We start from the raw sequence: 56,300 nt of genomic DNA on the forward strand, positions 1-56,300 counted from the left end.
ATATAACATCTCCATCAACCTCGACGATGAAATTTCCACCATCACCTATAACCTTTTCGACTCTTGCATCACTAAAGTTCGCTTTTATTTCATCTTCTACACGAGAAGCTACCGGACGATAGTTTCAAGAGTTGCAGTAAATAATTTTTACTTGCATGCTCTGTCCTTTCTTGTGAAATAAGCCAACATTATATAAAATTTTATTTAACAAATAAAACACATTATTGTAAAGGATAAATTTATGAAAAAAGTTGCTGTGATTTTAGCTGATGGATTTGAGGAGATAGAAGCACTAACTTCTGTTGATGTTTTACGTAGAGCTGGAGCGATAGCTTCTATTGTTGGGCTAAATGACGTAAATATCAAAGGATGTCACAATATATGCGTAAAAGCTGATGTGACACTTCGCGAGATGAAGGAGCTAGACTATGATGCGATCGTCCTTCCTGGCGGACTTCCAGGAGCTAGCAATCTAGCAAACGATACAAGGCTCAAAGCAATTTTGCAAAATTTTGATAAAAGCAATAAGCTTATTTGTGCCATTTGTGCTGCTCCTATGGTGCTTGAGAGTGCTGGTGTGCTAAAAGATCATTTTGTTTGTTATCCAGGATTTGAAGAAAATGTAAGAAGTGATAAAAGGGGCTATGATAACGGCAAGAGTGTATTGAGGGATCAAAATATTATTACAGCAAAAGGTCCTGCTTTTTCAATGGAATTTGCACTTTTTATAGTTAAAAATTTACTTGGCGATGAAGCGTATCTTAAAGCAAAGAATGATTTACTTTATAAATAGCTTATAAAGATAAAATAATTTTTTATTTAATTATTCTTTTTAAACTTAAGATTAAATTTTGTTTAGTGATAGTTATGAAAGTTCTATATATACGAGTTTGTAGTTTTTAAGAATATTTTTCAAAAAAATATAATAAATTTTTGATTTTTTACATCTTTTTGACGAAAATTAGCTATTATCACACTAACCGAATAAATCGGTAATTTTTTTAAGGAATACTCCTGTGAATATTTATGTAGGAAATTTGTCGTATAGAACGACAGAGGCAGAATTAAAGGAAGCCTTTGCACAATTTGGTGAAGTAAGGCGAGCAAAAATAGTAAAAGATAGAGAAACTGATCGCTCAAAAGGCTTTGGCTTTGTTGAAATGGACGATGCAAATGAGGGACAAAGGGCTATAGACGCGCTAAATGAAAAAGAACTAGGCGGACGTACTTTAAGGGTAAATGAGGCTAGACCAAGAGATTAATGACTATTTGCCACCAAATGGTGGCATAGCATCCCGCATAGCTCCTACGCCTAGTGGGTTTTTGCATGCTGGCAATGCTTATAACTTCATCCTAACTTATCTTTTGACACGTTCGGTAAGTGGCGTTTTGCACTTACGTATCGATGATTATGATCTTAGTAGATACCGGCAAGAATTTGTTCAAAATATCTTTGATGTTTTAAAATTTTTGGAGCTTGAATACGATAAAGGTCCAATTAGTGTAAGTGACTTTGAGTGTAATTTTAGCTTTAAAACGAGATCGCAAAGATATGAAAATGTGCTAAAAAAGCTTAATGAAATTTATATCTGCGAATGTTCAAGGACTACAAAAAATGCCTACATAAACGGCATTTACACTAAAATTTGTAAAAATAAAAATCTAGAATTTATAAAAGACAAGACCACTATTAGACTAAGCGTGGATGAGGGTGATCCTCTTGGTAAGCTTGTGGCAGAGCAAATGGGTGATTTTGTGATTTATAAAAAAGATTTTACTCCGGCTTACAACTTTGCAAGCGTGATAGATGACGAGGATATGGGCGTAAATTTGGTTATTAGAGGGGAAGACCTGCTACCTTGCACGCTAGCTCAAAGATACCTTGCAAAAAGGCTAAATTTTAACTTTTATAATGCTAATTTTATTCATCATAAGCTACTTTTAAAAGATGGCAAAAAGCTCTCAAAAAGCTCAAAATCACCACCAATTAATCTAAAAGATAGCCCGCAAATTTATTACAAAATATTAGCAAATGATCTTGGGCTGGACATCAAATCAACAGATAAAATTTCAAATCTACTTTACGAGTTTAAGCTAAAAAATATAGCCAAAAAATTTTTGCAAAGCATGAGCTAAATTTATACTATATATGCAGTTTATCGCCGCCCTGATCTTTTGCTTTGGTTATTTGAGCTTTGTCTCAAAAAATGCACTAAGAAGCGAGTTTATGCCTTGCTTTGTAAATTTCTCCATTATCTTTTCGATCTGCGGTTTTTCTTGCCAAACTGGCTCATCTACGAGGCTCATTTTAGCTAGCTCGTTTTGAGCGTCTATGTAGCTGCCAAGGCTATCAATTAGCCCCATTTTTAGGGCATTATGAGCTAAAAAGACCCTTGCGTTTGCCCACTCGTCTTTTTTCTTGATGTCTAAATTTCTAGCCTCTGCCACGTTGCTCACAAAGAGCATATAAGCGTCATTTACGAGCCCTTGCAAGCTCTCACGCTCTTGCTTGCTCCAGCTCCTCATAAAGGTGCCAGCCTCTTTAAACTCGCCAGCCTTCACCACCTGCTCGCTCACGCCTAAATTTTTGGCTAAATTTTCGATGTTTGCCCCTTGCATGATGACACCAATGGAGCCTATGAAAGCGCCTGGGTTTGCAATGATAGTACCAGCATTTACGCCAGCGTAGTAGCTGCCACTTGCCATGTTGCCAGCTGCGTATGCGAGCACTTTTTTGCTCTCTTTTAGCCGCTTGACCGCCATGGCTAGCTCCACGCTAGGACTTAGCGCGCCGCCTGGGCTGTCGATGTAGAGTAGCACACCTTTGATGTTGCTATCAAGTCTTGCTTTTTCTAGCGCTTCTAAAATTTCGCTTGTATCCATTATCGTGCCGATGATGTCTATGCGGGCTAAATTTGGCTCTTTTATCTTGCCATCTGGCGCGAAAATAAAAAATAAGATGAGTAAAAATATGAGCGCCTTAAAGTAGTTATTGATAAATTTAAAAATTCCCAAAATCCCTCTAAAAATAAACCTTAAAATTTGCAAATTTTGCCTCCGATATATAGTTTTTTAGCTTCGTTTGTATGAAGTATGAGCTGAAGTATTAGCTCGCTATCATCGCACTCTAGGTCGTTATATACGGCAAGATCAGCCGCGCGTCCAGCCCTTATCTCGCCGTTATTTGTCCTAAGTGCCTTTGCGCCCCCATGCGTTGCAGCGACAAAAAGCTTGGTGGCAAGCTCGTTTAGATCAAGGCTAGCGTGGGTAAATAGGGCGGCTCGTAGCTCATGCCAGAAATTTAGGCTGATATTTGAGCTAAGGCCGTCTGTGCCGATGTTTAGACTGACGTTATTTTTGAAAATTTCTTTTAAATTTAGCGTCTTTTTACCAAGTAGTCTGTTTGAAACGGCGCAGTGCGTCACGCTGTGGTGAGGCTTAAATTTAGCAAAATCACTCACATAAACGCAGTGCGTAAATAGAGTATTTATCTCACGAAACATCGCAAAGTAGCCCTGCGCGTCATACATCGGCTTTGGGTCTTGACTAAATCTTAAAAGATGCTTTTTAAAGCCACCACTGCCGTCCTCTAGCCACTGCTTTTCAGCCTTGCTCTCTAAAAAGTGCGTGCTTACAAGAAGACCATCCTTTTTAGCTATCTCAAGGGCGGCTTTGGCTAGCTTTGGATGCACAGAGTAGGGCGAGTGCAGCGAGATAGCTGGAGTGAAATTTTGGCTTTTGTAGTCCTTTGTTTTTTCAAATTTAGCTAAGAAATTTTGCAAATTTTGCTGAGCCATCTGCTCATTTGAGCCTAAAATTTCACTAAAAAGCACGACTTTTAGCGGACTAGCGGCTAAAATTTCAAGCTCCGAGCCAAAGCTAGATATCTCGCCAATGGCGCAAACTCCGCTTTTTAGCAGCGAATTTATAGCTTCATTCATTGCTTTTTTAGCGTCCATTTTAGCTAGCTCGCCGCCTTTATCGACGATAGAGCCAAGCCATTTTATAAAGTCACCATATCTTAGCGTGCTAACGTTTGAGCTAAACTCCAAATGAACGTGTGAGTTTATAAAAGCTGGGGCGATCACGCTCTCACCAAAGTCGCAAATTTTCGCCTCTTTAAATTTTTTTTGCGCCTCTTTTTCGCTTGTAATTTCTAAAATTTTATCACCCTCGATGACAACACAAGAATTTCTTAAAATTTTTGGATTTTCTCCGCCAGTGATGATCTTTTTTGCTTTTAAAATTTCCATTTCTAGCCTTAAATTTTTGTTATTGTAGCGAAAATTTAGGAACGAAAATGTATAATTTGGGCTATTTAATCAAAAAGGAGTGACATGGATAAGAAGCTAAAAATAATGGTTATCCAAGGCCCAAATATCAACATGCTTGGCGCTAGAGAGCCAGGAATTTACGGCGTTATGAAGATGGAGGATATCCACTCTCAAATGAAGATCGTTGCCGATCAAAATGACGTTGAGATCGAGTTTTTTCAAAGCAACCTTGAGGGCGAGCTAGTCGATAAGATCCAAGAGTGCTTGGGCGATGCTGACGGCATCATCATAAACCCAGCTGCCTACACTCACACTTCTATTGCTATCCGTGACGCGCTAAGTGCGGTTGCGCTGCCAGTTATCGAGGTGCATATCAGCAACGTTTATAGAAGAGAAGAGTTCCGCCACAAAAGCCTCATCGCACCAGTTGCAGCAGGCCAGATCGTGGGCTTTGGACCAGTTGGCTATCATTTAGCGATGATAGGCATGCTTCAAATTTTTGAGCAAATCAAAGCAGTAAGAGCAAATCAAAACGCACAATGAATTTCATCTTAAAGGACGAAAACGCCGTATTTTACGAGTGCGGCTACAGCTGTGACAATGAGTTTTTGCTATGCCTTGACGGCGTGAAATACTTTTTTACGGATGCGAGGTATTATTTCGAGGCAAAAAGCTGCGTAAATGCAGGCGTGGTCGTTCTTTTGGCACAGAGAAATTTAATAAACGAGGTTAGGGCATTTTTAAGAAAGATGAAGCCAAGTAGCCTCGTTTTTAACCCTGATGAGCTAAGCTTAAGCGAGTTTAACGCGCTTAGTAAGGGTTTTAAGATAAATTTCAAACCAAAGGCAAATTTCTCTAGGATAAAGAGAATTTGCAAAAGCGAAGATGAGATAAAAATTTTAAAAAAGGCTAGCGAATTTGGAGCAAAATGCTTTGACGAATTTGCTAAATTTGTGCGTGAAAATGGCGAAGGGATGAGCGAAAAAGAGCTTCATTTCAACGCCTCGCTCATCTTTAGGCAAAAAAATGAGCTAGGTCTTAGCTTTGATCCTATCGTGGCGATAAACGAAAATGCCGCAAAGGCGCATGCGCTGCCTGGGGATAAAATTTTAAAAAATGGCGATTTGCTGCTACTTGATGCTGGGGTTAAATTTAAACGCTACTGCTCTGATCGCACTAGAACTGCTTGCTTTGATGAAAATTTTAACTTCTCAAAGGAGCAAAAATTTAAAAACGCCAAGATGCAAGAAATTTACGAGATCGTAAAAGAGGCTCAGGCTGCTGCGATAAAGGTTGCTAGAGCTGGCGTTAGGGCGTGTGAGATAGACCTTGCAGCAAGAAGCGTGATAGCAAAGGCTGGATATGAAAAGGTCTTTTTTCACTCGACAGGACATGGCGTGGGTGTCGATATACATGAGCTTCCAGTCATCTCAGCAAGGAGCGAAATGCTCATAAAAGAGGGCATGGTCTTTAGTGTGGAGCCTGGAATTTATCTAGAAAATGAATTTGGCGTGCGTATCGAAGACGTAGTGGTCGCAAGAGAAGGTGGGTGCGAAATTTTATGAGGCTAGCTGGAGCAAGAAAGATCGTAAAAAGCCGTTTTTGCCCTAGTTTTTTTCAAAAAAGAGATGAGTTTAAGTATGAGGCGCTAGTTGGCATGGGTGGCAACATCGGTGATAGCGCAAAGAGGTTTGATAAATTTATAAGAGCAGTTAGTGAAGATAGGCGTTTTCACGTAGTTGAAGTCTCGCCGATCCTTATAAATGCTGCGTTTGGCTATGAAGCGCAGGATGACTTTAGTAACGCTGTTATAAATTTACAAACATCTATGAGCCCTCGGGATTTGCTAAAAATTTTGAGGCACTATGAGAGTAAATTTAAGCGCGTGAGGACGTTTAAAAATGCGCCACGTACGCTTGATCTAGATATTTTGTATTTTAGTAAAAAAGTCTATAAGACGCCGCGCCTTATCGTCCCGCACCCAGGAGCTGATAAGAGGCTTAGCGTGATCGTGCCACTAGGGCTTATGAGAGGTTAAAAGGATATAAATGGCTACAAAATTTCATACTTTTACAGGCGAGAGCACCATTGAGGCTTTGAAAAAGGCTCAAGAAACGTGCGGCGAAAAGGCCATATTAGTTACTACAAAACAAATTCAAGCCAAAACGATAAATAAAAAACCGCTTTATGAAATTTTAGTAAGCGTCGAAGAGGACGACGTGAAGCAGCCTCTAAAACCAAATACAAAAGCCATAAATTACGAAAATGCCTATTCTAAATTTAATAAAAACTATGAACCTGCTAAGCCAAAATTTGAGATAAAAGAAGAACCGGCTAAATTTGAAGCAAAGACGGCATCGCCAGAGCCTTACGATCCAAACGAGAGCGTGCTTTTAAATATCTCAGCTGCTGCAAAAGAGATAAGCACGATCGCAAATGTAAATATCGATGACGTCAAAGATAAAGAGTCAAGCATACCAAGCGGCATGAATAAAAAAATAGACGATGTGGCAAAGCAAGTAAGCGTGCTAAGCGAGAAAATAGGGCTCATAACTGACATGATCTGGGACGAGAAAGCCCCAAATCGCAATAATCTTTTGATCCCACCTGAGTTTGCTAGCATCTATAAACTCGCAAAACAAAGCGGTATGAAAGATGAGCATTTAGAGGCTATCATGCAAACGACGCTTGAAAATTTGCCAGTTTCGATGAAGAGCAATCCAACCGCAGTAAAAAGATATTTCTACTCGCTTTTGCGAAATATGCTACCTTGTAGAAAAGAGCCGAGCGATAAAAAACAGCGTATTATGATGCTAGTTGGCCCAACTGGAGTTGGTAAGACTACGACTCTTGCAAAGCTAGCTGCTCGTTTTGCTTACGGCAATGAAAAACGCTATAAAACAGGTATCATCACGCTTGATACATATCGTATTGGAGCGGTTGAGCAGTTATTTCAATACGCTAAAATGATGAAGCTACCTATTCTAGATGTTATCGAGATAGATGACTTTCAAAATGCTATAAAGCAGCTTAATTATTGTGATGTGATACTTATTGATACGACTGGAAATTCTCAGTATGATAAAGAAAAGCTTGAAAGGCTTGATAAATTTTTAAAGCATAGCGGTGCAAAGATAGATGTAAATTTAGTCCTATCAGCTGGCTCAAAGGTTGAAGATCTAATAGAAATTTATAATGGGTTTTCATTTTTGGATATTGACACGCTGATAATCACCAAATTTGATGAGACAAAAATTTTTGGTAACGTCTTTTCGCTGATATATGAGACAAACACGCCGGTTAGCTACTTTAGCGTGGGCCAAGAGGTGCCTGATGATCTTGTGGAGGCAAAGAGCGAATTTTTAGTAGAGTGCGTGTTTGACGGCTTTACAAAGCAAAAGGCTAGCGATGAATAATCAAGCGCAAAAATTACAAAATTTAGTCCAGTCTCAAAGCAAGAGCAAAAATACGCATTTTATTGCGATAACTAGCGGCAAAGGCGGTGTTGGTAAGAGTACGATAAGTGCAAATTTAGCAAATGTTTTATCAAAAAATGGCTACAAAGTAGGACTATTTGACGCTGATATCGGCCTTGCAAACCTTGATGTCATCCTAAATGTAAAAATGGGTAAAAATTTACTTCACGTGCTAAAAGGCGAGTGCAGCCTAAAAGACATCTTGATACCTATAAATAAAAATTTGATCCTCATTCCTGGTGAAAGCGGTGATGAAATTTTAAAATTTAACAATCAATTTTTATTTGAGAGGTTTTTAGACGAGGCGAGCGAGCTTGATGAGCTTGATTTTTTGATCATCGATACTGGAGCTGGCATAGGCGGTAGCACGCAGCTATTTTTAGAGGCAGCTGATGAGGTCGTGGTGGTGACTGTGCCTGATCCTGCAGCGATAACCGATGCATACGCTGTCATAAAGATCGTTTCAAGGTTTAAAAATAGTGAGCTTTTGCTTTTAAATATGGTAAAAAATGAGGCAGAAGCGACTAGAATTTATGAAAATATCAAACGCGTTGCTAATGCAAATATCGGGCCTAGCTTAAATTTAGAGCTTATAGGATTTGTGGCTTCTGATAAGAATGTTTCAAGAAGTATAAAACAACGAACGCTTTTTACAGACGACGCTGCTTATTCTGAGCCTAGCGCTCAGATAAAACAGATAGCTTCGAATTTACTTTATAGGTTGGAACGAAAAGTGCTTAACGATGAGCAAAGTAGGAGCTTTGGGGGCTTCTTTAAGCGTTTGATAGAACAATTTTGATGGAGATTGAGCTTTGCGTGCAGAAAATTTTATAGCATTTTTTACGGTTTGTGGTTTTTTTGTAGGTATAGTTTTTACCTTGCTAAAGGTGAGTGAGCCTATCGAAATGCTTGTTTATACACTAGTTATTACTTTATTTTTTTATCTTATAATTCATATTGTTATCATGAACTACATCGATGTGAAAAGGGCTTTAACTAAAATTTTTGACAAACAAAAACACGAAGAGATCGCAGACTATCTCATCTCTGAGCTAAATACTAGAGAAAAGCGTATGGAAAATATTATGGTAAAAATGACTGCTGAAAATTTTGATTCTGGTAAACGAAATGCACGAGTTAAAGCAAAAGCAGCTTAACGCTTATAAAAACACGATAAAAAAAGAACAAGACGAGATTGTCTTAAAATACATGCCAGCACTGCGTGCAATGGCGTTTAGACTTAAAGAGAGGTTGCCATCAAGTATAGATACAAATGACCTAATAAGCATTGGTGTTGAAGAGATGATAAAACTTAGTAGGAAGTATGACAAGGAGCAAAATGACTCTTTTTGGGGTTATGGCAAAAAGAGAATTTATGGCTCTATGCTTGATTATCTAAGGACGCTTGATGTTGTTAGCAGAAGCGATAGAAAGCTGGTAAAGAGCATAAATAGCGAGATAGATAACTACTTTAATGAATTTGAAGAAGAGCCAAGCGATGAGTATTTGGCCGAAAAGCTTAATGAAGATATTGAGAAGATAAGAGAGGCAAGAGGCGTTAGCGGTATTATCACTATTTTGCCAATAGATGAGCAAATGGAGCTAATTGGTCAAAATGATGTCGAGAAAAGCATTGAGAGAGAGGATCTTATTTTAAAAATAGAAGAAGCTTTAAAAGATTTTGACGAAAGAGATCAGATGTTGGTTCAGCTTTATTATTATGAAGAGCTAAATTTAAAAGAGATAAGCCAGATCATGAATATCAGCGAGAGTAGAATTTCACAAATTCATAAACGTTTGCTTGATCGTATCAGGCGTAGCTTGGGGGTTTAATGGCTGATATTTTAAGTCAAGAAGAGATAGACGCGCTACTTGAAGTTGTTGATGAAGACGGCGATACGAGTAATATCGAGGTCGAAGAGAGATCGCAAGGCGAACAAAAACAGATTATTATTTATGATTTTAAGCGTCCAAACCGCGTTAGTAAAGAGCAACTCCGTGCGATAAAAGGCATTCATGATAAGCTTGCTAGAAATTTGGCTAGTCAAATTTCTAGTGTTATGAGAAGTATTGTCGAGATCAGACTTCACAGTGTTGATCAAATGACTTATGGCGAATTTTTGATGAGTTTGCCAAGTCCAACTAGTTTCAACGTCTTTTCTATAAAGCCGCTTGATGGAAACTGTGTTTTGGAGATAAATCCAAGTATTGCTTTTCCAATGATAGATCGTTTGCTTGGCGGAACTGGTGAAAATTTTGAGGCAAATAGAGAGCTAACCGACATTGAAGTAAATTTGCTTGATGCGGTGCTTAGAATGATCATGCAGCGTCTAAAAGAGAGCTGGTCGATGATAACTGATATGTATCCAAATGTGGAAGCCAAAGAGAGTAGCCCAAATGTCGTACAGATCGTCTCTCAAAATGAGATCGTCATCATGGTCGTTATGGAAATCATAGTTGGTGGCTCAAGCGGTATGATAAATTTATGCTATCCAGTCATCTATCTTGAACCGATACTCTCACGCCTTGCAAACAGGGACATTATGCTTGGTGAAACGAGTGCAAAAAAAAGTAGAAACAAAGAGCTAAAAACACTTATCGGACGAGCAGAAATTTTATATGAAGCCATACTTGGCAAATCGATCATCAGCGTAAATGAGTTTTTAAATTTAAAAGAAGGCGATATTTTAAGGCTTGATAGAGGAGCTGATGATAAGGCGATCGTTTGTATCGATAAAAAAGAAGTTTTCTTAGCTGAAGTTGGGCTTCATAGATTTAGAAAATCTATAAGGATTGAGCAGTTAATACGCTCTGATAAAGATGAAATCAAAAATATCTTAGAAAAATACGAAGAAGAGCGAAAAGCAAAGCTAATGGCGTATGAAGCTAATGAGCGCAAAATGGAAGAAGAAGAGGACGACGAAGATGATGAATGATTTTTTTAATATATTTTCTAACGAATTAAAAGCTACTATCGAAGGACTTACGGGCAGAGCTCCAGAGGTTGGTGAAAGAAATGAGTTTGACGCGCCAACGCAAAATGGCATAAAGCCTCCAGTAGTGATGGCCAATATCTCTTTAAGCGGCGACATCAATGCTAAAACAGAGATAGTATGCACTCCGGTTTTAATAAGTGCCATTAGCGAATGGATGATGGGCGAAGAGGAAATTTCAAAGAATGAAAATTTAGGCAGTGATGAGCTTGACGCCGCAAAAGAGATATTTTCAAACCTTTTTAGTGCTTTTAGTACATCCTTGGGCGCTCAAAAGGGCATGCCAAAGATAAATTTTGAAGTAATAAATGTAAATTTTTTAGATGAAAATTCTTCGCTTGATTTTAGTGTTTATGAAAAGCTATTTTTATTTAATGTCAAAATCGAAGATCTAAGTGAGCATATCGGTTTTGCTTGCGATCATTCGCTGATGAAATTTTTTGAGCCAACAAAGACCGAAGCACCAGCTGCACCAGCGAGCACTCCTCATGCAGCTAAGGGCGATTTTAGCGCTGAAGAGATGAGAAATATCGGACTTATAATGGATGTTAGGCTCCCTATTCGTGTTCGTATTGGATCAAAAAGAATGCTTTTAAAAGATGTGCTTACCATGGATATTGGCTCAGTTATCGAGCTAAATCAATTAGCAAACGATCCGCTTGAAATTTTGATCGGCGATAAGGTAATAGCTCTTGGCGAAGTTGTCATAATCGATGGAAACTTTGGCATCCAGATCACTCAGATAGGCTCAAAACGCGAGAGGCTCCAACAGTTAAAATAATGAATAATGAATTAGTTAGCGATCTTTTAAATTTTCCAAATGTCTTAAAATATAAAAATAAAAATGTTACCTTCTTTGGCTCGGCTAGATTTGATGAAGAAAATTTCTACTGCAAAAAGGCTTATGAACTAGCTTACAAACTAAACGAGCTAGGGTATGCCATCTTAACTGGTGGCGGAGACGGCATAATGAGAGCCGCAAACAAGGGCGCGTTTGATAGTGCAAAATCGCCAAGCATAGCCCTAAATGTGAGGCTTCCGTTTGAACAAAATACAAACCCTTACGTTACGGCAAAATACCTCTTTTCAAATTTAAGCCCAAGAAAATTTGCACTTACCGATCGTTCAGTCGCATTTGTCGTCTTTCCGGGTGGCTTTGGCACTCTTGATGAACTTTTTGAAATTTTAGTACTTGCTCAAGTTGGTAGTAAAAAAGTAAAAATTTTTCTTTTTGGGAGCGAGTTTTGGCAAGGGCTTGATGAATTTATAAAAAATACGCTAGTTAGCCAAAAAACAATAAAAAAAGAAGATATAAATTTATACAAAATCACCGATGATTTAGAGCTTATCGCAAACGAAATTTTGACTATTTAAAAATAAGATATAAAATATCCGCTTTTAAATTTCAAAGAGGTAAAAAATATGAAAATAATGGTCGCAATGAGCGGTGGTGTAGATAGCACTATGACGGCTAAATTTCTGCAAGAAGCTGGTCATGAAGTGCAAGGCTGCTATATGATGCTACATCAGAAGCCAGGATATCACGAAGAAAATATCAGAAAAGTAAAAAAAGTAGGCGAGTATCTTGGCATAAAGGTGCATATTTTGGATCTGCAGGATAAATTTAACGAGTTTGTCTATGATCCTTTTGTGAAGCTCTATAAAGAGGGCAAGACGCCAAATCCTTGTGCTTTGTGCAATAAATTTATAAAACTTGGTGCGCTGCTTGATTTTGCAAAGGCAAATGGCTGTGAGAAGCTTGCTACTGGGCATTATGTGCAAGTTATTGATGGATTTATCACATGTGCAAAAGATCCTAGCAAGGATCAAAGCTACTTTTTAGCTCAAGTGCCAAAAGAGATATTAAAAGATGTTATTTTCCCGCTTGGGGATAAATTTAAAAAAGATATAAAAGAGCTTGCAAGAAGTGTAAAAGTGCTTGAAGAATTTGCTACGCAGGCAGAAAGTAGTGAAATTTGCTTTGTGGAAGATACTTATATCGAGGTTTTAAATAAGCATTACAATACAAATTTACCAGGAAACGTAGTTGATAAAGATGGCAAAATAATCGGCCGCCACCAAGGCTATATGCACTATACTATCGGTAAGCGCCGCGGTTTTGAGGTTTTTGGCGCCCATGAGCCACACTTTGTTATAAAGATAAATGCCGATAAAAACGAGATCGTTGTAGGAACAAAAGATGACTTGGCTCAAAAGGTAGTCGAGCTTGAAAACGTAAATTTATTTATAGATAAAGATAAATTTGAGTGCGAAACCAAGATAAGATATAGAAGCCCTAAACTTGATGCTTTTGTTGAGGTTGATAAAGAGAATAAAACGGCAAAATTAACGCTAAATCAAAATGCACTTGGTGTGGCGCAAGGCCAGCTTTGTGTTATGTATGATGGCGATAAGGTTATTGCAAGTGGATTTATAAAAGGCTAGTTTTAGCCTTTTATAAAAATTTATTGGGCTCTGTACAATTTTTTATAAATTAAGCTAAAATTTATTGACAAAACATATCTTTTCGTCTATAATACGAGCTCTTTTCAAGTGTTCCGGATTAGCTCAGCGGTAGAGTAGGTGACTGTTAATCACTTGGTCGCTGGTTCGAACCCAGCATCCGGAGCCATTTATCTTCAAAAATCATTTTAAAATCCCGATTTTAACGATGTTTTAAGAACTTTAAGTTTTCTTAGTTTTATAAAATTTGTTCCCTATTTGTTCCCGAAATTTTTTAATATTCCAATTTCTCGCCATGTTTTCTAAGTCAATCTAAGATGCTTTATTTTTGTTTTTAAAAACAAGAAAACATTTTTTATCCTAAATTACTCTAAAATACCCTAAGGAATCATAGGGTATTAAAAATTTTTCAAAAACTATCCAAAAACTACTCAAAATAGCAAGAGTAAATGAAAAGTACATATAATTAGTTATATAAGAATAAGCATAAGTAGAAAATGGGATGCTTAACGAACTATATAACGATGTAGAGTACAAAACGCTTCTTGAGCGCATATCTAGCCAATATAAAGGAAAGGTAGTTCTAGACAGAAAGCAAACCGCAGGGGTTCTTGGCATCGGCGTATCTACTCTTGATCTTCGTATATCGCAGGGCAGAGATATTCCGCGTTATATAAAGATGGGAGATGCAAAGAATTCTCGCATAGCGTTTGCGATAACGGACATTGCGACTTATATTTTTCAAAAAAGGGTTAAAACATGCTCTTAATTTCTATAGTAGATAATAAAGAAAAGGACTAAAAATGAGTGATGCTCTTCAAATAGGCGGACACAGCCTAGTTCTTTGTGTAAGAAGCGAATTCTTGACGCTCAAAAAGGCTATTATAAGGTATGAGCACAATGTTAGAGAGGTTAAGCACGCCTCTAAGATCGGATATCTTAGAGGCAACAGCCGTAATAATAGATACATAGTGCTTAGCGAATATAACGATAACGGCAATATGCGAGAGATGCCTAATAGCGATAGGGAATTTAGCGATAGAAAGTATATAAAAGCACTCTTGAAAAAATACCACTAAAAAATGAAGGCCGACTACGAAGCCCAAACTAAAATCTATAAAAACGGCAAGGTGGTAAAGAATCGTTGGCGAGAAAATATGGTCGGGTTTTCCGAAATAGTCATAAGTTTCGGCACCGATCGGAATAAAGAATCCAAAGAAGAGCTAAATAAAACCGAAGTAAATTTTATCAACGCTCAGGTCTCGCTCGACAGAGTTAGAAGATTTGCAAACGATTATTGCGCTAAATACGGCGTTAAATGCCTGCTAATCGCTGAGCACAACGATGAGAAAACTAAGCATTATCAGCTTATTTTTACGAATTACCAATTTGAAAACCATAAAAATCTTAGGTTTAACGGCAAGGGCGAAACGCTAAAATTCGGCAGAAGTATGCAAGAAATGGGAGGGGCGGCGTTTAAGGGCATAGCATTGCGCGGCAAGCTAGGCTCTAAGATGAGGCATAAAAATATAAAACAAATGCACAAAACCGAAAAAGAGTATAGTAATGAGCAAAAGTTTAAAAATAAAATTAGACAATCCATAGTCGATGAAGCAAGAAAGTATATAAAAAAGAAAGAGTCTATGTTCGGCAAAGACTATTTGAGATTGGAAATCGAGGACGATAAGACTTTTATAACGAGTCTTACGAATTTAGTATTAGATCAAATGCAAAATAATATAAGTATAGTTACCGACGTAGAACTAAAACAAAGGGTTTACGAGCTAACGAATCAACTAATAAACAAGGGTGAGATAATTGCAAAAAATAACGAGCTGGATCAATCCAATGAAAATCTAATCCAAGAAAATAAAAATCTAAAAGAGATTAACGCGAACCTAAACAATCAAGACAATATTATAAAAGATAGGAATTTGCAAATAAGCAACCTCTCGGCCGAGCTAATCCAAAAAGAAGATGAAAACAATAAATTAAAAAGCCGATTAGAAAATATTGAAGCTGATATAGCGCAAATAGATAAACTAAAACAAAAAGCCGACCAAAGCGATGCCCTACAAAGCAAGCTCGAAGAAGCTAATACAGATCTAGAAAGCAAAGAAAAAACAAATCAGTCTTTGAAACAAAGAAACGAAGAGCTGGAGGCGTCGTTAAGTAACGAGAATGCCTTAAAGGAAGACAATGAAAGCAAGCTACTACAAATCGTTAAACTACAAACTTCTATAAATGGCAAAGTTCAAAGAATATCTGAGCTAGAAGAAGAAGTAAAAGTTAAAGACGAAATAGAAAGCTTTAAAACGAAGGTTATTAATTTTATCTCAAAAATAAGCAATTTAATACCGAATTTTAGTAAGCTACTGGATGATGAGCCTACAGAGATAAAAAATGAGATAAAAGGCAAAGCATACAGTAGGGATGGGATGGAGATATAAGCAAGTTATCGGCAGCAAGAAATCTTTAATAGATTATTATAGAGTAGTACCGGTAGGACAAATTTTATCAAAATGACTAATATGTGATTTTTGCTTTCAAAATACGATTTTAAAGGCAAATTTAGCCAAAAAAGGAATATTCTAAATTTACATATTACTTAAATAATTCTTAAAAAAATATACTAATTTTAAAACTAAATTTATATTTGCAGTTGTATAATAATCTCATAATTTTTAGTAATACCAGAAAGGAGCAAAAATGGAAGAGATCGTAAAGACCACCTGTCCATATTGCGGTACGGGCTGCGGCATCGATCTTATCGTGCGAAACGGTAGAATCATAGATGCCAAACCTAGCAAAGACCACCACGTAAACGATGGCGAGCTTTGCTTAAAAGGAATGTTCGGATGGGAGTTCGTAAACTCTCCTAAACGCTTAAGCCGACCGATGATTAGAAAGCTAAACGGCGTCTACGACAAGCACGGCGAGCTTGAAGAAGTGAGTTTTGAGGAGGTTTATGATTTCCTCGCGGATAAATTTAAATCCACCGTCGAAAAATACGGCCCAAGCTCGATCATGGGCTTTAGCTCCGCGCGCTCAAATAACGAAGACAACTACGTTTTCCAGAAATTTTTCCGCGCCCAGGGCAGTAACAACGTCGATCACTGCGCCCGTCTTTGACACGCTCCTACAGTGGCAGGTCTTGCCAGCACGCTAGGAAACGGAACGATGACGAACGATTTAGTTGAATTTGCGACCGATACGGACGTATTTTTACTCATCGGTACCAACACGAGCGAGTGTCACCCGATCATCGCTATGCAGATGCAGCGCGGCCTTCAGCGAGGTGCCAAGATGATCGTCGTAGATCCAAAGCGCACCGATATGGCCAAAAAAGCCGATATTTTCTTGCAAATCCCGATCGGAGCGAATATCAAAACGCTAAATACAATGATGCATGTCATAATCGCCGAAAATTTGCAAGATAGCGAATTTATCGAGAAATACTCCGAGGGATTTGAATATCTAAAAGAAGCGGTTAAGGACTTTACGCCTGAGCGTTTCGAGCGCGAAACCGGCATAAAAAAAGAGCTCATCATAGAGGCAGCTAGAATGTATGCTAAAGCAGGCGCGGCGGCGATTTGCTACACGATGGGTATCACGCAGTTTAGCGACGGCACGTCAAACGTATTTTCGCTATCAAATTTAGCCGTTTTAACCGGAAATTTAGGCAAAAAGGGTGCCGGCGTAAATCCTCTGCGCGGTCAAAACAACGTCCAAGGCGCATGCGACATGGGCGCGCTGCCTAACGTCATCCCGGCCGGCGCGGTAAATAGCCCTTATGCACAGGAGCAAGCGCGCAAAGTATGGCACTTTGAGCTAAATCCGGTTCCGGGCTTTAAGCTAACGCAAGCGCCGGATAAAATGGATAGCGGCGAGCTAAAAGTCCTCTACGTCTACGGCGAAAACCCCGTAATGAGCGACCCTTGGACCGAGCACTTCGCCCACGCCGTGCATCATCTAGACTGCTTTATAGTGCAGGATTTGTTTTTCACAGAAAGCGCGCACAAGGCCGACGTCGTATTACCTGCCGCTGGCTGGGGCGAAAAGGACGGAACGTTTATCAACACCTCTCGCCGCGTCCAACGCACGCGAAAGGCTAGCGAGCCTGTTAGCGGCGTGGAGCCTGACTGGAAAGTCGTTTGCAACATCGCAAACCGCATGGGACTAGAGGGATTTGACTTTGCGAGCCCTGAGCAAATTTGGAACGAGCTAAGGGAGCTCATGCCTAAATTTTTCGGCGGCATAAGCTATTATAGACTAGGCAAACTAGGCGGTATCAGCTGGCCGTGCCCAGACGAGGAACACCCTGGCACGCCGGTGCTTTACGCAGATCACAAGTCCATGCTGCCGGGCGGCAAATTCCGCTTCGCGCCGGTGCTTTACGTAGACGATAAAGAGGAGCGCGCAAAGGCTGAGGCCGAATTTAGAGCCAAGATGAATATCCCGGACGGCTATCCTGTCGGTAGCGGCGCGCTTAGCGAAGTGCCGGACGAGGTATATCCGTGCCTATTTACGACCGGACGCAAGGTCTATCATTACCACACCGGCACGATGACTAGAGAGTGTCCGGCTCTTGAATACGGCGCGGGCATCGAGGGCGCGCTCATAGAGGTGAGTCCCGATATCGCTCGCGAGAGGGAGCTAGAGGAGGGCTGCTACGCGCTCGTACAAAACAAACGCGGCCAGATCGCGGCAAAACTTCGCATAAATCCGGATCTAAAAGAAGGCACGATATTTACGACCTTCCACTACAGCGAGGCCGACGGTAACGAGCTAGCCAACGCGGGCGATCCCGATCCGCTCTCGGGCATCACGCCGCTAAAGATGACGATAGCAAACATCAGGCGTCTAAGCGAAGAGGAATTTATCAAATTTAGAGAGCAAAACGAGATGTCGATGCACTCGGCAAATCCGTATTTGTCGCCTGTTAGAGCGTAAATTTAGGGCGGGAGACCGCCCTTTTTTCTGCTAAAATTTATCCATTTTTATTTTAAATTTGCCTGCATTCAAATTTGACGAACTACCGCGTAAAATTTAATAAAGCTAAAGAAGTGTGAGTCAAATTTAACGAACTACCCATGTAAAATTTAATGAAATCAAAGAAGTGTGAGTCAAATTTGACGCAGCCAAACCGTGTCAAATTTGATGAGATTACTCGCCCCCGCAATCTCGGCAAGAGCGAGCTAAATTTTAAGATTTTATTTTAAGCCTATCGCCAGCATAGTAGGCGAGCTTCCAGGTCAGAGTTTGTTTTAGGTCTTTAAAGCCGTAGCCGCGAGCCTTGACTCTATCGCCGTAGATTTTTTCTATCATTGCCGATTCTCCTACTAGCAGCGCCTTTGTCGAGCACATCGCCGCACAAACCGGCACTTTGCCTTCGGAAATTCTATCCTGGCCGTACTCTTCGCGCTCGGCTTCGCTATTCGTCGGTAGCGGACCGCCTGCGCACATCGTGCACTTATCCATCGAACCTTTGGCGCCAAAAACTCCCTCGCGCGGGAACTGAGGCGCACCGAACGGACACGCGTATAGACAGTATCCGCAGCCGATGCAGATATCTTTGTCGTGTAGTACGATACCATCGCTCCTGATATAAAAGCAATCAACCGGGCAAACCAGCGAGCACGGCGCGTCCTCGCAGTGCATGCAGGCTATCGAGGTTGAAATTTCCTTACCTGGTACGCCTTCGTTTAGCGTGATGACGCGGCGGCGGCGGATGCCAAGAGGCAGCTCGTGAGCCTCGTCGCAAGCTACCGCACAGCCGTTACAGTCGATACATCTATCGTCGTCGCAGTAAAATTTAAGTCTATTGTTATCGTTAAATTCGCTCATTTTACGCCTTTTCTATGCGGCATAGACCGCTTTTGGTTTCGGGGATTTGAGTGACTATATCGTAGCCGTAGTTAGCGACGGTATTTGCGCTCTCGCCTACCGCATAAGGCTTGGTGTCTTCTGGGAAATTACCAGTCATATCGATGCCTTGCATGTATCCAGCCCAGTGAAACGGCAAGAATATAGTATCTAGTTTGACCGACGGTACGACTCTAGCTCGTACCTTGATTTTCGTGCCTTCAGGCGAATGAATCCATACGAAATCCCAGTTTTTAATGCCGTGTTTAGCCGCAAGCTCAGGATGGATATCCGCAAACATCTCAGGCGTGATACGCGATAGATACATACTAGCGCGCGTTTCCATGCCAGCACCGCTAAAGTTTACAAGGCGTCCCGTAGTCAAATTTATCGGGAATTCTTTCGAGAAGTCCTTACTTAGCTGCAAGCTCTTGTATTTCGTAAATACGCGGTAGTGATTCGGCTTATCCTCAAAGCTCGGATACTTCTGCGCAAGGTCTTGGCGAGGCGTATGTAGCGGCTCTCTGTGCTGCGGTATCTGATCGACGAAGGTCCAAACTACCGCTCTAGCTCTTGCGTTGCCGTACGGTGCAATACCCTTTTCCATACATTTTTCTGCGATTATACCGCTACCGTCCGTGGCCCAAGTAGCGCCCATTTTTTCGCGCTCTTCATCCGTTAGCTTGATGCCTAGTATCTTTTCTATGTTATCTTTTTTGATCTCCGGATATCCGCCGCTTTGCGCTCCGCCTACAGGCGCGCTACCGTCGCCAGCTAGCTGATTTACGCCGTTATGCTCTAGGCCGAAGCGGTTTCTAAAGCCCATACCGCCTTGCATTACCGGTCTACTTATATCGTATAAATTTGGACTGCCAGGGTGTTTTTCCGTCCAGCAAGGCCACGGCAAGCCGTAGTATTCGCCCGCTACCTCGGTGCCCTCTTTGCCCATTAGCGTTTTTTCGTCAAATTTATCCCAGTTAGCCTGATGGCGTTTTAGACGCTCCGGAGTCCAGCCGGTTAGACCGATGCTTTTTACGATACTAGCGATCTCGCGAGTGGCTGCTTCAGGCCACTCGATCTTGCCCTCGGAGTCTCTGATCGTGCGAGTTAGCTCGTCATAGTAGCCTAGCCTTTTGGCAAGCTCAAATAAAATTTCGTGATCTGGCATACTCTCAAACAGAGGCTCTACAACCTGGCTTCTCCACTGACCGCTACGGTTTGTCGCTACGACCGTGCCGCTGGTTTCAAACTGCGTCGCTGCAGGCAGTAGATAGACGCCGTCTTTTTTGTCTGTTATAACGCCGGCGTCGTTTACAAAAGGATCAAGCAACACCAAAAGCTCAAGGCCGTCAAGGCCCTCTTGTACTTTTGCTTGTTGTGCGGTAGAGGTGATGCCGTTGCCTATGACGATTAGGGCTTTTAGGCTATCGCCTGCGTTTTCAACCGGGTCATTGCCGTTTTTGCCGTCAAGTACGCCTGCCCACCAGCGAGCTAGGGTAAATCCCGGCTTAAACATCCATTCAGGTTTTATAAAGTTACCTTGCAACCACTCGTAGTCTACTTTCCACATTTTAGCGAAGTATTTCCACGTGGCTTCGTTTTTAGCGTAGTATCCAGGCAGGCTATCTGGCGCGTTTGCCATATCGCTGGCGCCTTGGACGTTGTCGTGACCGCGCAGGATGTTGCAGCCGCCGCCTGATACGCCCATATTTCCCAGTACTAGTTGCAGGATCGGAGCGATACGAGTGTTTGAGCTGCCTATGGTGTGCTGAGTTAGACCCATCGCCCAAACGACCGATCCAGGGCGGTTTTTAGCGTAAACTTCCGTTATCTCTTTTAGCGTCGCAGCCGGTACTCCGGTTACGTCTTCGACCACTTCTGGCGTCCACTTTGCAGCCTCTTTGCGGATCTCGTCGATGCCGTACGTGCGGTCATCTATAAATTTCTTATCTTCCCAACCGTTTTCAAAGATGAGATTCATCATGCCATACATGAAAGGTATGTCCGTGCCCGGGCGAATTTGAGCAAAATAATCAGCCTTTGCAGCAGTTCTCGTGTATCTTGGATCGACAACGATCAGCTTTGCGCCGTTATTTTCCTTCGCTTTTAGAAAATGCCTAAATCCCACCGGGTGGTTTACAGCCGGATTTGCGCCGATTATAAAGATAGACTTCGCGTTTTGGATATCTCCAAGGTGATTAGTCATAGCTCCATAACCCCACGTATTCGCCACACCGGCGACTGTTGCGCTATGTCAAATTCTAGCTTGGTGATCTAGGTTGTTTGTCCCAAACATCGCGGAAAATTTGCTGATGTAGTAGCTTTGTTCGTTGCAATCTTTTGCAGAGCCTAGAAACATCACTTGTTCAGGGTTTTTCTCGCGATACGCTTTTAATTTGGCGCCGATCTCGTCAAGCGCGTCTTTGTAGCTGATGCGTTTCCATTTGCCGCCTACTTTTTTCATCGGGTATTTCACGCGGCAGTGAGAGCGCACCATATCGATGACGTCGCTGCCCTTACAGCAGTGGCCGCCCGCGCTTACCGGGTGATCTTGGGCTACTTCTTGGCGTACCCAAACGCCGTTTTCTACCTCGGCGCGCACTCCGCATCCAACGGAGCAAACCGTACAAACGGTTTTTACGATTTTAGAGTTTGGAAACGGATTTGCCATTTCTTCTTTTGTGGCGCTTCTAGTTACACCGCTAGCAGCCAGCCCGCTCATGCCGCCCGCTACGCCTGCTAGCGCGGCCATTTTTAAAAACGATCTTCGCCCGACTGCGTTTGAGTGGGGCATAAGACGTAAATTTGCCTCAGACATATTCATCCTTTCTTAAATTTTATTTATTTCGCTTGTTCGTAGTATAGATCCCAGTTTTTGCTTCTTTTATAAAGCACTTCGGTCTTTTTGCTTTTACCGTATTTTAGGTTTGACACCGCTGCCGTTGCTACTCCGGCCGTAGCCGCTGCCGCGCCGACTAGCCCCGCCTTTTTTAAAAATTCTCGCCTATTTTTTTGCATTTTCTTCCTCCATAGCTTTTATCTTTCTCACTCGGTTTTTTTGTCTTCTTATGGCCTCAGATCTTGAAACTCCGTCCAAAGTCTTTTTGTTTTTGCCTTGATTTATAGGACGCGGCGCGCTTAAAACTACGCGCTCAAACTCTATAAATCCTTGCAAAAGCACTGCGACGTCTTTATAAATTTCGCTGCTTTCGTGGTTAAAAAGATCATTTATAAACTCGTCGATGTTTGGGTTTATGATCTCTTTAAAAAGCTGCTCCTCAAGCTCGCCATATAGCTCCTGCTCGCTCTCTCGCGCGATAAATTCGCTCATCAGCGCAAACACGAAGCCCACGTTGTCTTCGTTTTCTTTAAATTTAGCCTCGTCGCGCCTAATGTCTGTGCGGGCTAAAATTTTACGCACTTTTGTGCAGGCGTGTCCGACTTCGTAGCCCTCGTCGTAGTAGGACAGCGAGTTTCTAAGCGGACTTGGCAGAGCGTGGAAAATTTCATCGAATTCATCCGCTAAATTTTGCGAATTTTTCTCGTCGAATTTTGCCTGTATGCGCATTATCGCGTCGGCCGATTCCTCGTTTAGAGCGTGCGCCGAGGCAAGGCCTAGCATCGCGTTTACGCCGCTAAATCTATCGGCTTCTTGGCTAAAAACGAAAAAACGCGAAAATAGCGAGTAGTAAAGCCCACGTCCCGCCGCAAATTCGCCCTTGCTAGTCATCGCCTTCCTTTATCATTTTTGTCTATTTTTTGAGATTTTTCTCGATTGTAAAACTATACTACTTTTTGGCTTATTTCTTATACTTAAAAAAAAATAAATTAAAAAAATTAATATACGCTTAAATGTGCCTTAATTGCATATTACTTGTAGCGAATTTTAAGGGATAAAAGAAATATGAAATTTACGCATATATCTTACATTTACGCTTCATTTTGATATTTACTTTTAACTCGGCTATTTTAACGGGCGTTAAACGAGTCTAAATTTAAAATTTGAAGCGAAATTTGCAAAATTTCAGGGCTCACTCAAGCCCCAAAAACGCTTCCTCGTCAAATTTAAAATAAATATTTTCGCCGACTCTAAAATTTTGCGAATTCGCCGCCAGCGTTTTAATCAAAAAGTCGCCGACTTTGATTTTCACCAAAAGCTCTTTGCCAAGATAGAGCGAAACCGAGTGCAAGATACCGCCCAAATACCCATCTATCGGCGTTTTGCTTAGCGTTATTTTGCTTGGATTTACGGCGATCTTTACGGCGTTACGTAAATTTTGCGGCAAATTTACGCTCGCATTTTCGTCAAATTTTAAAACCCCGCCCTGCGCGTCGAAAATATTTTTGTATTCGAATTCGCACACGCGCCCCTTGTGCAAAAAGACGTTTTCTTCGGCGACCGCGCTTAGCCATTTATCATCGTGGCTAGCGATCACAAAGCCGCAGCCGTATCTTTGCCGCATGTAAAGCACGGCCTTGCCAAAAAGCTTTGAAGTGCCCGCGTCCACGCTATTTGTCGGCTCGTCAAGCAGATAAAGCCGCGATCTAAGCGCCAAATTTAACGCAAAGCTAACGCGCTGCGTCTGTCCCGAGCTTAGCTCAAAGTGGCGCTTGTTTAAAAAGCTCTCGTTAAGCCCGACCAAATTTAACGTCTCGCTCGCTCGCTCGTCAAATTCTCCCAGTACTCCGCGGCTTTTTAAAACGGCTCTAAAATTTTCCCTCACGGAGCGTTTTAAAAGCGCGGGCTCTGGTAACAAAACGCTAACGTCGCGCAGTAAATTTAGACTCGGCGCGCTGCTCCCCCACAGCCGCACCTCGCCGCTAGTTGGCTTTTGTAAAAACGACATCACTCGCATTAGCGTGCTTTTGCCGCTGCCGTTGCTGCCAGTTAGCGCGGTGATTTTGCTAACGTCGATATCAAGGCGCGGGATGTTTAAAATCTCGCTCGCGCCGTAGTTTAGGCGTAAATTTCTAACGTTTATCACTTTGCGCCTTTCTCGTTAAATTTGCGCAAAGGCTCAAATTTGACGCGCCTAGCCCGCTTTTTGCGAGCGTAAATTTTCTAAATTTATAAAATTTCATTTATCCAGCCTTTTTAGCGCGTGTATCGTCAAATTTACGGCAAACGCGATAAAGATAAGCACCAAAGCCAGCGCTATACCCATCGCAAACTCGCCCTTATTCGTCTCCAGCGACACCGCAGTCGTGATCGTGCGGGTAAAATATTTGATATTTCCGCCGATCATCATCGCCACGCCGACCTCGGCCACGATACGCCCGTACGCCGTCGCTACGACCACCATCAGAGCATACCTCAGCTCGTACAGCACGCAGCCCACTAGCCGCGGCGCGCTCAGGCGTAAATTTAGGATGGTTAGATAGTGTTTTTTGTCCATATTTTCCACGACGCTAGCGCTTAGCGAGATGATGATAGGTAGTGCTAGCACAAACTGCCCCAGCATCACGGCCTTTAGCGTAAAAAGCAGCCCAAACTCGCCAAACGGGCCGTTTCGCGTGATAAATGCATACAAAATAAGTCCGATCGCAACGGTGGGCATCGCAAGCGCCGTATCGCTGAGCAGTCTCAAAATCCTGCGCCCTTTAAAATCGTAAAATCCCAGCGTAAAGCCTAGCGGAAAACCGACTAAAATCGTAAAAAATATCGAAACGCTCGAAGTGTAAAGCGTCGCCCTGATCGCCGAATACGTCTCCTCATCGCCGCTAAAAAGCAGCCTAAAGGCCTCCAAAAATCCGTTTAATAAAAAATCCAAATATTCTTTCTCCGCATATTTCTAAGGTTAATTTAATGTGCTATAATAGCATACTTTTAAAAAAGGAGAAAAATGAAAAAAGTAATATTAGGCTCGCTAATCGCGAGCGTTTTGGCGTTTGCGGGCGATAGCGAACTCATTATGGCTACCACCACCAGCACCGATAACACGGGGCTACTAGACGCGATCTACCCTGCGTATAAGGCAAAAACCGGCGTCGATATCAAATGGACGGCGGTAGGCACCGGAGCGGCCTTGAAACTCGGCGAAAACTGCGATGCGGACATACTTTTCGTGCATTCGCCAAAAGTCGAGAAAGAATTCGTAGAAAAGGGCTTTGGCGTCGAGAGAAAAGCCGTAATGTACAATGACTTCGTCGTTATCGCCGATAAATCGATCGCCGATAAATTTAAAGGCAAAGACATAAAAGAGAGCTTTGAGCTAATCAAAAAAGAGAATATCAAATTTTTCTCTCGCGGCGATAAATCAGGCACCGACAACAAAGAAAAAGGTATCTGGAAAAAAATCGTTGGCGAAGTACCTGAAAAAGACAGTTGGTACATGCAAACCGGCCAAGGCATGCTAGCTACTATCAACGCGGCAGCCGAGCAAAAGGGCGTGACGTTCACCGACCGCGGCACCTACATCAAGTACGAGGACACCAAAAAAGGCGCGCCTGAGATGGTCATCATCAACGAGGGCGACAACGACCTAAAGAACTTCTACTCGCTAATCGCGGTAAATCCGAAGCACTGCGCTAAGGCCGACATCGAAAACGCAAATAAATTTATAGAGTGGGCGACGAGCGAAGAGGGTCAGAAATTTATCGGCGACTTTAAGCTGCTAGATAAGCCGCTTTTCACGCCTGACGCGAATACCCGCAAGAACTAATTTTATTTACGCGCAAATTTGGGTTAAATTTAGAGCTTAAATTTGCGTGATTCGGGCGCGCTTTGCGCCCTTTTTTATAAATCAAAATCTATTTTACCTCTTATTCAAATTTAAACTCACCGACGTTATTTTTAAATATTTTAAAACACTTATTACTAACCACCTCGTCTTTAGTATATGCTTGATATAATTTTAGTAATTCTAAAGTCGTTATTATTAATATACCTTCACTTTTTGCATAACTTATTTGATTGGCATGTATCGGCTCTCTTTTGCTAGGATCTATGTCGCGTTGAGGATTAATTATCAGTAGGCCCTTTACGTTATTTGGAGACATAGTATCTTCAGCTATTAAAAAATCAGTTACATGTTTCTTGCATTGTGCTATATTGCTATTTTTAACGTTTGTGTTTATCCCTTTTATCTCTACTATAAAGTTAATATCTCTAAATTTGAATCTAAAATCTTCTTTTTTTACATCTATAAAATGGCTATCTGTTAGTTTAAAAATATCTACTAAAATTTCCTTCACTACACCAACCAGCTCATCTCCTGTTGAATATAGGATTGATTTAAATCTATTATTTTTAGATATTTCTTTTTCTAATACATCAAGTTGTTTTAATATTTCATCTTTTTCACTCAAATAACTTATATTACTAAAATGCTCTATATTGTTTATCCATTCCGGAGCTACAGACTTCTGATATTTAGACAATATAAAATAAAGAACCGCGCGAGCCGCATTATTGTCTTTTATGTCTAGTGTTGTTATATATACGCCATTAATCTCCAATATAACATTTTTTCCGCCGTTTGATTTTTTTAACGATCTGTGTATAGACTCATCAAAAACAAAATCAGATAAGAATGTGTAATCATCTATTTTAGTTACACTTCTTTCATATCTGATAGTTGGAAAATTACGTATCATTGGCGATAAAGAATCCGGAAAATATTGGATTATACTAGATATTTTTATATTGGAAATACTTATTGTCCAGCCATCGCCACCAATTTCTTCTGTCGTTATATTTTGTGGCATTATTATCAAAGTATTACTTTTTTTAGTTTCCTTAAGTATTTCTGATAATAAGCTAGCAAATCCTTTAATGTCCAAACATATACTTTTATTTTTATCAAATTTCCAGAGCTGACCATCGTTAAAATCTACTATATTATAATCAAATTCATCAAAACTTCTCGGCTCGCTTATTTTGCTTATACAAAAATTCTTATCTCTCAAAAAGCAAGTGCGTTGAGTTAGTACTTGAATATTCATTTTTTACTCCAGGTGGTTTATATTACTCGCATAAATCTAACTTTTACATAGTGAATTTTATTTTTTGCGCTTAGAAAATTTTCCCGCCGAACATCTCATACATCGCCTTTTCCTCGCCCCAAAGCTCGCGGTGTTTTTTGATGCAGGATTTTATCGCGTCCACGAGATAGAGCACGTCGCGCTCGGTGTGCGTGTAGTGCAGGCTCACGCGCACGAAGCCGGGCTTACTTTCTGGCATGCGCCCCTCCTTGATACCCAGCAGATCGTGAGCATACGGGCCCGCGCACATCACGCCCGCGCGCGTCTGGATACCGAAGTCGTTGCTAAGGCTCGCGGCGAAATCATACGCCGAGACGCCGCGCACGTTAAAGGAAATTATCGGCAGCCGCGGCGCGCCCTTTGGAGCGTAGTTTATGATCTCGTCAATGCCTGCTAGCTCGCTCTCAAAAAGCCGCGCTAGCTCGTCCTCGGCTCTTTTTATTTGTTCGAAGCCCACCTCGTTTCGCAGTGCGTAGGCCAAATTTGCGCGCATAAGCCCGATGATAGGCGGCGTACCGCCTTCTTCTAGTTGCTCGGGATTTTTCAAAAATACGTGTCCTTCGCGGCTAGCGTAAGCGACCGTCCCGCCCGCGGCAAACGTCGGCACGTCGCTACCGAGCAGCTCCTTTTTGATCGCCAAAAGCCCGCAGCTTGCAGGTCCGCCGAGTAACTTATGCGGCGAGAGGAAAATCGCGTCGAAGTAATCGCAATCTAAATTTGCGTGCGAGCTCAGCGCTGCGCAGTCAAAGGCGACGATGCCGCCTGCGGCTCTGATTAGCTCGCTGATCTTTTTGCAGTCGCTAACGACGCCCGTAACGTTTGAGGCGGCGCTAAACGAGCCGATGATGCGGCGTCCCGCATTAAGCTTTAGGATGCGCTCAAGTGCGAGCAGATCGATCTCGCCAGACTCGCTAAGCGGCACGCGCAGGTAGTCGCAAAGCCCCTCGCGAAAGCTAAGTTCGTTTGAGTGGTGTTCGTAGGGCGAAACGAGCACGAGCGGAAGCTGCGCGGCGCGTAAATTTGCCTCGCCGATCGCGCTTGCGGTCGCAGGCGGCAGGTAAATGCCTAGTAGCTCCTGAAATTTCTTGATCGCGGCCGTCGCGCCCTGCCCGCAAGCGATGAGATAAAACCGCTCGTCAAGCCCAAGTAGCTTTTTTAGGCTCTCGCGCGCGCCCTCGTAGCGCCGCTGCGTGATGATGGCGCTAGAGCTACTGTCGGAGTGGGTGTTGGCGTAGGTTTTGAGAGCGTCTGCTATCTCGCGCTCTACGGGCTCATAGGCAAGCCCCGAAGCGGTGTAGTCAAAATAATGCACGTCACGCTTTAAGATGATATTTTTTCGTATTTCGTCTAAATTTGCCATTTTTACTCTTTAAATTTGATGCGGTAATTATATTAAATTTTCGCAAATTTGGGGCTTTTGCGGTGGAAATGATTTAGTAAATTTGGAGATTAAATTTGAGCAAGCTAAATTTAACCGCAAAGCGGCAAATTTAACTTGATAGAGCACAGAAGCGCGAGCCACAGAGGCTCACGACCATTTTATTATTTGTTTATAAAATTTTTCTCTAGCCACTCGATAGCTTTTGCCTCAGTTTCGAAGCGTCCGCTTTTAGCGACTTGATTTTGCCCCTCGTAGAAGCGAATCCTGATACCGTCTTGGACGCTATCTACCTTTATTCTAGTGATCTTGTCTTTGTTTAGATAGACTCTATCGTTTAGTTTTACGTACATTTTTCTCCCTTAAATTTGATGTGGTTTTATTTCTTTTTATCTTTTGCGTCGTCTTTGGTCGAGTCCTTTTTCTCGCCGTCTTTTTTCAAAAATAGCTCCTTAAAGCGCTTATCCGCAAAGTCCTCGATATCGTTTTGTAGCTGCCTATAGGCGTTTATGAGCTCATGCGCGCGTTCGTTTAGCGTCGTGCCGGCATTTTCGCCGCCGCCTTGCTTGGTGGTGAAGAGCTCCTCTTTTAGATTTTTTTGCAAAATTTGCAGATGATTCCAGCATTTTTTATAGTTCATGCCTAGGATTTCGGCGGCCTTTGAGATCGAGCCGACCTCGGCGATGACGTCTAGGACTTCGGTTTTGCCCTTGCCGAATATCAGCTCGCCCTCGTCGTTTTCTATCCAAGTTTTGGTTTTTACTCTCATCTTTTTTCCTTTCTTCTCCTTAAAACACCCCAACTGGCAGTATTTTACGTCGATTTTATAGTCTTTTAGCGTCGAGCGGATCGTCTTTAGCCCCACGCCCGCAGCCGCGTCTCTAGCGTCTTTGCACAGTATCCTGCCCTTTTCGTCGGTCATCTGTTTTAGCTGCGTCATCACGGTGTATTTGCCGCGTCCGTTTTCCAGTCCGCCAAACTGCCCCAGCTCGCAGTTATCTATCTTTACACCCATTTTTTCGGCCTCGTCGCTAACCTCGCCGATCTCTACGCCTAGCTTTGAGGCGATCTTAAACGCCGCGCCGCAGTCTAGCCTGCCCTTTGGATTTAACAGTTTTGTTATCAGTTCGCGGATTTGCTCACTCATAGATTCTCTCTGCGCCGCTATACACGTTTATGTTTTCGCCGCGAGCAAAGCCGCACAGCGTTAGGTTAAATTTACGCGCTATCACGACGCCAAGACTAGTCGGAGCCGTACGCGAGACGAGCACTGGGATGCCGTGCATGACGGCTTTTGCGACCATTTCGGAGCTGAGCCTGCCGCTCACCATCAAAAACGAATTTTGCAGCTGCGCGCCGGCTAGTATAGCTTTGCCGACGGCTTTGTCTATGGTGTTATGCTGAGCGATATCCTCGCCGATGTAAAACTGCTCTCCGTTCACGAAAAGCTTAGCCGTATGCACGCAGCCCGTCATCTCGTAAAGCTCGCACTGCGTGTAAAACTGCCCCATCTGGCGCAAAATTTCGTCTTTGTTAAATTTGACGTCGGCCTTTATAGAGCGCGCCGCCATAGCCTCAGGGTCGATGTTTGCCGTCGAGCTGCGTCCGCAGCCGCTGATTATCACCTTTTCCTCATCAAACTGCTCGAGGCGTTTTTCGTTTATTTTAGCCTTTACCCGCACGCTTAAAGCATCCTTTGAAAGCTCGATACTCTCGATATCCTCAGGGCTTGCGATCAAATTTTCGCTGATGAGATAGCCTGCAGCTAGTGCCTCCTGATCGGTCGGAGTTGCCATCACCGCGCCGAAACGCTTGCCGTTTATGTAGACCTCAAGCTTGATCTCGCGCACCAAAATATCATCAACGACGCTTTTTTGCGCGCCTTTAAATTTGGTGATTTGGGTCGTAAAAATAGGTTGCATGATTTTCCTTAATTTTTGCGAAATGATAGCTTGAAAATCTAAATTTAAGATTTGATTGTAGTGAAATCTTGCTTAAATCAAGCAAAAACTTAAACGTATTTTAGCGCGTTTTTATCGGTATCTGATGATGATTTGTATATGCGAATTTAGCATATATCTTAAGATATTTTTGACCACGATTTTATCATTATCTATTATTTGCATAAGAAATGAAGGAATAATAAAAAATAGCATAAGGCTAGAACGAGATCGCACATAACTTGCCGCATATGTAGGTTAAATCTTGAAAAATCATAAATATAATTTGCGGCCTGACGTAAGACCGAGAAGGAAATTTATATTATAGAGTCGAGTCAAAAAACTAATTTTGTCAAGCCGTATTTTACTGTTATATAGCCCGTGCATGACTCAAACACGTGGATATAAATGAGCACATCAAAAAGACTTTGAAAAAAAGCGGCTTTAAGGCGATGCTGGCAACGCAAAGAAAATATGACGCCATAAAATATCATCAGATATTTGAAGAATTTGGAGAGATAAAAAGTGCTTATGTGATATCAAGCAACGAGCACGAGGAGCTTGAGGGCGGAAATAAAGAGTATATAGCAAAGGCGTGGCAAGAGACTATAAAGGGCTACGGCAGTGAGGAAGAGTATCTAAAGCATGTGAAGGATGAATTTGTTTATGGCGACGAGATAGACTTGCTCATCGTCGTTGATAAGCTTTTAACTGGCTTTGATGCGCCAAGAGCAAGCACACTTTATATAGATAAACAGCTAAAAGAGCATAATTTGCTTCAAGCAATAGCTAGAGTAAATAGGCTTTATGATGGAAAAGATTATGGCTACATCATAGATTATAGGGGGCTTCTTGGCGAGCTTGATGAGGCGCTTACTAGCTATGCTTCGCTAAGTGGCTTTGACCCAGAAGATATAACTGGAGCCGTGATAGATGTAAGAAGCGAGATAATAAAGGCTAAGACTTACTTTGCTCATCTGGACGATCTTTTTAGCAGTGTGAAATTTAAAGACGATCTAGAAAGCTACGTGGCGGTTTTAGAAGATGTGCAAAAACGAGACGACTTTAAAGAGTGGCTATCACAGTTTGCTAGGGCGTTTAAGCTAGCGCTTTCAAGTGAGAAAATTTATGACATATTAAGCGAAGAGGAGATCAAAGCTTATAAGCAGAGGGTTAAATTTTATAACGAGCTAAGAAAGGCTGTGCAACTAAGGTATCACGAGGCTTGTGACTTTGGCAAATACGAAGCGCAGATGCAAAAGCTGCTCGATACTTACGTAAATGCACAAGGGGTCAATGAGCTTACGAAACTCGTAAATATCTTTGAGACGGAATTTGACGATGAGGTGCAAAGGGTTGAGGGTAAAAACGCAAAGGCTGACACTATCATCAGTGCCGTAAGCGCGGTGGTAAAAGAGAAAATGGACTCAAATCCAGCCTTTTATAAATCAATAGCGCAGCAGATACAAGATATCATCGACGAGTACAAGGCAAAAAGGCTAAGTGAGGAAGAAAAACTTGCCAAAGCAAAACTACTAAAAGACCTCATAACTGGCGCTTTAAAGCCAAATGAAGACAGATATCCAAAAGAATTTAATGGTAAGAAAATTTTATTTGCTATTTATGATAATTTGCTTGACATTTTGGCAGATGTAAAGCTTGTGGATGTTGAGGTGGTTGCTAAAAATTTGAGCGTGAAATTTTATGAAATTTACAAAGAGGCCTCAAAAAAACCAGAATGGCACAATAATAAAGATGTAGAAAATGAGATAACAAGCGCTATGGAGGACGCTCTTTGGGAGATAGAGGATGAATATGACGTTTCTATTGATGAGAAGGAAAAAATTTACCAAACTATCCGTGGAATAGAGATAAGCTTTTATGTTAAATGAGGTAAAAATCATCAAAAAAGAGGTGAAAAACATCACCTTAAAAGTTAGACCAAATGGCGAAGCGATCCTAACCGCGCCAAAAACCGCAAGCGATGAGCATATAAAATTTATCATAAAAAAAAGAGCTAAATGGATAGCACAAAAGCGCGCGTTTTTTACCTCGTTTAAGACGCCCGAAAAAGAGTACGTAAGCGGCGAAGACTTTAAATATCTTGGGCGAAGCTACCGGCTTAAAGTCGTGCAGTCTAAAGAGGAGCGTGTAAAGCTTCAATGTGGCTATCTTGAGCTATTTGTAAAAGATAAAAGCGATATAAAACGAAAAGAAAATTTGATCTATGGGTGGTACTATGAAAAGGCGATGTTATATTTTTTTAATATCTTGCAAGAATTTAACAAGATAGTAAAACAAGATATCAAAAGCGTAAAGATAAGGCAGATGAAAACAAGATGGGGGAGTTGCAACCCATATAAATCATATATAAATTTAAACATAGAGCTTATCAAAAAGCCAAAAGCATGCATCGAGTACGTCATATTTCACGAGCTTGCTCACCTGCTGTATCCAAATCACTCAAAGAAATTTTATGACTATCTAACGCTTTATATGCCTGATTGGCAAAAACGCAAGGAAATTTTAGAAAGAGTTTAGAAAATTTGGCTTAAATTTTGGACTATTAAACATTTTTGTATTTTAAAAGTATTTTAAAATCTAAGGAAAAGTGATGAAAAATTTTTAATTTTTTATTGTTGATAAAGTAAGTGGTGGGTTCACCAGGACTCGAACCTGGGACCATCCGGTTATGAGCCGGATGCTCTAACCAACTGAGCTATGAACCCACAGTTGAAAGAAAATCATATTATACAAGAAAAAGCTTATCTAAATATAAAAAATAGTCTTTTTTATGTGGAGTATAAAACGAATAAATTTAAAAAGAAAAGCCCTAAATTAGGGCTTATAAATTATTTATAATTTTTTATCGCAGCGTCTAAAATCTCTTTTGCAGCATTTGCGTCTTTAAATTCTTTTACCTTTACCCATTTATTTGGCTCAAGAATTTTATAAGTTTCAAAGAAATTTTTGATCTTATTTAGTGTTGCAGCCGGCAGATCCTCGTAGCTTTTTATCGCATCATATCTTGGATCGATCTTTGTAACTGGCACAGCCAAAAGCTTCTCATCCATACCCGCCTCATCTTCCATCACCAAAACGCCTATCAAGCGGCAAGGGATGACGCTGCCAGCTTGGAGTGGATACTCATTTAGTACCAAAATATCAGCTGGGTCACCATCAGCCGCAAGTGTGTTTGGCACAAAGCCGTAGTTTGCTGGGTAAAACATCGCTGAATAAAGCACACGATCAACTACGACTGCACCGCTATCTTTGTCGATCTCGTATTTGATATTCGAGCCATAAGGTATTTCGATTACGGCATTGATTTTGTCTGGGTTTGAGCCAAATTTGATCTTTGAAACGTCCATATATTCGTCCTTTTTATTAGAAATTTTCGTGATTTTAGTATTTTTTGCATTAAATACGCGTAAAATTTAACTACTTTATAACCTCTATGCTATCGACATCGATCTCTGTTTTCATAAGGTCTTTATCCACTTCGCCTCTTATTCTTAAAGGTGTATCTTCGTTGGCTGTTATGTTACCCCATTTTTTGTTATCAATCTCAATAATAATGACGTCACCATTTTTATCGATAAATTCATATTTGTCTGATTTTATATGTGATTTTATTTTGCCCTCAAGTACGACTTTAGCGTCGTCTTTTAGTTTTAAAGCCTCTTTTACGCTTATCGCTTCACTTGAGCATTTTGATGTGAAGCCCCCAGCCATTGTGATGCTAGCAGCTAGTGAAGCGATTATGATTTTTTTCATTTTTATCCTTTTAGAATTTGTTGTAAAAATTTAAAGGGATATTACATTTTTGATGTTAATGAAAGGTAAGTTTTTACATAAAGTCTTTTGTAACAATGTTATAGATGTTTTTAGCGGTGATTGGCAGTGCTCTATCTGCGTTGCCACCAAGAAAGCCATATCTGATCTCGACCGTAACATTAAATTTGGCCACCTCTTTGCCACTTTGATCGACTAAATTTACGACCGCGAGAGTCTCAGATTTGCCAGCACCACCTATGCCTAGAGTTAAGTGTCTAAGGATTCTAACTCCATTTTTTGTTCTTTGTATGTCGCATTTTATGATTAGATCATCGCCGTACTGGTCTCTCTTTTTTAAAAAGGCATTTATGTATTTTTCTAGCTTTTTGTCAAGCTCGGTTTCTCCGCAAACTGCTTTAGCGCTACTGTACTTATACGTGGTGTCTTTTTCAACCATCTCTATATGCTTTTTGGCACATCCTGTAAAAGCAAAAATGGCTATGATCACAAGTAGTATCGTAAATTTAAATTTATGCATAATTTCATCTTTTGTTTATGTTTCTTAAAAATAAGTTTAGGATTATAGATTGGAACCTTGCACCTTTTGATGCAAGGTCTGTAAATTTATAAAAGTTTAGCTAGTAAATTTTTGATATCAGCTACGATCTCGTCTATACCGCGTTCGCCGTTTACCACATGAAGTAGCTCTTTTTTACTGTAAAATTCACGGATGGGCACGATCGGATCAAGATATACTTTCATGCGGTTGTTAAATACTTCGTTGTTGTCATCAGCACCTCTTGCACGGCCGAGCACTCTTGCTCTTGCCACATCTTCGCTAACGTCTACTTCGATGACGCCTTTAAGAGAAATTTCTTTTTGCTCGCTTAATACCTTGTCAAGCTCTGCCATTTGTTCAACGCTTCTTGGGTAGCCGTCTATTATGATGTTTGATTTTTCTGAGCCTTTAATGGCTGATACGATCGCATTTACGACAACGTCAAGCGGAACTAAATTTCCTTTTGAGATAAAGCCGTCTATTAGCTTACCAAGCTCACTACCACTAGCAACTTCAGCTCTTAAAAGATCGCCAGTTGAAAAGTGTGCAAATTTCTCATCTTGCTGTGCGATGATCGATGCATCTGTTGTTTTGCCGCTACCTGGAGCGCCGATGATTAAAAATAAATTCTTCATTCTTTCCCTTTTTATATTTTTTGAGCGCCTTTGAATGAGTTTGAAAATTTCGCCCTGTAGCAGACTATATGTCTAGCTTTGGGATGAAATTTTCTGCACAACATCCAAAATTATCTCAAAAATTTAATCTTTAAATAAAATAACTCAAATTTAGACATCTAAAAGTCTAAATTTATTGCAAAAATTTTAAGCCTTTTGCTCTTTTTCTCTTATCCTTAGTCCTAGCTCCCTAAGCTGTTCATTGCTAGCGTGGCTTGGTGCCTTTGTTAGTGGGCACTGAGCACGTTGTGTTTTAGGGAAGGCTATGACGTCACGGATCGAACTTGCTTTATTTACAAGCATATTTAGCCTATCAAAGCCGATCGCGATACCACCATGTGGAGGCGCGCCAAATGTCAAGGCATCAAGCAAGAAGCCAAATTTCTCACGCTGCTCCGCTTCATCTATGCCAAGAAGTTTAAAGACCTTTTGTTGGATGTTGTTTTTGTGAATTCTTATACTTCCGCCGCCAAGCTCAAAGCCGTTTAGTACGACATCGTGAGCGATAGAGAGGATGTCCTCAAGATCAGGCTCGTCTATATTTTTTGGCATAGTAAATGGATGGTGCATAGCAGAGTAGCTGCCATCGTCATTTTGCTCAAACATTGGGAAGTCAAGCACCCATAAAAACTCAAGCTTGTCTTGATCGATGATACCCATTTGTTCAGCTAGGAAAATTCTAAATCTTCCCATATAATCAAGTACGATCTTTTTCTTGCCAGCACCAAAGAATACGACATCGCCAACTTTTAGTTCACATCTTGAGATGATCTCGTCAAGATCGCTTTGCTCGAAAAATTTGCAAAGTGGGCCTTTTAGTCCTTCTTCTTTCATTTGGAAGTAGCCAAGCCCTTGTGCGCCAAATTTACGTACAAATTCCTCAAATCTATTCATCTCGCGCTTGCTAAAGATGTTGTCGCCATTTGGTACTTTTAGCGCTTTGATACGGTTTTTCTTCTTGTCTTTTGCAATAGAGCTAAAAATTTCATTGCTTGAACGTTCAAAAATATCAATTACATCGACCATTTTCAAATCATATCTGAGGTCTGGCTTGTCTGAGCCGTAAGTCTCAGTGGCCTCTTTGTAGCTCATGCGTCTAAATGGCGTTTTGATGTCGTATCCGCAGGCTTTAAATATATCTTTTAGCATCGTTTCAGCCATATTTATGATATCTTCTTGCTCTACAAAGCTCATTTCGATATCTATTTGGGTAAATTCTGGTTGGCGATCAGCCCTTAGGTCTTCGTCGCGGAAGCATTTTGCGATTTGGAAATATTTATCAAAGCCAGAACACATCAAAAGCTGTTTAAATAGCTGTGGGCTTTGTGGGAGTGCGTAAAATTGACCCGGATATACACGGCTTGGCACTAGATAGTCTCTCGCACCTTCTGGAGTCGCGCGTGTTAAAACAGGAGTTTCAAACTCGATAAAGCCCATTTTGTCTAGGCTGTTTCTAGCTGCGATCGCTGCACGAGAACGCATTTTAAAGATATTTTGTAAGCGCTCGCTTCTAAGGTCTAAAAAGCGGTATTTTAGCCTGATATCCTCGTTTACGCTCTCATCGCCTATCATAAATGGTAGTGGCTCGCTTGGATTTTCGATGATTAGCTCGCTTACTATTACTTCTATCTCGCCAGTTTTTAGCTTTGGATTGGTTAGTCCTTCGCCTCTAGCCCTTACTTTTCCTTTTGCTTTTAAGACATATTCATCTCTTACTTTTGCAGCCACGTCGTGTGCTTCTTTGCTATCAGCAGGGTCACAAACTAATTGTATAAGTCCGCTAACGTCTCTTAAGTCAATGAAAACAACGCCGCCGTGGTCTCTATATGTGTTTGCCCAGCCACAAAGTATTACTTCTTTGCCGATATCAGCTTTACTAAGATCGGTGCAATAATGACTTCGCATAAAATGCTCCTTTGCAATGTTTTTTAGGCAATTATAATCGCTTTTTTCTTTTGAAAAGCTTTGTTAAAATAAAATATGTTACAATCATTTACATGAAAAATGAACAAAAATTTAATACTTTTTGCACAAAAAAAGTAGGACTTATTGCTAAAGATTATCCATTATTTAGGCAAGATTTAGAAAAATTAGAAAAAATTTTAAAAAAGTATAACGCAGAAATTTTGCTTGAAAAAAATTGTGCTAAGCGCATAGAAAAAAGTGGTTTTGAGCTTATAAAATTAGCTAAAGAGTGTGAATTTCTGATCACTCTTGGCGGAGATGGAACGATCATTTCAACTTGTAGAAAGCTAGCTCACATCTCGCCACTTGTCCTTGGCATACACGCTGGTAGACTTGGATTTCTAACCGACATAATGATTAATGAAAGTGAGAAATTTTTTAAAGACTTTTTTGATGGTAAATTTGAAGTAGAAATGCCTTTTATGCTTGACGTCGCGCTTCATAAAAATGATGGCAAAACTGAGCAAAAGATAGCATTTAATGATGCGGTTATCGTTAGTAAAAATGGCGGTTCGATGACACATATCGAGGCACTTTTAAATGAAAAGTATTTTAATTCATATTTTGGAGACGGCGTTATAGTAGCGACACCTGCTGGAACCACGGCATATAACATGAGCGCAAATGGCCCTATTATCTATCCATTAAGCGAAGTTTTCACAGTAACTCCTATCTGCTCGCACTCACTTACACAGCGTCCGGTCGTGCTTACGAAAAATCACACGGTCAAATTTAGAACAAATAGTGACGCGATTTTGGTACTTGATGGGCAAGATAGGTTTGATATGAGTAAAATTTCAGCCGTTAGCATGAGCCTCAGCGATAAAAAAGCGAGGCTGATACGCCATATTGGCAGGGATTATTTTCAAATTTTAAAAGAGAAACTTCACTGGGGTTATAATGATTGATCGAATTTTGATTAAAGATTATCTAAATTTTAAAAATGTCGAGCTAAATTTCAAAGAGGGTCTTAGTGTATTTACGGGCGTTAGCGGCGCTGGTAAGTCTGTGCTAATGAGCGCCATAATGGCTGTTTTTGGGCTAAAAGATAGCGAGGCAAGGCTCATTGAAGCTGACGTGGAGCATAAATTTGAGCTTGACGAGTTTGGCATAGAAAACGAAGAGGTCAATATTTTCAAGCTTTTAAAAGATAAGAGCACGAGATATTTTATAAACCAACAAGCCATCTCAAAGAAAAATTTAGCCCAAGTGGCGCGCGAGCACATAAAATATCTCTCGGCAAAAGAGGCAAATGAATTTGAAAATGAGAAATTTCTAAATCTACTTGATAGGCTAGAAATTTCAAAAAATGAGAAATTTAAAGAGATAAAACAAGAATTTGAAGAGGTGTTTTTGGAATTTTCTAAAATTTCAAAAGAGCTAGCCGCCATAAAAGAGGAAGAGAAAAAGGTCGAGGAGCTAAAGGAGCTTGCTAGCTTTGAGATCGAGAAGATAAGAAGTGTTGGGCCTAAAAAAGGCGAGTTTGAAGAGCTTATGGAGACTAAAAAAAGGCTTAGTAAAAAGGATAAGATAAATGAGGCGTGGGCTAGAGCTGAGCGGATATTTGAGCTAGAGCATAGCGTAAATGAGGCGCTAAGCATCAGTGGCCTTGACAATGGCTTTTTTGAAGATGCGATGAATGAGCTAAGAGTCGCAAGAGATAGCCTAAATATGGAGGAACTTGACGATATCGACGTGGAGAGTGTGCTTGATAGGATAGAGGCTCTTAATGCCATCATCAGAAGATACGGCAGCGAGGAAGAGGCATTAGAAGCGCTTGATAAAAAGGAAAAAGAGCTTGCCAGATATGAAAATTTAAGCTTTGAAAAGAGCGAGCTAGAGAAGAAATTTGAAATTTTAAGCAAAAAGACAAATGAGCTAGCTGACGCTTTAAGCAAGGCAAGGGGCGTAAATTTAAAAGAGCTTGAGAGTATGATAAATTCATATTTAAAAGAGCTTTATATGCCAGATATTACGCTGAGTATTGAGGCTAAAAAGCTTGATATTTTGGGCGTTGATGAGATTTGTCTAAATTTAAATGAGACTTCGCTTAAAAATTTAAGCTCAGGCGAGCTAAATCGCTTAAGGCTGGCTTTTATAGCCGCATCTAGTGAGATTACAAAAACGGGCGGTGATGTCATCATACTTGATGAAATAGATGCAAATTTAAGTGGAAAAGAAGCGATGAGTATCGCAAATGTGTTGCTTAAGCTTGCAAATTTTTATCAAATTTTTGCCATTTCACATCAGCCGCAGCTTAGCTCAAAGGCAAATTCACACTTTTTAGTAGAGCGTCACGGTGAAAACTCGGTCGTAAGAGAGCTTGATAAAGATGAACGAGTGAGCGAATTAGCACGTATGATAAGCGGTGAGCACATAAGTGAAGAGGCAATAAATTTTGCGAAAGGGCTTTTAAAGTAGCTTAATTTAAATTATTAATTTAAGCTTTATAAATAAATTTATTTGATAAAATCGCCACTAATTTGATAAAAATTTTTGTAGGAATAATATGGAAAGAATCCTTGTAGTTGATGATAATAAGGCGTTAGCAAAGCTGATTGTTATGCAAATGGAAAAGACTATTGATGAGATGGCAATTGATGTCGCATATAGTTTTGCCGAGGCTCAAATGCTAATTAATGAGCATGATAAAGATTATTTTATGACTATTTTGGATTTAAATTTGCCAGATGCTCCAAATGGAGAGATTGTTGATTATGCGCTTTCCAAAGGGCTTTCGGCTATCGTTTTAACAGGTAGCATTGATGATGAAACAAGGCAAAATTTTATAAATAAAGATATTGTGGATTATGTTTATAAAGGAAATATGGACGATATCAACTATATCTTCCAAATGATAAATAGACTGAGCAAAAATAGACAATACAAGGTTTTGGTTGTCGAAGACTCGCTTCCTTTTAGAAATATGATAAAAAAGATATTAACTAGCCTTCAGTTTAAAGTTTTAGCCGCAGCTCACGGCGAAGAGGCAATGAATTATTTTGCGGATAATCCTGATATAAATCTTATAATAACTGATTATAGAATGCCAGTGAAAGACGGTCTTGAAGTTCTAAAAGAGGCTAGAAAAGAAAAAGATAAAAATAGTCTTGGTGTAATCGTTATGACATCGCCTAGTGAAAAGACCGACGCGTCAATATTTTTAAAAAATGGTGCGAGCGATTTTATAGCAAAACCATTTTCAAAAGAAGAGCTAATATGCCGTGTTAATAACACGATCGAAGCGATGGAAAATATAAACAAGATAGCAAATTTTGCAAATCGTGACTTCTTGACTGGGGTTTATAATAGAAGATTTTTTTATTCCGACGTGGAAGAGTATATCCAAGCAGCTGAAGAGACCAATGAGTCTTATGCTTTTGCGATGATTGATGTTGATTATTTTAAGAAGATAAATGATACATATGGCCATGATGGTGGAGACAGGATACTAAAATCAATCGCAAAAATTTTAAATGACAATACAAAAGGAAGTGACATCGTTGCTAGATTTGGCGGCGAAGAATTCTGCGTCGTGCTTAAAAAGATAAGCAGAGAAGAAGCTGTTAAATTTTTTGTAAATTTACGAGCCAAAGTGGCTGAAAATGAAGTAGTTATAAAGAAACAAAAAATAAGAGTGACCATATCTATAGGTGTATCTTTTGGCAATGGGCATTGCGAGATAGATGATATGCTTGAGGCTTGCGATTCGGCACTTTACACCGCAAAAGAAAATGGTAGAAACAGAGTAGAAATAGCTTTATGATTATAGATACACATTGTCATTTGGATAGTAAAGTTTATGATCCTGACCTTGATAAAATTTTAGATGAAGCTAGAAATTTAGGGCTAAAGGGCTTTATTATCCCGGGAGCTGATATCAATGATTTACCAAAAGCAGCTAAAATAGCGCATGAAAATTCTGACATTTTCTTTGCCGCTGGAGTTCATCCATATGATAAAGAGAGTTTTAGTATTGAGATTTTAAGAAATTTTGCTAAAGATGAAAAGTGTGTGGCGATTGGTGAATGCGGTCTTGACTACTTTCGCTTACCAAAAGATGAAAATGAAAAGATAAAAGAAAAAGAGGATCAAAAACGTATTTTTTTAGCTCAACTTGATTTGGCTGTTGAGTTAAAAAAACCCGTTATTCTTCACATTAGGGAGGCTAATGAGGACTCTTTTAATATCTTAAAAGAGTATGCACTAAAGCTTGAAGCTGGATCGATTTTGCACTGTTATAATGCTTCGCCACTTCTTTTAGAGCTTTGTAAATTTGGGAATTTTTACTTTGGCATAGGCGGTGTTTTAACATTTAAAAATGCTAAAAATTTAGTTGAAATTTTGCCAAAAATCCCATTTGATAGGATAGTTATTGAAACTGACGCTCCTTATCTCACGCCAGAGCCAAATCGTGGTAAGAGAAATGAGCCGGCGTTTACGACATTTGTTGCTAAAAAGATAGCTGAAATTTTAAACCTTGAGTTTGAAGTTGTTTGTGAAAAAACTTCAAATAATGCCAAAAGGTTGTTTAAGTGCTTTGCTTAAATTTTGAGCGTTGCACTTGTTTAAGATGCTAGCATCTTAAGTTTTGACACGAAAAAAGGATAGAAATGAAAGCAATGCTTAAAATATTTTTAATGTTTGCATGTAGTACCTTGCTACTAGCAAATACACCTGAAAAGAGCTCATACGACACTCAGGTAAAAATTTTAAAAGAGCTGGACATTGATGCTAGCTTTATGAAGACTTCTCACTATGCAAAGATGAGGCAAGGTATCAAACAATCACAACTTGAAACATTTACAGAAGCTCTAAAAAATGGTTATATGTATATACCGATGGTAAAAGAGCAGATCAAAAAATCAGGCGTACCTGAGTCATTCTTTTATCTGGCAATGATAGAATCAGGCTTTTCAAATCACACAGTCTCAAACGCAAAAGCTACTGGTATGTGGCAGTTTATGGAGCAAACGGCTAGACTTCATGGTTTAAAAGTGGGTCAATATGTAGATGAGAGAAAAGATCCAGTAGAGTCTACTATTGCGGCTACAAATTATCTAAAGTCGCTTAAAAATCAATTTGGCAAATGGTATCTAGCAGCTATGGCTTATAACTGCGGCGATGGAGCCTTAAAAAGAGCTATACAAAAAGCTGGCACAGATGATCTTGTAACGCTTCTTGATGCTGAGAAAAAATACCTTCCAGCCGAAACTAGAAATTTTGTTATTAAAATTTTAAGAGCAGCATATACTGCAAAAGACGCGGACTTCCTAATGTCTAAAGATTCATCTTTGTTAAACATAAACGGAGGACTAAAGCTTGTAAAAGTAAAAGTACCTGGCGGTACAAATTTAGCTCAAATAGGCGATAGTATCGGTCTTAGTACAAAAAAGATGAAAAATAACAATCCGCATTTAAAATTTGTATTTACTCCACCAACTCTAAAAGATTATTATGTTTATATCCCTGAAAATAAAAAGCAGCTTTTTGCAGAAAATTTCAAGCCATTTAATGGTAAAAACAATTTTTATACCTACGTTGTAAAAAAAGGCGAAACATTACTTTCTATCTCTAAAAAAACAGGTGTTAGTCATAGAGCGATCAAGGACTACAACGAGCTTAGCACAAATGCCGTAAGCTATAATCAAAAACTAATTATTCCATTTTCCGCACAAAATAAATCTCAAAACTATATAGTCCAAACTGGTGACACGATAGCTTCTTTATCTAAAAAATTTAATGTGAGTGAAAAAGATTTAAAAGATGCAAATTCTTTTGCTAGTTCAAATTTAAATGTTGGAGCAAATATTGTCATACCATAAGAGCCTAAAATTTTATATAGGACTAAGTTTTACTCTTCTAGTTACTGGCTGCTCTTGGAGCGGGGCGCCATTTACACCAAGTGGCCCAACTAATGTAAAGGGCAACAATTCAGCTTCTATCCAAAAAGCAACAATGAGGCCTTACACGATAAATGGCAAAACTTACTACCCAACCGTTGTAAGCGTGGGTGATAGGGCAAGCGGCACAGCAAGCTGGTATGGTCCAAATTTTCATGGCAAAACAACCTCAAACGGTGAAATTTATAATATGTACAACATGACTGCAGCACACAAAACTTTGCCGATGAATACGATCCTTAAAGTAACAAATTTAAGAAATCAAAAAAGCGTCGTTGTTCGTGTAAATGATCGTGGACCTTTTGTGGACGATAGAGTTTTAGACCTTTCAAAGGCGGCTGCAACTAAACTTGATATTATCGGTACAGGCACAGCTCCAGTCAGTATGGAAGTCATAGGCTTTAATGAAGATATTAATGCTATTGCAAGCATTAATACTCAAACAAAACCAACAAGCACTGGTATAAAAGTGCCAAATCCAGTCTCTCCGACAGCTCCAACTGGAGGCATTATTATTTCGTCAGAGCAACGGGTTGTAGGTGGAGATTTTATGGTGCAAATTGGCTCATTTAAAAACCTTGAGGGCGCAAACAGATATCAAAGAGAACATCAAAGCATAGATGGTTACAAGTCGGTAGTCAGGACATTTACTATAGATGGATCTACCATTTATAGAGTATTTTTAAATGGCTTTAGAAGTGAGGACGAGGCTAGGGATTACGCAAGAAGCGGTAAATTCCAAGGTGCATTTATAGTAAGAGGTTAGGGCGTGAGAGAAGAAATTTTAGAACTAACTAGAAATACAAAAGAGACACAAATCTCAATGAAGCTTAAAATTTATGGCTCTGGGGTTGCAAAGATAAACACTGGCATAGGCTTTTTTGACCATATGCTTGAAGCTTTTACAAAGCATTCTTTGCTCGATCTTGAAATTTCATGCAAGGGCGACACGCATGTGGATTTTCACCACAGCGTTGAGGATGTAGGCATAGTTTTGGGACAGCTTTTAAAAGAGACCTTGTATCCTTTAAGTGGCGTTGAGAGATTTGGTGAGGCGAGCGTCGTTATGGATGAAGCTGCTGTTTTTTGCGCACTAGATCTTAGCAACAGGGCCTATCTTGTATATGAAAATTTTAATGAAAATGCCAAAGTAGGGGAGTTTGACACTGAGCTTGTGGAGGAATTTTTTAGGGCAGTTGCTATAAATTCAGCCATCACGCTTCATCTAAATCAAATTCGTGGTAAAAACACTCACCACATCATCGAAGCAACATTTAAATCATTCGCCGTCGCACTTCGTAGAGCGCTTGCTAAAAACGCAAGAATAGGCACGCCAAGCACAAAGGGTGTTTTATGATAGAGATTATATTTTTAGATGTTGATGGCTGCCTGACTGATGGCAAGATCATCTACAATGCAAATGGTGAAGAGCTTAAATTTTTTGATGTAAAAGATGGCTACGCGATAGAAAGCTGGCTGAAGCTTGGCAAAAAAGTAGCTATCATTACTGGAAGAAAGTCAGCCATCGTTGAGCGAAGAGCAGAGGATCTAAAGATAAATCACGTCTATCAAGGAGTTGGTGATAAATTTGAAGTGGCGAGTGAGATATTAAAATTTGAAGGGCTTAGCTTTAAAAACGCAGCAGCTATCGGCGATGACTACAATGACTATAAAATTTTAAACGCAGTTGCTTGGAGCTTTAAGCCAAAAGACGCGATAAAAGAGCTTGATGTAAAGACAAAACTAAAGCACAAAGGTGGCAATGGCGCGGTTAGAGAGATGATTGAGCTTATTATAAAATCAGAAAATTTATATGACGAGTGGTCTAAGCGTTGGTTGTAAAAATTTTCTACTTCGTCGTGGCTATTTTTAGTGTCGTGATGATATTTTTGGCGGCCCAAGATCCATATCTTGCAAATGTTTTAAAGATCGACACAAAGATATCAAATATGCAGATAAATGACGTGATAGATTATGAGATAAATTCCACGAAAATAAGCGGAGTCTACGAGGCTGATGAGCTAAATAGATACAACGATAAAGATGAATTTTTGAGTTTTAAAGCAAAAATTTTAAGAGGAAATTTAAAACATTTTCTAAGCTCAGACAAAGCAATCTCACAAAATGACGAAATCATCTTTCAAAAGAATGCAAACTATGAAAACAACGATAGTTTGAGATTTATAAGTGACGAAGTGATATATGGAACAAAAACAAAAATAGTAAGATCTGAAGCAAATTTCACACTCATAAGAAATAATGATAAGGCGCTGGGTGAGAGTGGAAGCTATGATCTTGGCAAAAAACAAACGCAGGTAAAAGGGTTAAGGGCATGGGTAGAAGAAAATCAGCGATTTTAGCGGTGATATTGGGTTTTACATTTTTAAATGCAGAGCAAGTTGAAATCACATCAAATGATTTTTTTGCGGATGAGAATAAACAAACTAGTGAATTTATAGGTAATGTAAATATCAAAAAGGGCTCATTTGATGAGCTTAAGGCAGATAAAGTGGTCGTCTATTTTGATAAAAAACGCCAACCTATAAAATATGTGGCCACTGGCAATGCTAGAGCTAAAATTTTTATAAAAGATAAGCACTACGACGGCAAAGGCAATACTCTTACATATGAGCCAGCAAAACAGATCTATACTGTTAGTGGAAATGGCTATTTGCACGAGGTAGAAACTGATAAGAATGTTTATGGCGAAAAGATAGTTGTTAATCAAAAAGATGGCACATATAGCGTAAATAGTGATGAAAAAAGGCCTGTTAAATTTATTTTTCAGGTAGAGGAAAAAGATAAGTGATAAGGCCACTAGGTGCTAAATTTATCACATCAAGTCCAAGTATAAAAGAGGCTCCAAGCTTCGTAACAAGCGAAGTTGTCTTTTTGGGTAGATCAAATGTTGGTAAAAGCAGCCTCATAAATACACTTGTAAATCAAAAAAATCTAGCCAAAAGCTCATCGACTCCTGGCAAAACTCAGCTTATAAATTTCTTTGAGGCTGAGTTCTGTGAGGAAAAAGAAGAGGGCGAAAAAGATAAATTTAAGCTTATTTTGGTTGATTTACCAGGCTTTGGCTACGCAAAAGTGGCAAAGTCAAAGCATGATGAATGGCGTAAAAATTTAGATGAGTTTTTGAAATTTAGAAGCGACATTAGACTTTTTATACATCTAATTGATGCTAGGCATTTTGATTTAGATATAGACGTAAATGTAGATGCTTATCTAAAAAGCTTTTTAAGAGCTGATCAGAAAATTTTAAATTTATATACAAAAAGTGATAAGCTAAATCAAAGCCAAAAGAGTGCGGTAATGAAATTTGATCCAAGCGGCATCTTGGTCTCAACTCTTAATAAAAGCGGTATCGAAAAGGCTAGAGAAGCTATCATAAATAATGCTCTTGGTAGATAAAATGCAAACCATAAGCAGCTTAGATATTAAAATTTTTAAAGAATTTTGGTGGGCTATTTTTTTATTCTCATATGAGATCGCAACTACGCAATTTGGTTTCTTGCCGCCATTCATTGGTATTTTTTTTACTTATATGATTTTGGAGTATTCAAGAAAACAAAAGCAATACGACGAGTTTAAGCATAATTGGTACTTTGCGATAATTTTTATAATATTTGCTGAGCAAATCCATGGATTTCATCTTTTTTCAACGATTATTGCATTTTTGCTTTTTTATAATTTTATTTTAGACTGGCTCTATACCACGATGAAGTGGCGAAACTGCCTACTTATCATCTTTGTAGCAGCTGGATACGTCTTGACTTTTCTTATAAATAACCTATTTGCTTATGTTTTAAATGAGCAAAATTTAGCATTTTCGACTGAATATCTATTTTTTATAGCATTTGAAAGTATCCTTGCTATCGTTCTTTTTAGGGATAAAGTGCTATGAGGATGCGCATCGTCTTTAGTGTGATCGCTCTTTTTTGGATTATACTTTTGGGACGAATTTATCACCTAAGCATCAACTCAAATACTTACTACAACGAGATCGCAGAACAAAACGCGATAAAGACTATTTATATTCCGCCAGTTAGGGGCATTATTTTTGACGCACATGATAAGCCAATGGCTGTTAATCGTCTTGGCTTTTCGGTATCCATTAGACCTCATTTAAGTGCTAATAAAAAGGTAAAAATTTTAGATGATGAGCTAGCCTACATTGGCTCACTATTTAGTGATCTAAATGTTACAAAGCTTAAAAATGAATACATAAAAAATGACTCAGCTTATAACCAAGATTTTATAAATGTGGTCGAATTTATTGATTATGATAAATTTTTACCATTTTTTGCATCACTTTCTTTGCGTGAAAATTTAGAGATAAGACCCGCTTCAAAACGCCACTATCCGTATAACGATCTAGCTTCTCACATCATCGGCTATGTCGGTAGGGCAAATCAAAAAGATATGGATAATGATCCTTTGACAAAGCTTACAAATTATATTGGAAGAAGTGGCGTGGAGCGGTTTTATAATCCGATCTTACAAGGAATTCAAGGATTTAAAAAGATAAAGGTAAATGCCTTAAATGAAGAGATCGAGCAGATAAGCTATCAAGCACCACAAAGTCAAAACATCAAGCTTGCAGTCGATCTTGAGCTTCAGCAATTTGTCGCTGATGTCTTTGGCAAGGATGCAGGAAGTGTCATAGTTATGAGTCTAAAAGATGGCGCTATCATAGCTGCTGGTAGCTTTCCAGAGTACGATCTAAACCCATTTGTGCTTGGAATTTCTCAGCCTGAATGGGAAGAGCTTGTAAAAAACGTCGATCATCCTTTTACAAATAAGCTAATAAACGGCCTTTATCCGCCAGGTTCTGTCGTAAAAATGGGTATGGCGCTTGCGTTTTTGGATAATGGCATGAGTAAATACGATAGCTTTTTTTGTAGTGGCTCGTATGAGCTTGGAGGGCGTAAATTCCGCTGCTGGAACTCTCATGGACATGGAAATGTTAATATGAATACGGCAATTAGAGAGAGCTGTGATGATTATTTTTATAAAGGTAGTCAAAAGATAGGGATCGACGCTATTGTACCGATACTTGAGCGTATGGGTTTTGGTAGAAAAACCGAGGTTGATTTGCCAAATGAGTTTGTGGGGACTTTGCCAAGTAGAGAGTGGAAGATGAGGAAGTATGGTAAAGCGTGGTTTCAAGGCGAGACCCTCATCACCTCTATCGGACAGGGAAATTTCTTGGTCACGCCTATGCAAGTGGCAAAATATACAGCAGGCCTTGCAACTGGGCTAAATGTGACTCCACATTTTTTAAAGAGCATTGATGACAATGATGTTGATTTTACGCCAACAGATGATGCTTTTACGCCGTTTGAAAAATCACAGTTACCAGCCATTAGGCATGCAATGTATGAAGTGGCAAATCACCCAAGAGGAACGGCAAATAGGCATTTTATTGGAAGCCTAGTTAAAGTTGCCGCAAAGACAGGTACTGCCCAGGTTGTTGGAATTTCTCAAACTGAAAAGAAACGTATGAAAGAAGAGGATATGGCGTATTTGCAAAGATCCCATGCATGGATGACTACATATGCACCTTATGAAGATCCGCAATACGTCATCACAATGGTTATTGAGCATGGTGGCCATGGTGGAAGTGCGGCTGGACCAAAAATCGCTCAAATTTACAATAAACTCGTTGAAATGGGATATATAAATTTAGAAAAAATCCAAAGCGATCAAAATAAAAAACAAGACAATAAGAAAAAATAAGATCACTAAAAAGCCGTAGTAGTGACCACTTGCTTATAAATTTTTTACCTTATACTTAGTGCGTTTTGGCTAAATTTGTCAACTACTTTTTAATCTTCTTTATTAAATTTTGGCAAACTTGACTGAGAATTTATGTTTTTGGTAGGTAAAGAGCCTAAACGTTGATATATCTTTAAATTTGTTAAATACTCTTGCTTAATAAAATGTGTTGATTAGAAAAAATATCAATTTCCAAAATGTTTAAATATAGTAAAACGTAGCAAAGCAAGATATCTGTTTGCCACTTTTAAGACTCATAAGGAAAATTTTTGATTTTTATATGCGATTTTATCAGTGGCGTTTGCCTTTTTAAAGCCATTTAGCCTTAGCCTGCAGCTATCGCAAAGTCCGCATGCCTCGTCCTCGCTCTCGTAGCAACTCCAAGTAAGCTCTAGTGGCGAGCCAAGCTCAAGCGACTTTGCTACGATGTCAGCTTTGCTTAAATTTACAAGTGGAGTAATTATCTCGCACGAGAAACTAGGCGATGTACCCAAATTTATAGCCTCGTTTATACTTTTTATGAAGCTTTCTTTGCAGTCAGGATAGCCTGAACTATCTTCTTCTACGACACCGATATAGATAGCTTGTGCATTTTCTTTTTCCGCAAGTGCGGCAGCGACCGAGATAAAAATACCATTTCGAAAAGGCACGTAAGTATTTGGCGCATCTTTTTCCACTCCGTCTTTTCTTATTTGCAAGCTTTCATCGGTTAAAGAATTTCCGCCTATTTGGGCAATAAAGCTAACATCTAAACTTATCTTTTTTGCAATACCTAATCTCTCGCAAATTTCGTTAAATGCAAGTTTTTCACGTTTCATCGTTCTTTGGCCATAGTCAAAATGAAGTGCTACGATATCATATCCAGCCTTTTTTGCCATTACAGCACAAAGCGTACTATCCATACCGCCGCTCATTATACAAACTGCTTTTTTCATATTTTGCCTTTTATTTTTGCTAGAATTATACAAAAAGTTACTAAGGAAAGAGCCTAAAATGATACTTTGCGAAGAGAGCTATCCAAAAATTTTAGATGAAATTTGTGAATATTTGACGTTAGGAGAAATCGAACTGGTTTTTGTCGGTAGAGAAGAGATGAGAGAACTGAATAAAACTGAGCGAGGCATTGATAAAACGACAGATGTTTTAAGCTTTCCGCTTGAACTTGTCATTCATGCCCCACTTGGCTCAATCGTTATAAACAAAGATATGGTAAAAGAGAAAGCCACTGAGCTAAATCATAGTGAAGAGGCCGAAACCGCACTACTTTTTACACATGGATTACTTCATATATTAGGATTTGATCATGAAAAAGATGATGGCGAAATGAGAGAAAAAGAGTGCGAAGTGATAAAAAAATTTGAGCTACCTAAAAGTCTAATCGTAAGAAGCGAGGATGTTAGGCTGATTGATCTTATAAATTTTAAGCTGTAATAAATTGAACGTATTTTACTATCGAGATTCTAAAATTGAACTTTGAGGTAAAAAAAATGTGTGAAATGTCTTTCTATTTTGAGAAAGGTAATTTCGTGCTTAAAACCACAAGAGTCGCTCATATAGAAAGCAATGGAACGCTCGTTTTCCGTAATAAAATGAATTCTATATTGTTTCCAGTAAATTTTACATCTAGGGATTATGATATTTTCTTTACTATTTGCTGGTATGCAAAGCAATTGGGGTATTCGGATAGCAGAAATTATATTGAAATGCCGTATTCTAAGATATCACAATTCTTTGCTGAAGGTCTAAATAAAACTCGTTTTAATAACGAGGTGCTTGAGTTTTGTAAAAAGGTTTTAGGCGAAAACGGATCGGCAATCTACAAAAGTTTAGAGATTACAAATAATGATGAAATTATGACGGCTGGAGTTTTTTTCATTTCTATTAAAGCTTTTAGAAATACGCAAATTTTAAAATTTAAATTAAATACAGAAGCTCTCGATATTTTATTTGGTACTCTAAAATTTATGAGAATAAATTTACACGATTTTATTTCAATTCGAAGTAAATTTGCAAAGTCTCTTTATCGCCTCTTACTACAATATCAAAATATCAGATCCGACAAAGATGGCTTTAAGTGTGTAAATTTTAATAGACCTGATTTCGAAAGATTTATGAGCGTTCCTGAAAAATACGAAACGAGAGATTTGGATCGCCGTGTAATAAATCCTGCCATAGAAGAGTTAAACGAAAACTACTTTAAAAAGATTGTTCTCGAGAAGAAAATTGCTGAAGGCTCTAAAAAGAACGTTATCGGCTACTCTTTTAGGTTTATGTTAAATGAGGATGCTTGATTTTGCTTAGAGCTACGATCACTCTTACTTATCCTAATAATCTAGCTCTAGCTTTTGAACGTCAAAATTTATTTGCTCAGCTTTTGGGGTAGGTAAATTTTGCCTTTTACTATCGCTATCGTTATTTTTATTTTTAAACATTCTTACTAAAATTTTATGGATTTTTATAAGGTTATTTTTAATTTTTTTAGTCATTTTTGTTTCTTGGCTTATCAACCTCTTATTCTCATGGCTATGTACTCTTCCAGATCTAGGTCAAAGTTGTTCGCTTCCGCCTTAAATTGCATTAGTTCATCAAATGTGAAAATATCTTTTAGCTCGTATGTTGCTAGAATTTTAATGTCTGAATAGGTTAAAATACTTATTTCTAGGCTTTCTGCGATTTGTCTTATCTTTTCTTTCTTTGCTTCACTTACAAATACTATATAGTTTTGCTGATGCTCTTTCTCTTTTGCGTCATTTGGCTGTGGGGCTTCTATTAATCCCATTTTAAATCTTACAAATTCGCTCATGCTCGTATTGTGCCATTTTGCTTGGTCATAGATCGTTACAAGCACTTCATCTTTTATATATGGTATAGGTGTTGTTAATGCTAATTCTATAAATTTTGCTAGCGTATATGTTGGATATTTCTTGCGTATTTTTATGCCTAGTTCTTTAGAAAATTTAGTTCCAACCGATACCTTGCCTTTTTTTGTAGATTGCTCCTTTTGACTATCTGCTCCAGCTATAAATTCATCTAATTTGTCAGTAGAATTGCTTATTCTTTTAAAATCCATCTCTTTTTCCCTTTTATTTTTTTAAAATTCTAATCTCTTAATCTTAATAAAAAATAAAATATTAAAAATTAAGATAGCATTATTTTTAATTTTTCACAAAACTAAAAATAATAAATTTCCTAAATTTATACCAAAAAAGCGATAAAAATTATAAATTTTTATATTCTCTTAAAGGCTTCATAATATTTGCTTCCTTATCTCGTCAAGCCTTAGCTTTTCTTGAAAATCGACCTTTATCGTATCGCGAAAATCTGCCAAAATAGCTATATATTTATCTTCTGTTATCGACATCTCTGTTTTGATTATGTCGTTAAATTTGCGTAAGTACTTTGTCCTGTTTTTATCGTCGATCAAAAAATTAAACTCTTCGTCATTAAGTAGCTTCTTTAAATTTTCTATAAGTTCTTTATTCGCCTTTTCTATTTGCTTGGAGCTATAAAATATACAAAATAAGCCTATCGGTATAAATATGGATATTATATACCAGCTGTGTTGATCAAGCCAGCCCAAAATTTCTTTTATCGTCTCTATCGTCATTTTATCTCCTGTCGGTCGCTATCTTTTTTACATTTTGGTTCACCGATCGGCGCATAGTCGCTACCTTTACTATCCTTTTAAAATATCTCTTCGCATATCTGCTTCTTGCTATATTTTAACAATCTGCTGACTACCTTCTTATTGTCCAATTTGGAACACTTAATTCGCCATCGCCATCTACTTTAATGATAGACTTAGGAATTACCTGAGAGTTTTCTTCGTAGTAATCATTTCTCCAACTAACGGTTACATTTGAGCCTTCTATCTTACTAATTCTTACACTAAACTCTACGCCATTCTTTGACTCTATGTAAGCACCAACTTTTATTAGTTCATCTCTTGTGTTTTTTTCCATTTTGTATCCTTTCCTTATTGAATTTAGTTTATTATAGTGAAAATTTGCTTAAAAAATAATAAAATAAGCAAAAATAAACTAATAAATGATTAAAAAATATATAAAATTTAAATAATATAAAAAATATTTTTTTCAATGAAAATTATAAGTAAAATATAAAAAATGCTTTTCTTCTTTCCCCTTTTTAAATTTACACATCGCTTTTGGCGATGCTACTATTATCTTCATTTCTTTAAAATATCTCACTGCATAAATTTTTGATTTCTTGTTCAGTTTTGTTGCCGTCGTTCATTTCAACTACGCTCAGTCCTAGCTGGGTCGCAATTTTATATCGCTCTCTTTCAAATATAATTGTTTCTGCTAGTTTTATATAGTCTTCTTGAATTTCTTTTATAAAATTCTTGAGACTTTCTACTTTTTTGGCTAAAAATGGATTTGTGGACGCTCTATTGATCACAATATATGTTTGCAGATTAGTGTTTTGTTCCTTTGCCATCTTGATTATATTTACCATTTTATCAAGGACGCTGACGTCAAACTGGCTTGGTATTGTCGGAATTATAACAATATCGCTTAGTGCTATCGCTATTCTCATTTCTCGACTATCTCGTCCGCCTGTATCGATTACTATATCCCTTTTTGTTTTGTTGTCCTGCAGGAATACTTTTAGTTCTTCGCCGTATTTATATGCAAAGTCAAATGCTTTTGGGTGATTTTCTTCGTTTCGTATGTTTAAAAATGTAGCTATTGACTTCTGTGGGTCTGTATCGACCAATAATAGTGGTTCGCCTTTTACTATGCCTTGGTTTATCGCTATATTAGTAGCTAAGGTGCTTTTACCGCTTCCGCCTTTTTCATTACATATAGAAACAATCATTTTTATTCCTTTGCCTTAGATTTTTAAATGATTATATACTTTTAAACTTAATAAATAATAAAATATTAAATTATTAAATAGTATTTCAAATAAATATATAAAGAATAAAAATTATATATTGAATATTTTTTTATAAATAAAACAATAGTATTTTATAAAAATTATTCTTTTCTTTCTGAAATAATAAAATTTATCTTAATAATAAAATATAGCATTACGTTAAAAATTATATAGCACATAATAGCGAGAGCTATAAAAAAGGCATCTGCATTGAGTAGGGTCTCTATTTTATTTGGTTTTTTTAAAAGATATAAAATAGTATTTATGCCGATCCCAAATAAATTTATAAATGCAAAAACCCACATAAACCGCTTTGCTGGGGTATTGAAAAGCTGTAGCTTGTTTTTCTTCTTCATGCACTTTTGTCCTTTTGCTACCTAAAATTGATTAAATATTCTTGCTCTAGGCTTTAATCCGCCTTTTCTTTGTATGATGATCCTTGTAAAAAGTTCTTGCCCTTTTAGAACCGCTGATTTTGTGTTGTTTTCTTTGTAGGTATGTTTAACTAGTTCAGGGTATTTGTCTTTAATTTCAAAGTCACAGCCTAAAATTTTAAATTGTGCTGGGTTGTGCCTTAAAAAAAATGTTAGCGGTATACCAATTACTCCGTCATAGTCAATTGGTATGTCCTTGCAATTTTTGACTTCTATGATCTTGTAATTATCGTACTCTGGGTATTTATTTTCATTGCCCTTATACTTTTGGGTTAATCTTATACCATTTTGGTGTTTTATACTTTTTAAATTTGTAAACCATGATATGTTGCTAAAACGCTTCTTACTGCCGTCTGGTCGTGTAAAAATATTTACTTGATGATTGCCTAGCCAAATTTTACTCTTTTTGTATAGCTCAAATATTTTTTTATACGTAATTGAGTAGGTTCCGCCAACTATTAAAAATTTCTTGTTTTGTTCTTCTACAATTTCTATTAGGTCGCGAAAAAGGGAGAAAGGTGGATTTGTAACTATTATATCGCCACTTGCCATAATATTTCTTACTTCTTCGCTTCTAAAATCACCATCCCCTTTTAACATCGTCTCATTTATTCCGCTTTCGCTGATCTCTATTTTCATCCCCTTTGATTTTGGGTCTTTAATATTGTACGTCGTTGTAATTAGCTTTTTTAGCTCTAGGGATTTAAAATTTAAGGCAAAGTATCTATAAAAGTTGCTTTTCTTGCCGTCGTTGCAAGGGCATACTACTACTTTGCCTTTAAAATGTGTTCTATAATCTTGTATTTCGGCTCTTATCTCATCGAAACTCGTATAAAACTCATCATCTACGTCATATTTTGCACTCATGAAGTAGATATTGGCTCTTTTATCTTTATCCGATAACCAGCTTTGAGCTCTTTCGCTTTGGGTTAAATTTTGCATTTTACTGCTCATTCCCCTTGCACATACTCGGTTTTTTCAGCTTGTTCTTCTCGCTCGTTCGGCGTTTCCTTTTCGTTAATTTCCTGCTTTTTGCTATCAAGCATTACCATTTTATCAACGACAATGCTATGTTTGCTCCTATTTTGTCCATTATTGTCTGTCCATTGGTCGAATTTCAATCTGCCATCTACGAAAACTTTTGACCCTTTTTTGAGATATTGATTTGCGATCTCTGCGGTCTTACCCATAAAAGTTGTATCTATAAAGCAGATTTCTTCTTTTTTCTCATTGTTAATAGTGTACTTGTATGTTGATGCGATAGCTGTGTTGCCTATGGCTAGCCCTGATGGTGTGTATCTGAGCTCAACATCCCTTGTTAAATTTCCTATTACTGACACATATGTATGCATGTTTTCTCCTTTTTATTGTTTTATTATTTTTTCTTTATTGCTTTGTCTATAAAATCTTTACAAATTTTTAGATTTTTTTCGTAATCTTTTGGCAGTGCCATTCCTTTGTCTTTAGATAGCTTTTTAGCCAATTCTATTTGTTTCTCGCTTGGTGGCACTATGACTTTGTCTTTATTTTTATCAATAAAATTAGAGCAAATCTTCCAGTCTTTCTCGATGCCGTCTGGCAATTGCATATTTAAACTATGTGCTATATTTTTAGCCCACTCGAGTTGTTTCTCGCTTGGTGGCTTTTGTGTGCTATCGTTTAGCTCTTTGAAACCCATTTTCTCATGGAGCGGTCTTATAAAGTCTAAATAGTCAACCTTTCCATTGCTAATTTCATCTAGCACACTTTCCATTTGTTTCGTAAATTCGCTTTGTGTGATCCACTCATCGTTGTTTGTTTTTATAGTTTCAATAAAATTTATACCCTTTGGCGTTGCTATGATATTGCTATTTTTGCCTTTTGTTTCGATGCTTACGTACTCTCTTTTAATAAGTGTTGGTAGAAATGTTGCATACGTGCTTGGACGTCCGAT

65 protein-coding genes and 2 tRNA genes (2 of these 67 running past the window's edge) are annotated in these 56,300 nt (G+C 39.0%); 37 read left to right on the top strand and 30 right to left on the bottom strand.

Features of this window, described 5'->3' with window-relative positions; all coding sequences use genetic code 11:
• Positions 1-157, bottom strand: partial view of a SelT/SelW/SelH family (seleno)protein gene (locus CVT13_RS10535; RefSeq protein ID WP_265094420.1) — the 5' portion only. 101 nt of this gene lie to the left of the window's left edge; only the first 157 of its 258 coding nucleotides appear in the window; the start codon lies at positions 155-157; the stop codon falls past the left edge of the window.
• An 84-nt stretch (positions 158-241) separates the two neighbouring features.
• Here CVT13_RS10535 and CVT13_RS04515 point away from each other — a divergent pair, with 84 nt between their 5' ends.
• From CVT13_RS04515 to CVT13_RS04525, 3 genes are all read left to right on the top strand, one after another.
• Positions 242-793 (top strand): DJ-1 family glyoxalase III, encoded by a 552-nt coding sequence (locus CVT13_RS04515; RefSeq protein WP_107792680.1) that lies wholly within the window; start codon positions 242-244, stop codon positions 791-793.
• Positions 794-1,016: 223 nt separating this feature from the next.
• Positions 1,017-1,262 (top strand): RNA recognition motif domain-containing protein, encoded by a 246-nt coding sequence (locus CVT13_RS04520; RefSeq protein ID WP_107811761.1) that lies wholly within the window; start codon positions 1,017-1,019, stop codon positions 1,260-1,262.
• Positions 1,240-2,136: a glutamate--tRNA ligase family protein gene (locus CVT13_RS04525; RefSeq protein ID WP_107811762.1), complete on the top strand. Its 897-nt coding sequence runs from the start codon at positions 1,240-1,242 to the stop codon at positions 2,134-2,136. The genes CVT13_RS04520 and CVT13_RS04525 overlap by 23 nt, the downstream gene beginning before the upstream one ends.
• Positions 2,137-2,184: 48 nt before the next feature.
• On the opposite strand, the gene sppA is transcribed toward CVT13_RS04525, so the two are convergent.
• Both sppA and CVT13_RS04535 read right to left on the bottom strand, forming a co-directional pair.
• Positions 2,185-3,048, bottom strand: a complete 864-nt coding sequence (gene sppA, locus CVT13_RS04530) for a signal peptide peptidase SppA (protein ID WP_107811763.1) — start codon at positions 3,046-3,048, stop codon at positions 2,185-2,187.
• Positions 3,036-4,253, bottom strand: a complete 1,218-nt coding sequence (locus tag CVT13_RS04535) for a metal-dependent hydrolase (protein WP_107811764.1) — start codon at positions 4,251-4,253, stop codon at positions 3,036-3,038. The genes sppA and CVT13_RS04535 overlap by 13 nt, the downstream gene beginning before the upstream one ends.
• 84 nt (positions 4,254-4,337) lie before the next feature.
• Here CVT13_RS04535 and aroQ point away from each other — a divergent pair, with 84 nt between their 5' ends.
• The 16 genes from aroQ (at position 4,338) to CVT13_RS10650 (ending at position 18,159) form a co-directional block, all read left to right on the top strand.
• Positions 4,338-4,817, top strand: coding sequence for a type II 3-dehydroquinate dehydratase (aroQ, locus tag CVT13_RS04540; RefSeq protein WP_009294223.1), 480 nt, complete (start codon positions 4,338-4,340; stop codon positions 4,815-4,817).
• Positions 4,814-5,839, top strand: coding sequence for an aminopeptidase P family protein (locus CVT13_RS04545; RefSeq protein WP_107811765.1), 1,026 nt, complete (start codon positions 4,814-4,816; stop codon positions 5,837-5,839). Before aroQ ends, CVT13_RS04545 begins: the two co-directional genes overlap by 4 nt.
• Positions 5,836-6,312 carry a 2-amino-4-hydroxy-6-hydroxymethyldihydropteridine diphosphokinase gene (gene folK, locus CVT13_RS04550; RefSeq protein ID WP_107811766.1) on the top strand — a complete coding sequence of 159 codons (477 nt, stop codon included), beginning with the start codon at positions 5,836-5,838 and terminating at the stop codon, positions 6,310-6,312. Before CVT13_RS04545 ends, folK begins: the two co-directional genes overlap by 4 nt.
• 10 nt (positions 6,313-6,322) lie before the next feature.
• On the top strand, positions 6,323-7,690 hold the full coding sequence (gene flhF / locus CVT13_RS04555) for a flagellar biosynthesis protein FlhF (RefSeq protein ID WP_107811767.1): 1,368 nt from the start codon (positions 6,323-6,325) through the stop codon (positions 7,688-7,690).
• A complete protein-coding gene (locus CVT13_RS04560; protein WP_107811768.1) occupies positions 7,683-8,549 on the top strand; it encodes a P-loop NTPase in 867 nt (288 codons plus the stop codon). Before flhF ends, CVT13_RS04560 begins: the two co-directional genes overlap by 8 nt.
• Before the next feature lie 13 nt (positions 8,550-8,562).
• Positions 8,563-8,907: a hypothetical protein gene (locus tag CVT13_RS04565; protein WP_021090750.1), complete on the top strand. Its 345-nt coding sequence runs from the start codon at positions 8,563-8,565 to the stop codon at positions 8,905-8,907.
• Positions 8,879-9,583, top strand: coding sequence for an RNA polymerase sigma factor FliA (locus CVT13_RS04570; RefSeq protein WP_021090868.1), 705 nt, complete (start codon positions 8,879-8,881; stop codon positions 9,581-9,583). The genes CVT13_RS04565 and CVT13_RS04570 overlap by 29 nt, the downstream gene beginning before the upstream one ends.
• Positions 9,583-10,686 carry a flagellar motor switch protein FliM gene (gene fliM, locus CVT13_RS04575; protein WP_054196277.1) on the top strand — a complete coding sequence of 368 codons (1,104 nt, stop codon included), beginning with the start codon at positions 9,583-9,585 and terminating at the stop codon, positions 10,684-10,686. Before CVT13_RS04570 ends, fliM begins: the two co-directional genes overlap by 1 nt.
• A complete protein-coding gene (fliY, locus tag CVT13_RS04580; RefSeq protein WP_084109271.1) occupies positions 10,676-11,524 on the top strand; it encodes a flagellar motor switch protein FliY in 849 nt (282 codons plus the stop codon). Before fliM ends, fliY begins: the two co-directional genes overlap by 11 nt.
• Positions 11,524-12,117 (top strand): TIGR00730 family Rossman fold protein, encoded by a 594-nt coding sequence (locus CVT13_RS04585; protein ID WP_084040958.1) that lies wholly within the window; start codon positions 11,524-11,526, stop codon positions 12,115-12,117. Before fliY ends, CVT13_RS04585 begins: the two co-directional genes overlap by 1 nt.
• 48 nt (positions 12,118-12,165) lie before the next feature.
• Complete coding sequence (gene mnmA / locus CVT13_RS04590) at positions 12,166-13,188, top strand: tRNA 2-thiouridine(34) synthase MnmA (RefSeq protein ID WP_087576724.1); 1,023 nt, start codon at positions 12,166-12,168, stop codon at positions 13,186-13,188.
• Positions 13,189-13,300: 112 nt separating this feature from the next.
• Positions 13,301-13,375, top strand: a tRNA-Asn gene (locus CVT13_RS04595).
• 333 nt (positions 13,376-13,708) lie between these two features.
• The gene (locus tag CVT13_RS04600; protein WP_107811769.1) at positions 13,709-13,975 is read left to right on the top strand and encodes a helix-turn-helix transcriptional regulator; all 267 of its coding nucleotides are present in this window, start codon (positions 13,709-13,711) and stop codon (positions 13,973-13,975) included.
• A 34-nt stretch (positions 13,976-14,009) separates the two neighbouring features.
• Positions 14,010-14,285 (top strand): hypothetical protein, encoded by a 276-nt coding sequence (locus CVT13_RS10395; protein ID WP_234411971.1) that lies wholly within the window; start codon positions 14,010-14,012, stop codon positions 14,283-14,285.
• Between the two features lie 51 nt (positions 14,286-14,336).
• Positions 14,337-15,656, top strand: coding sequence for a hypothetical protein (locus tag CVT13_RS04605; RefSeq protein ID WP_234411972.1), 1,320 nt, complete (start codon positions 14,337-14,339; stop codon positions 15,654-15,656).
• Between the two features lie 259 nt (positions 15,657-15,915).
• Positions 15,916-18,159, top strand: a complete 2,244-nt coding sequence (locus CVT13_RS10650) for a molybdopterin oxidoreductase family protein (RefSeq protein WP_413784298.1) — start codon at positions 15,916-15,918, stop codon at positions 18,157-18,159.
• A gap of 252 nt (positions 18,160-18,411) precedes the next feature.
• On the opposite strand, the gene fdh3B is transcribed toward CVT13_RS10650, so the two are convergent.
• The 6 genes from fdh3B to tupB all read right to left on the bottom strand — a co-directional run bounded on the left by fdh3B (position 18,412) and on the right by tupB (position 24,842).
• Positions 18,412-19,053 carry a formate dehydrogenase FDH3 subunit beta gene (gene fdh3B, locus CVT13_RS04620; RefSeq protein WP_084040953.1) on the bottom strand — a complete coding sequence of 214 codons (642 nt, stop codon included), beginning with the start codon at positions 19,051-19,053 and terminating at the stop codon, positions 18,412-18,414.
• A 1-nt stretch (position 19,054) separates the two neighbouring features.
• On the bottom strand, positions 19,055-21,865 hold the full coding sequence (locus CVT13_RS04625; RefSeq protein ID WP_107811855.1) for a molybdopterin-dependent oxidoreductase: 2,811 nt from the start codon (positions 21,863-21,865) through the stop codon (positions 19,055-19,057).
• A gap of 47 nt (positions 21,866-21,912) precedes the next feature.
• A complete protein-coding gene (locus tag CVT13_RS04630; RefSeq protein ID WP_107811772.1) occupies positions 21,913-22,089 on the bottom strand; it encodes a twin-arginine translocation signal domain-containing protein in 177 nt (58 codons plus the stop codon).
• Positions 22,076-22,801 carry a molecular chaperone gene (locus tag CVT13_RS04635; protein WP_107811773.1) on the bottom strand — a complete coding sequence of 242 codons (726 nt, stop codon included), beginning with the start codon at positions 22,799-22,801 and terminating at the stop codon, positions 22,076-22,078. Before CVT13_RS04635 ends, CVT13_RS04630 begins: the two co-directional genes overlap by 14 nt.
• A 301-nt stretch (positions 22,802-23,102) precedes the next feature.
• Complete coding sequence (tupC, locus tag CVT13_RS04640) at positions 23,103-24,056, bottom strand: tungstate ABC transporter ATP-binding protein TupC (protein WP_107811774.1); 954 nt, start codon at positions 24,054-24,056, stop codon at positions 23,103-23,105.
• A 93-nt stretch (positions 24,057-24,149) separates the two neighbouring features.
• Positions 24,150-24,842 carry a tungstate ABC transporter permease TupB gene (gene tupB, locus CVT13_RS04645; RefSeq protein ID WP_107788234.1) on the bottom strand — a complete coding sequence of 231 codons (693 nt, stop codon included), beginning with the start codon at positions 24,840-24,842 and terminating at the stop codon, positions 24,150-24,152.
• Positions 24,843-24,914: 72 nt separating this feature from the next.
• On the opposite strand from tupB, the gene tupA reads away from it, so the two are divergent.
• Positions 24,915-25,733: a tungstate ABC transporter substrate-binding protein TupA gene (tupA, locus tag CVT13_RS04650; RefSeq protein WP_103600293.1), complete on the top strand. Its 819-nt coding sequence runs from the start codon at positions 24,915-24,917 to the stop codon at positions 25,731-25,733.
• 100 nt (positions 25,734-25,833) lie between these two features.
• Here tupA and CVT13_RS04655 read toward each other — a convergent pair whose 3' ends face one another.
• From CVT13_RS04655 to fdhD, 5 genes are all read right to left on the bottom strand, one after another.
• On the bottom strand, positions 25,834-27,015 hold the full coding sequence (locus CVT13_RS04655; RefSeq protein WP_107811775.1) for a hypothetical protein: 1,182 nt from the start codon (positions 27,013-27,015) through the stop codon (positions 25,834-25,836).
• 70 nt (positions 27,016-27,085) lie between these two features.
• Positions 27,086-28,414 carry an aminotransferase class V-fold PLP-dependent enzyme gene (locus tag CVT13_RS04660; RefSeq protein ID WP_107811776.1) on the bottom strand — a complete coding sequence of 443 codons (1,329 nt, stop codon included), beginning with the start codon at positions 28,412-28,414 and terminating at the stop codon, positions 27,086-27,088.
• Positions 28,415-28,596: 182 nt separating this feature from the next.
• Entirely contained in the window at positions 28,597-28,785 is a 189-nt protein-coding gene (locus tag CVT13_RS04665; protein WP_002951016.1) for a hypothetical protein, read from the bottom strand.
• Between the two features lie 26 nt (positions 28,786-28,811).
• Positions 28,812-29,579, bottom strand: coding sequence for a winged helix-turn-helix domain-containing protein (locus CVT13_RS04670; protein WP_107811777.1), 768 nt, complete (start codon positions 29,577-29,579; stop codon positions 28,812-28,814).
• Positions 29,572-30,354: a formate dehydrogenase accessory sulfurtransferase FdhD gene (gene fdhD / locus CVT13_RS04675; RefSeq protein ID WP_107811778.1), complete on the bottom strand. Its 783-nt coding sequence runs from the start codon at positions 30,352-30,354 to the stop codon at positions 29,572-29,574. The genes CVT13_RS04670 and fdhD overlap by 8 nt, the downstream gene beginning before the upstream one ends.
• 470 nt (positions 30,355-30,824) lie before the next feature.
• On the opposite strand from fdhD, the gene CVT13_RS04680 reads away from it, so the two are divergent.
• The gene (locus CVT13_RS04680) at positions 30,825-32,264 is read left to right on the top strand and encodes a UvrB domain 3-containing protein (protein WP_234411973.1); all 1,440 of its coding nucleotides are present in this window, start codon (positions 30,825-30,827) and stop codon (positions 32,262-32,264) included.
• A complete protein-coding gene (locus tag CVT13_RS04685) occupies positions 32,254-32,913 on the top strand; it encodes a M48 family metallopeptidase (RefSeq protein WP_107811779.1) in 660 nt (219 codons plus the stop codon). The genes CVT13_RS04680 and CVT13_RS04685 overlap by 11 nt, the downstream gene beginning before the upstream one ends.
• 111 nt (positions 32,914-33,024) lie before the next feature.
• Here CVT13_RS04685 and CVT13_RS04690 read toward each other — a convergent pair.
• The 6 genes from CVT13_RS04690 to aspS all read right to left on the bottom strand — a co-directional run bounded on the left by CVT13_RS04690 (position 33,025) and on the right by aspS (position 37,287).
• Positions 33,025-33,101 (bottom strand) — tRNA-Ile (locus CVT13_RS04690).
• A 123-nt stretch (positions 33,102-33,224) separates the two neighbouring features.
• Positions 33,225-33,743: an inorganic diphosphatase gene (gene ppa, locus CVT13_RS04695; protein WP_107811780.1), complete on the bottom strand. Its 519-nt coding sequence runs from the start codon at positions 33,741-33,743 to the stop codon at positions 33,225-33,227.
• Between the two features lie 70 nt (positions 33,744-33,813).
• On the bottom strand, positions 33,814-34,149 hold the full coding sequence (locus tag CVT13_RS04700) for a NirD/YgiW/YdeI family stress tolerance protein (RefSeq protein ID WP_107811781.1): 336 nt from the start codon (positions 34,147-34,149) through the stop codon (positions 33,814-33,816).
• A gap of 73 nt (positions 34,150-34,222) precedes the next feature.
• Complete coding sequence (locus CVT13_RS04705) at positions 34,223-34,687, bottom strand: DUF4410 domain-containing protein (protein WP_107811782.1); 465 nt, start codon at positions 34,685-34,687, stop codon at positions 34,223-34,225.
• 86 nt (positions 34,688-34,773) lie between these two features.
• Positions 34,774-35,343: an adenylate kinase gene (locus CVT13_RS04710; RefSeq protein ID WP_107811783.1), complete on the bottom strand. Its 570-nt coding sequence runs from the start codon at positions 35,341-35,343 to the stop codon at positions 34,774-34,776.
• A 186-nt stretch (positions 35,344-35,529) separates the two neighbouring features.
• The gene (gene aspS, locus CVT13_RS04715) at positions 35,530-37,287 is read right to left on the bottom strand and encodes an aspartate--tRNA ligase (protein ID WP_107811784.1); all 1,758 of its coding nucleotides are present in this window, start codon (positions 37,285-37,287) and stop codon (positions 35,530-35,532) included.
• A gap of 92 nt (positions 37,288-37,379) precedes the next feature.
• On the opposite strand from aspS, the gene CVT13_RS04720 reads away from it, so the two are divergent.
• The 13 genes from CVT13_RS04720 (at position 37,380) to mrdA (ending at position 48,995) form a co-directional block, all read left to right on the top strand.
• Positions 37,380-38,255, top strand: a complete 876-nt coding sequence (locus tag CVT13_RS04720) for an NAD(+) kinase (RefSeq protein ID WP_107811857.1) — start codon at positions 37,380-37,382, stop codon at positions 38,253-38,255.
• Positions 38,248-39,768, top strand: coding sequence for an AAA family ATPase (locus CVT13_RS04725; protein ID WP_199907275.1), 1,521 nt, complete (start codon positions 38,248-38,250; stop codon positions 39,766-39,768). Before CVT13_RS04720 ends, CVT13_RS04725 begins: the two co-directional genes overlap by 8 nt.
• 88 nt (positions 39,769-39,856) lie before the next feature.
• Positions 39,857-41,113, top strand: a complete 1,257-nt coding sequence (locus tag CVT13_RS04730; RefSeq protein ID WP_107811785.1) for a diguanylate cyclase — start codon at positions 39,857-39,859, stop codon at positions 41,111-41,113.
• Positions 41,110-41,895 (top strand): TatD family hydrolase, encoded by a 786-nt coding sequence (locus tag CVT13_RS04735; protein WP_107811786.1) that lies wholly within the window; start codon positions 41,110-41,112, stop codon positions 41,893-41,895. The genes CVT13_RS04730 and CVT13_RS04735 overlap by 4 nt, the downstream gene beginning before the upstream one ends.
• A 65-nt stretch (positions 41,896-41,960) precedes the next feature.
• Complete coding sequence (locus tag CVT13_RS04740; protein ID WP_084108587.1) at positions 41,961-43,172, top strand: lytic transglycosylase domain-containing protein; 1,212 nt, start codon at positions 41,961-41,963, stop codon at positions 43,170-43,172.
• Entirely contained in the window at positions 43,159-44,016 is an 858-nt protein-coding gene (locus CVT13_RS04745) for a septal ring lytic transglycosylase RlpA family protein (protein ID WP_107811787.1), read from the top strand. Before CVT13_RS04740 ends, CVT13_RS04745 begins: the two co-directional genes overlap by 14 nt.
• Before the next feature lie 15 nt (positions 44,017-44,031).
• Complete coding sequence (hisB, locus tag CVT13_RS04750; protein WP_181001563.1) at positions 44,032-44,607, top strand: imidazoleglycerol-phosphate dehydratase HisB; 576 nt, start codon at positions 44,032-44,034, stop codon at positions 44,605-44,607.
• The gene (locus CVT13_RS04755) at positions 44,604-45,092 is read left to right on the top strand and encodes a KdsC family phosphatase (protein ID WP_087584728.1); all 489 of its coding nucleotides are present in this window, start codon (positions 44,604-44,606) and stop codon (positions 45,090-45,092) included. The genes hisB and CVT13_RS04755 overlap by 4 nt, the downstream gene beginning before the upstream one ends.
• Entirely contained in the window at positions 45,083-45,610 is a 528-nt protein-coding gene (locus CVT13_RS04760) for an LPS export ABC transporter periplasmic protein LptC (RefSeq protein ID WP_087578521.1), read from the top strand. Before CVT13_RS04755 ends, CVT13_RS04760 begins: the two co-directional genes overlap by 10 nt.
• Complete coding sequence (gene lptA / locus CVT13_RS04765) at positions 45,583-46,059, top strand: lipopolysaccharide transport periplasmic protein LptA (RefSeq protein WP_107811788.1); 477 nt, start codon at positions 45,583-45,585, stop codon at positions 46,057-46,059. The genes CVT13_RS04760 and lptA overlap by 28 nt, the downstream gene beginning before the upstream one ends.
• Positions 46,056-46,667 carry a ribosome biogenesis GTP-binding protein YihA/YsxC gene (gene yihA / locus CVT13_RS04770; RefSeq protein ID WP_107811789.1) on the top strand — a complete coding sequence of 204 codons (612 nt, stop codon included), beginning with the start codon at positions 46,056-46,058 and terminating at the stop codon, positions 46,665-46,667. Before lptA ends, yihA begins: the two co-directional genes overlap by 4 nt.
• A gap of 1 nt (position 46,668) precedes the next feature.
• On the top strand, positions 46,669-47,160 hold the full coding sequence (locus tag CVT13_RS04775) for a hypothetical protein (protein ID WP_107811858.1): 492 nt from the start codon (positions 46,669-46,671) through the stop codon (positions 47,158-47,160).
• Positions 47,157-48,995 (top strand): penicillin-binding protein 2, encoded by a 1,839-nt coding sequence (gene mrdA, locus CVT13_RS04780; RefSeq protein WP_107811790.1) that lies wholly within the window; start codon positions 47,157-47,159, stop codon positions 48,993-48,995. Before CVT13_RS04775 ends, mrdA begins: the two co-directional genes overlap by 4 nt.
• Positions 48,996-49,288: 293 nt before the next feature.
• On the opposite strand, the gene queC is transcribed toward mrdA, so the two are convergent.
• Positions 49,289-50,002: a 7-cyano-7-deazaguanine synthase QueC gene (queC, locus tag CVT13_RS04785; RefSeq protein ID WP_265094421.1), complete on the bottom strand. Its 714-nt coding sequence runs from the start codon at positions 50,000-50,002 to the stop codon at positions 49,289-49,291.
• A gap of 25 nt (positions 50,003-50,027) precedes the next feature.
• Here queC and ybeY point away from each other — a divergent pair, with 25 nt between their 5' ends.
• Positions 50,028-50,465, top strand: coding sequence for an rRNA maturation RNase YbeY (gene ybeY / locus CVT13_RS04790; RefSeq protein WP_107811792.1), 438 nt, complete (start codon positions 50,028-50,030; stop codon positions 50,463-50,465).
• A 95-nt stretch (positions 50,466-50,560) separates the two neighbouring features.
• Positions 50,561-51,325: a replication initiation protein gene (locus CVT13_RS04795; protein WP_223154259.1), complete on the top strand. Its 765-nt coding sequence runs from the start codon at positions 50,561-50,563 to the stop codon at positions 51,323-51,325.
• A gap of 33 nt (positions 51,326-51,358) precedes the next feature.
• On the opposite strand, the gene CVT13_RS04800 is transcribed toward CVT13_RS04795, so the two are convergent.
• The 9 genes from CVT13_RS04800 to CVT13_RS04840 form a co-directional block, all read right to left on the bottom strand.
• On the bottom strand, positions 51,359-51,520 hold the full coding sequence (locus CVT13_RS04800; protein ID WP_159070981.1) for a hypothetical protein: 162 nt from the start codon (positions 51,518-51,520) through the stop codon (positions 51,359-51,361).
• A 17-nt stretch (positions 51,521-51,537) separates the two neighbouring features.
• Complete coding sequence (locus CVT13_RS04805; RefSeq protein ID WP_103560436.1) at positions 51,538-52,104, bottom strand: hypothetical protein; 567 nt, start codon at positions 52,102-52,104, stop codon at positions 51,538-51,540.
• Between the two features lie 177 nt (positions 52,105-52,281).
• Positions 52,282-52,641 (bottom strand): hypothetical protein, encoded by a 360-nt coding sequence (locus tag CVT13_RS04810; protein WP_021092013.1) that lies wholly within the window; start codon positions 52,639-52,641, stop codon positions 52,282-52,284.
• A gap of 130 nt (positions 52,642-52,771) precedes the next feature.
• Positions 52,772-52,996 (bottom strand): hypothetical protein, encoded by a 225-nt coding sequence (locus CVT13_RS04815; RefSeq protein WP_103560437.1) that lies wholly within the window; start codon positions 52,994-52,996, stop codon positions 52,772-52,774.
• 232 nt (positions 52,997-53,228) lie between these two features.
• Positions 53,229-53,873: an AAA family ATPase gene (locus tag CVT13_RS04820; protein ID WP_021092016.1), complete on the bottom strand. Its 645-nt coding sequence runs from the start codon at positions 53,871-53,873 to the stop codon at positions 53,229-53,231.
• 161 nt (positions 53,874-54,034) lie between these two features.
• Entirely contained in the window at positions 54,035-54,289 is a 255-nt protein-coding gene (locus CVT13_RS04825) for a hypothetical protein (RefSeq protein WP_021092014.1), read from the bottom strand.
• 21 nt (positions 54,290-54,310) lie between these two features.
• Positions 54,311-55,309, bottom strand: a complete 999-nt coding sequence (locus tag CVT13_RS04830) for an adenine-specific methyltransferase EcoRI family protein (protein ID WP_107811859.1) — start codon at positions 55,307-55,309, stop codon at positions 54,311-54,313.
• A gap of 8 nt (positions 55,310-55,317) precedes the next feature.
• Positions 55,318-55,719 carry a single-stranded DNA-binding protein gene (ssb, locus tag CVT13_RS04835; RefSeq protein ID WP_107811793.1) on the bottom strand — a complete coding sequence of 134 codons (402 nt, stop codon included), beginning with the start codon at positions 55,717-55,719 and terminating at the stop codon, positions 55,318-55,320.
• Positions 55,720-55,742: 23 nt separating this feature from the next.
• Positions 55,743-56,300, bottom strand: the 3' end of a protein-coding gene (locus CVT13_RS04840; RefSeq protein WP_107811794.1) for a type IA DNA topoisomerase. The gene runs 1,401 nt beyond the window's last position; only the last 558 of its 1,959 coding nucleotides appear in the window; the start codon falls outside the window, past its right edge; the stop codon is at positions 55,743-55,745.

This window comes from Campylobacter concisus, from assembly GCF_003049085.1.
In the GTDB taxonomy this organism is placed as follows: Bacteria; Campylobacterota; Campylobacteria; order Campylobacterales; family Campylobacteraceae; genus Campylobacter_A; species Campylobacter_A concisus_H.

What these genes read in the sequence shown, in the direction of transcription:
- CVT13_RS04515 (WP_107792680.1), top strand. Translation starts at nt 242, where the DNA reads ATGAAAAAAGTTGCTGTGATTTTAGCTGATGGATTTGAGGAGATAGAA.
- CVT13_RS04525 (WP_107811762.1), top strand. Translation starts at nt 1,240, where the DNA reads ATGAGGCTAGACCAAGAGATTAATGACTATTTGCCACCAAATGGTGGC.
- CVT13_RS04535 (WP_107811764.1), bottom strand. Translation starts at nt 4,253, where the DNA reads ATGGAAATTTTAAAAGCAAAAAAGATCATCACTGGCGGAGAAAATCCA.
- aroQ (WP_009294223.1), top strand. Translation starts at nt 4,338, where the DNA reads ATGGATAAGAAGCTAAAAATAATGGTTATCCAAGGCCCAAATATCAAC.
- CVT13_RS04545 (WP_107811765.1), top strand. Translation starts at nt 4,814, where the DNA reads ATGAATTTCATCTTAAAGGACGAAAACGCCGTATTTTACGAGTGCGGC.
- folK (WP_107811766.1), top strand. Translation starts at nt 5,836, where the DNA reads ATGAGGCTAGCTGGAGCAAGAAAGATCGTAAAAAGCCGTTTTTGCCCT.
- flhF (WP_107811767.1), top strand. Translation starts at nt 6,323, where the DNA reads ATGGCTACAAAATTTCATACTTTTACAGGCGAGAGCACCATTGAGGCT.
- CVT13_RS04560 (WP_107811768.1), top strand. Translation starts at nt 7,683, where the DNA reads ATGAATAATCAAGCGCAAAAATTACAAAATTTAGTCCAGTCTCAAAGC.
- CVT13_RS04570 (WP_021090868.1), top strand. Translation starts at nt 8,879, where the DNA reads ATGCACGAGTTAAAGCAAAAGCAGCTTAACGCTTATAAAAACACGATA.
- fliM (WP_054196277.1), top strand. Translation starts at nt 9,583, where the DNA reads ATGGCTGATATTTTAAGTCAAGAAGAGATAGACGCGCTACTTGAAGTT.
- fliY (WP_084109271.1), top strand. Translation starts at nt 10,676, where the DNA reads ATGATGAATGATTTTTTTAATATATTTTCTAACGAATTAAAAGCTACT.
- CVT13_RS04585 (WP_084040958.1), top strand. Translation starts at nt 11,524, where the DNA reads ATGAATAATGAATTAGTTAGCGATCTTTTAAATTTTCCAAATGTCTTA.
- mnmA (WP_087576724.1), top strand. Translation starts at nt 12,166, where the DNA reads ATGAAAATAATGGTCGCAATGAGCGGTGGTGTAGATAGCACTATGACG.
- CVT13_RS04600 (WP_107811769.1), top strand. Translation starts at nt 13,709, where the DNA reads ATGCTTAACGAACTATATAACGATGTAGAGTACAAAACGCTTCTTGAG.
- CVT13_RS10395 (WP_234411971.1), top strand. Translation starts at nt 14,010, where the DNA reads ATGAGTGATGCTCTTCAAATAGGCGGACACAGCCTAGTTCTTTGTGTA.
- fdh3B (WP_084040953.1), bottom strand. Translation starts at nt 19,053, where the DNA reads ATGAGCGAATTTAACGATAACAATAGACTTAAATTTTACTGCGACGAC.
- CVT13_RS04630 (WP_107811772.1), bottom strand. Translation starts at nt 22,089, where the DNA reads ATGCAAAAAAATAGGCGAGAATTTTTAAAAAAGGCGGGGCTAGTCGGC.
- CVT13_RS04635 (WP_107811773.1), bottom strand. Translation starts at nt 22,801, where the DNA reads ATGACTAGCAAGGGCGAATTTGCGGCGGGACGTGGGCTTTACTACTCG.
- tupA (WP_103600293.1), top strand. Translation starts at nt 24,915, where the DNA reads ATGAAAAAAGTAATATTAGGCTCGCTAATCGCGAGCGTTTTGGCGTTT.
- CVT13_RS04655 (WP_107811775.1), bottom strand. Translation starts at nt 27,015, where the DNA reads ATGAATATTCAAGTACTAACTCAACGCACTTGCTTTTTGAGAGATAAG.
- CVT13_RS04660 (WP_107811776.1), bottom strand. Translation starts at nt 28,414, where the DNA reads ATGGCAAATTTAGACGAAATACGAAAAAATATCATCTTAAAGCGTGAC.
- CVT13_RS04665 (WP_002951016.1), bottom strand. Translation starts at nt 28,785, where the DNA reads ATGTACGTAAAACTAAACGATAGAGTCTATCTAAACAAAGACAAGATC.
- CVT13_RS04670 (WP_107811777.1), bottom strand. Translation starts at nt 29,579, where the DNA reads ATGAGTGAGCAAATCCGCGAACTGATAACAAAACTGTTAAATCCAAAG.
- fdhD (WP_107811778.1), bottom strand. Translation starts at nt 30,354, where the DNA reads ATGCAACCTATTTTTACGACCCAAATCACCAAATTTAAAGGCGCGCAA.
- CVT13_RS04680 (WP_234411973.1), top strand. Translation starts at nt 30,825, where the DNA reads ATGCTGGCAACGCAAAGAAAATATGACGCCATAAAATATCATCAGATA.
- CVT13_RS04685 (WP_107811779.1), top strand. Translation starts at nt 32,254, where the DNA reads ATGTTAAATGAGGTAAAAATCATCAAAAAAGAGGTGAAAAACATCACC.
- ppa (WP_107811780.1), bottom strand. Translation starts at nt 33,743, where the DNA reads ATGGACGTTTCAAAGATCAAATTTGGCTCAAACCCAGACAAAATCAAT.
- CVT13_RS04700 (WP_107811781.1), bottom strand. Translation starts at nt 34,149, where the DNA reads ATGAAAAAAATCATAATCGCTTCACTAGCTGCTAGCATCACAATGGCT.
- CVT13_RS04705 (WP_107811782.1), bottom strand. Translation starts at nt 34,687, where the DNA reads ATGCATAAATTTAAATTTACGATACTACTTGTGATCATAGCCATTTTT.
- CVT13_RS04710 (WP_107811783.1), bottom strand. Translation starts at nt 35,343, where the DNA reads ATGAAGAATTTATTTTTAATCATCGGCGCTCCAGGTAGCGGCAAAACA.
- aspS (WP_107811784.1), bottom strand. Translation starts at nt 37,287, where the DNA reads ATGCGAAGTCATTATTGCACCGATCTTAGTAAAGCTGATATCGGCAAA.
- CVT13_RS04720 (WP_107811857.1), top strand. Translation starts at nt 37,380, where the DNA reads ATGAAAAATGAACAAAAATTTAATACTTTTTGCACAAAAAAAGTAGGA.
- CVT13_RS04725 (WP_199907275.1), top strand. Translation starts at nt 38,248, where the DNA reads ATGATTGATCGAATTTTGATTAAAGATTATCTAAATTTTAAAAATGTC.
- CVT13_RS04730 (WP_107811785.1), top strand. Translation starts at nt 39,857, where the DNA reads ATGGAAAGAATCCTTGTAGTTGATGATAATAAGGCGTTAGCAAAGCTG.
- CVT13_RS04735 (WP_107811786.1), top strand. Translation starts at nt 41,110, where the DNA reads ATGATTATAGATACACATTGTCATTTGGATAGTAAAGTTTATGATCCT.
- CVT13_RS04740 (WP_084108587.1), top strand. Translation starts at nt 41,961, where the DNA reads ATGAAAGCAATGCTTAAAATATTTTTAATGTTTGCATGTAGTACCTTG.
- CVT13_RS04755 (WP_087584728.1), top strand. Translation starts at nt 44,604, where the DNA reads ATGATAGAGATTATATTTTTAGATGTTGATGGCTGCCTGACTGATGGC.
- lptA (WP_107811788.1), top strand. Translation starts at nt 45,583, where the DNA reads ATGGGTAGAAGAAAATCAGCGATTTTAGCGGTGATATTGGGTTTTACA.
- CVT13_RS04775 (WP_107811858.1), top strand. Translation starts at nt 46,669, where the DNA reads ATGCAAACCATAAGCAGCTTAGATATTAAAATTTTTAAAGAATTTTGG.
- mrdA (WP_107811790.1), top strand. Translation starts at nt 47,157, where the DNA reads ATGAGGATGCGCATCGTCTTTAGTGTGATCGCTCTTTTTTGGATTATA.
- ybeY (WP_107811792.1), top strand. Translation starts at nt 50,028, where the DNA reads ATGATACTTTGCGAAGAGAGCTATCCAAAAATTTTAGATGAAATTTGT.
- CVT13_RS04800 (WP_159070981.1), bottom strand. Translation starts at nt 51,520, where the DNA reads ATGACTAAAAAAATTAAAAATAACCTTATAAAAATCCATAAAATTTTA.
- CVT13_RS04805 (WP_103560436.1), bottom strand. Translation starts at nt 52,104, where the DNA reads ATGGATTTTAAAAGAATAAGCAATTCTACTGACAAATTAGATGAATTT.
- CVT13_RS04810 (WP_021092013.1), bottom strand. Translation starts at nt 52,641, where the DNA reads ATGACGATAGAGACGATAAAAGAAATTTTGGGCTGGCTTGATCAACAC.
- CVT13_RS04815 (WP_103560437.1), bottom strand. Translation starts at nt 52,996, where the DNA reads ATGGAAAAAAACACAAGAGATGAACTAATAAAAGTTGGTGCTTACATA.
- CVT13_RS04820 (WP_021092016.1), bottom strand. Translation starts at nt 53,873, where the DNA reads ATGATTGTTTCTATATGTAATGAAAAAGGCGGAAGCGGTAAAAGCACC.
- CVT13_RS04825 (WP_021092014.1), bottom strand. Translation starts at nt 54,289, where the DNA reads ATGAAGAAGAAAAACAAGCTACAGCTTTTCAATACCCCAGCAAAGCGG.
- CVT13_RS04830 (WP_107811859.1), bottom strand. Translation starts at nt 55,309, where the DNA reads ATGCAAAATTTAACCCAAAGCGAAAGAGCTCAAAGCTGGTTATCGGAT.
- ssb (WP_107811793.1), bottom strand. Translation starts at nt 55,719, where the DNA reads ATGCATACATATGTGTCAGTAATAGGAAATTTAACAAGGGATGTTGAG.